Annotated in this window: 37 protein-coding genes, 3 rRNA genes and 2 pseudogenes (2 of these 42 running past the window's edge); 34 read left to right on the top strand and 8 right to left on the bottom strand. The window is 70.2% G+C overall.

The genetic code is table 11. The features are described from left to right. The 4 genes from SNOUR_RS11615 to SNOUR_RS11600 form a co-directional block, all read left to right on the top strand. Positions 1-1,949, top strand: the 3' portion of a protein-coding gene (locus tag SNOUR_RS11615; protein ID WP_067346272.1) for a DUF4118 domain-containing protein. 607 nt of this gene lie to the left of the window's left edge; only the last 1,949 of its 2,556 coding nucleotides appear in the window; its start codon lies beyond the left edge, outside the window; its stop codon occupies positions 1,947-1,949. A 175-nt stretch (positions 1,950-2,124) separates the two neighbouring features. Beyond that, positions 2,125-2,808: a response regulator gene (locus tag SNOUR_RS11610; RefSeq protein WP_016570936.1), complete on the top strand. Its 684-nt coding sequence runs from the start codon at positions 2,125-2,127 to the stop codon at positions 2,806-2,808. 161 nt (positions 2,809-2,969) lie between these two features. Beyond that, positions 2,970-3,368: an OB-fold nucleic acid binding domain-containing protein gene (locus SNOUR_RS11605; RefSeq protein ID WP_052286700.1), complete on the top strand. Its 399-nt coding sequence runs from the start codon at positions 2,970-2,972 to the stop codon at positions 3,366-3,368. A gap of 3 nt (positions 3,369-3,371) precedes the next feature. Further along, positions 3,372-4,214 carry a DUF3159 domain-containing protein gene (locus SNOUR_RS11600; RefSeq protein WP_099055683.1) on the top strand — a complete coding sequence of 281 codons (843 nt, stop codon included), beginning with the start codon at positions 3,372-3,374 and terminating at the stop codon, positions 4,212-4,214. 73 nt (positions 4,215-4,287) lie between these two features. On the opposite strand, the gene SNOUR_RS11595 is transcribed toward SNOUR_RS11600, so the two are convergent. Continuing rightward, on the bottom strand, positions 4,288-4,959 hold the full coding sequence (locus SNOUR_RS11595) for a potassium channel family protein (protein WP_039631978.1): 672 nt from the start codon (positions 4,957-4,959) through the stop codon (positions 4,288-4,290). Next, a complete protein-coding gene (locus SNOUR_RS11590; RefSeq protein ID WP_067346269.1) occupies positions 4,956-5,624 on the bottom strand; it encodes a potassium channel family protein in 669 nt (222 codons plus the stop codon). Before SNOUR_RS11590 ends, SNOUR_RS11595 begins: the two co-directional genes overlap by 4 nt. A 332-nt stretch (positions 5,625-5,956) precedes the next feature. Between SNOUR_RS11590 and SNOUR_RS11585 the strand changes: the two genes are divergently transcribed. The 12 genes and pseudogenes from SNOUR_RS11585 to SNOUR_RS11530 all read left to right on the top strand — a co-directional run bounded on the left by SNOUR_RS11585 (position 5,957) and on the right by SNOUR_RS11530 (position 29,747). Next, positions 5,957-7,933, top strand: a complete 1,977-nt coding sequence (locus SNOUR_RS11585; protein ID WP_067346266.1) for an NAD-binding protein — start codon at positions 5,957-5,959, stop codon at positions 7,931-7,933. A 229-nt stretch (positions 7,934-8,162) separates the two neighbouring features. Beyond that, on the top strand, positions 8,163-10,214 hold the full coding sequence (locus SNOUR_RS11580) for an APC family permease (RefSeq protein WP_067346265.1): 2,052 nt from the start codon (positions 8,163-8,165) through the stop codon (positions 10,212-10,214). A 123-nt stretch (positions 10,215-10,337) separates the two neighbouring features. After that, on the top strand, positions 10,338-11,678 hold the full coding sequence (locus tag SNOUR_RS11575) for a class I SAM-dependent RNA methyltransferase (protein ID WP_067346263.1): 1,341 nt from the start codon (positions 10,338-10,340) through the stop codon (positions 11,676-11,678). A gap of 395 nt (positions 11,679-12,073) precedes the next feature. Continuing rightward, positions 12,074-13,645: pseudogene (locus SNOUR_RS11570) on the top strand (helicase-related protein); the annotation flags it as partial. Positions 13,646-13,755: 110 nt separating this feature from the next. Next, complete coding sequence (locus tag SNOUR_RS11565; protein ID WP_079142534.1) at positions 13,756-15,408, top strand: TIGR02677 family protein; 1,653 nt, start codon at positions 13,756-13,758, stop codon at positions 15,406-15,408. Further along, entirely contained in the window at positions 15,405-16,667 is a 1,263-nt protein-coding gene (locus SNOUR_RS11560) for a TIGR02678 family protein (protein WP_067346261.1), read from the top strand. The genes SNOUR_RS11565 and SNOUR_RS11560 overlap by 4 nt, the downstream gene beginning before the upstream one ends. An 8-nt stretch (positions 16,668-16,675) precedes the next feature. Next, the gene (locus SNOUR_RS11555) at positions 16,676-20,908 is read left to right on the top strand and encodes a TIGR02680 family protein (RefSeq protein WP_079143401.1); all 4,233 of its coding nucleotides are present in this window, start codon (positions 16,676-16,678) and stop codon (positions 20,906-20,908) included. Further along, positions 20,899-22,257 (top strand): TIGR02679 family protein, encoded by a 1,359-nt coding sequence (locus tag SNOUR_RS11550; RefSeq protein ID WP_312632546.1) that lies wholly within the window; start codon positions 20,899-20,901, stop codon positions 22,255-22,257. Before SNOUR_RS11555 ends, SNOUR_RS11550 begins: the two co-directional genes overlap by 10 nt. A 1,482-nt stretch (positions 22,258-23,739) precedes the next feature. Beyond that, a 16S ribosomal RNA gene (locus SNOUR_RS11545) occupies positions 23,740-25,268 on the top strand. A gap of 304 nt (positions 25,269-25,572) precedes the next feature. Next, a 23S ribosomal RNA gene (locus tag SNOUR_RS11540) occupies positions 25,573-28,694 on the top strand. A 71-nt stretch (positions 28,695-28,765) separates the two neighbouring features. Next, positions 28,766-28,882 (top strand): 5S ribosomal RNA (rrf, locus tag SNOUR_RS11535). Together the 16S, 23S and 5S rRNA genes form the textbook arrangement of a ribosomal RNA operon. A 181-nt stretch (positions 28,883-29,063) precedes the next feature. Further along, on the top strand, positions 29,064-29,747 hold the full coding sequence (locus SNOUR_RS11530; protein ID WP_312632545.1) for a TetR/AcrR family transcriptional regulator: 684 nt from the start codon (positions 29,064-29,066) through the stop codon (positions 29,745-29,747). Positions 29,748-29,951: 204 nt separating this feature from the next. Here the strand turns inward: SNOUR_RS11530 and SNOUR_RS11525 are convergent, their stop codons facing one another. Beyond that, positions 29,952-31,007 (bottom strand): type III polyketide synthase, encoded by a 1,056-nt coding sequence (locus tag SNOUR_RS11525; protein ID WP_067346257.1) that lies wholly within the window; start codon positions 31,005-31,007, stop codon positions 29,952-29,954. 261 nt (positions 31,008-31,268) lie between these two features. Beyond that, a complete protein-coding gene (locus SNOUR_RS11520) occupies positions 31,269-32,480 on the bottom strand; it encodes a cytochrome P450 (protein ID WP_067346255.1) in 1,212 nt (403 codons plus the stop codon). 885 nt (positions 32,481-33,365) lie between these two features. On the opposite strand from SNOUR_RS11520, the gene SNOUR_RS46160 reads away from it, so the two are divergent. Further along, a complete protein-coding gene (locus SNOUR_RS46160) occupies positions 33,366-33,509 on the top strand; it encodes a hypothetical protein (RefSeq protein WP_159425853.1) in 144 nt (47 codons plus the stop codon). Positions 33,510-33,561: 52 nt separating this feature from the next. On the opposite strand, the gene SNOUR_RS11515 is transcribed toward SNOUR_RS46160, so the two are convergent. Next, positions 33,562-34,095 (bottom strand): hypothetical protein, encoded by a 534-nt coding sequence (locus SNOUR_RS11515; protein ID WP_067346254.1) that lies wholly within the window; start codon positions 34,093-34,095, stop codon positions 33,562-33,564. 173 nt (positions 34,096-34,268) lie between these two features. Between SNOUR_RS11515 and SNOUR_RS49240 the strand changes: the two are divergent. Next, positions 34,269-34,664, top strand: a pseudogene (locus SNOUR_RS49240) (PTS sugar transporter subunit IIB); the annotation flags it as partial. 90 nt (positions 34,665-34,754) lie between these two features. On the opposite strand, the gene SNOUR_RS11510 reads toward SNOUR_RS49240, so the two are convergent. Further along, positions 34,755-35,399 (bottom strand): TetR/AcrR family transcriptional regulator, encoded by a 645-nt coding sequence (locus SNOUR_RS11510; RefSeq protein ID WP_079142532.1) that lies wholly within the window; start codon positions 35,397-35,399, stop codon positions 34,755-34,757. Between the two features lie 182 nt (positions 35,400-35,581). Here SNOUR_RS11510 and SNOUR_RS11505 point away from each other — a divergent pair, with 182 nt between their 5' ends. The 10 genes from SNOUR_RS11505 (at position 35,582) to SNOUR_RS11460 (ending at position 48,632) form a co-directional block, all read left to right on the top strand. Then, the gene (locus SNOUR_RS11505; protein WP_067346252.1) at positions 35,582-36,037 is read left to right on the top strand and encodes a MarR family winged helix-turn-helix transcriptional regulator; all 456 of its coding nucleotides are present in this window, start codon (positions 35,582-35,584) and stop codon (positions 36,035-36,037) included. Continuing rightward, entirely contained in the window at positions 36,034-37,074 is a 1,041-nt protein-coding gene (locus tag SNOUR_RS11500) for an ABC transporter ATP-binding protein (protein ID WP_067346250.1), read from the top strand. The genes SNOUR_RS11505 and SNOUR_RS11500 overlap by 4 nt, the downstream gene beginning before the upstream one ends. Beyond that, positions 37,034-37,897 carry an ABC transporter permease gene (locus SNOUR_RS11495; RefSeq protein WP_067346248.1) on the top strand — a complete coding sequence of 288 codons (864 nt, stop codon included), beginning with the start codon at positions 37,034-37,036 and terminating at the stop codon, positions 37,895-37,897. The genes SNOUR_RS11500 and SNOUR_RS11495 overlap by 41 nt, the downstream gene beginning before the upstream one ends. Positions 37,898-38,678: 781 nt before the next feature. After that, complete coding sequence (locus SNOUR_RS11490) at positions 38,679-39,068, top strand: cell division protein SepF (RefSeq protein WP_039631950.1); 390 nt, start codon at positions 38,679-38,681, stop codon at positions 39,066-39,068. 55 nt (positions 39,069-39,123) lie between these two features. Continuing rightward, a complete protein-coding gene (locus tag SNOUR_RS11485; RefSeq protein WP_067346246.1) occupies positions 39,124-40,560 on the top strand; it encodes an AAA family ATPase in 1,437 nt (478 codons plus the stop codon). Further along, the gene (locus tag SNOUR_RS11480) at positions 40,557-40,913 is read left to right on the top strand and encodes a nucleotide pyrophosphohydrolase (protein WP_039631946.1); all 357 of its coding nucleotides are present in this window, start codon (positions 40,557-40,559) and stop codon (positions 40,911-40,913) included. Before SNOUR_RS11485 ends, SNOUR_RS11480 begins: the two co-directional genes overlap by 4 nt. Before the next feature lie 487 nt (positions 40,914-41,400). Then, positions 41,401-41,886, top strand: coding sequence for a DUF6099 family protein (locus SNOUR_RS11475; RefSeq protein WP_312632544.1), 486 nt, complete (start codon positions 41,401-41,403; stop codon positions 41,884-41,886). Between the two features lie 701 nt (positions 41,887-42,587). Then, on the top strand, positions 42,588-43,511 hold the full coding sequence (locus tag SNOUR_RS11470) for an LLM class F420-dependent oxidoreductase (protein ID WP_067346244.1): 924 nt from the start codon (positions 42,588-42,590) through the stop codon (positions 43,509-43,511). 280 nt (positions 43,512-43,791) lie between these two features. Further along, complete coding sequence (locus SNOUR_RS11465) at positions 43,792-45,528, top strand: 3' terminal RNA ribose 2'-O-methyltransferase Hen1 (RefSeq protein ID WP_312632543.1); 1,737 nt, start codon at positions 43,792-43,794, stop codon at positions 45,526-45,528. A 152-nt stretch (positions 45,529-45,680) separates the two neighbouring features. Then, positions 45,681-48,632, top strand: coding sequence for a polynucleotide kinase-phosphatase (locus SNOUR_RS11460; protein WP_067346241.1), 2,952 nt, complete (start codon positions 45,681-45,683; stop codon positions 48,630-48,632). Positions 48,633-48,719: 87 nt separating this feature from the next. Here SNOUR_RS11460 and SNOUR_RS11455 read toward each other — a convergent pair whose 3' ends face one another. Next, positions 48,720-49,685, bottom strand: a complete 966-nt coding sequence (locus SNOUR_RS11455) for a GlxA family transcriptional regulator (RefSeq protein ID WP_067346240.1) — start codon at positions 49,683-49,685, stop codon at positions 48,720-48,722. Between the two features lie 95 nt (positions 49,686-49,780). Between SNOUR_RS11455 and SNOUR_RS11450 the strand changes: the two genes are divergently transcribed. From SNOUR_RS11450 to SNOUR_RS11435, 4 genes are all read left to right on the top strand, one after another. Then, positions 49,781-51,262, top strand: a complete 1,482-nt coding sequence (locus SNOUR_RS11450) for an MFS transporter (protein WP_167739043.1) — start codon at positions 49,781-49,783, stop codon at positions 51,260-51,262. 143 nt (positions 51,263-51,405) lie between these two features. Continuing rightward, positions 51,406-52,641, top strand: a complete 1,236-nt coding sequence (locus SNOUR_RS11445; RefSeq protein WP_067346235.1) for an arginine deiminase — start codon at positions 51,406-51,408, stop codon at positions 52,639-52,641. A gap of 245 nt (positions 52,642-52,886) precedes the next feature. Then, the gene (argF, locus tag SNOUR_RS11440) at positions 52,887-53,891 is read left to right on the top strand and encodes an ornithine carbamoyltransferase (RefSeq protein ID WP_067346233.1); all 1,005 of its coding nucleotides are present in this window, start codon (positions 52,887-52,889) and stop codon (positions 53,889-53,891) included. 176 nt (positions 53,892-54,067) lie between these two features. Beyond that, on the top strand, positions 54,068-55,663 hold the full coding sequence (locus tag SNOUR_RS11435) for an amino acid permease (RefSeq protein WP_067346231.1): 1,596 nt from the start codon (positions 54,068-54,070) through the stop codon (positions 55,661-55,663). Here SNOUR_RS11435 and SNOUR_RS11430 read toward each other — a convergent pair. Beyond that, the gene (locus SNOUR_RS11430; RefSeq protein ID WP_107407296.1) at positions 55,626-56,150 is read right to left on the bottom strand and encodes an ATP-binding protein; all 525 of its coding nucleotides are present in this window, start codon (positions 56,148-56,150) and stop codon (positions 55,626-55,628) included. The two genes, SNOUR_RS11435 and SNOUR_RS11430, sit on opposite strands and share 38 nt — an antisense overlap. 322 nt (positions 56,151-56,472) lie before the next feature. On the opposite strand from SNOUR_RS11430, the gene SNOUR_RS11425 reads away from it, so the two are divergent. Then, positions 56,473-57,300 (top strand): enoyl-CoA hydratase family protein, encoded by an 828-nt coding sequence (locus tag SNOUR_RS11425; protein ID WP_067346229.1) that lies wholly within the window; start codon positions 56,473-56,475, stop codon positions 57,298-57,300. Further along, positions 57,297-57,671, top strand: the 5' end (the start) of a protein-coding gene (locus SNOUR_RS11420) for an oxidoreductase (RefSeq protein WP_099055682.1). The gene runs 2,058 nt beyond the window's last position; only the first 375 of its 2,433 coding nucleotides appear in the window; it begins with the start codon at positions 57,297-57,299; its stop codon lies beyond the right edge, outside the window. The genes SNOUR_RS11425 and SNOUR_RS11420 overlap by 4 nt, the downstream gene beginning before the upstream one ends.

Genomic DNA, 57,671 nt, shown 5'->3' with positions numbered 1-57,671 from the left:
CGCTGCTGTGGGTGGCCGACCGGGTCGACGAGTACCTCCAGCAGTACCGGGCGGAGCATTCGATCCGTTCGACCTGGCAGGCGCGGGAGCGGATCGTGGTCGGCCTGACCGGCGGGCCGGAGGGTCGGACGCTGATCCGTCGGGCCGCCCGGATGGCCGCGAAGGGCTCGGGCAGTGAGGTGCTCGCCGTCTACATCGCCCGCAGTGACGGGCTGACGTCGGCGTCGCCGAAGGAGCTCGCCGTTCAGCGGACGCTGGTGGAGGACCTGGGAGGGACGTTTCATCACGTCATCGGGGACGACATACCGGGTGCGCTGCTGGAGTTCGCGCGGGGTGTGAACGCCACCCAGATCGTGCTGGGGTCGAGCCGCCGCAAGGCGTGGCAGTACATGTTCGGGCCGGGCGTGGGGGCGACCGTGGCCCGGGAGTCCGGGCCGGATCTCGATGTGCACATCGTGACGCACGACGAGGTGGCCAAGGGCCGGGGGCTGCCGGTGGCGCGGGGGGCGCGGCTGGGACGGTCCCGGATCATCGCCGGTTGGCTGATCGGCGTCGGCGGTCCGGTGCTGCTGTCGTTGCTGCTCACGCGGCTTTCGAACGGTCCGGGGCTGGCCAATGACGTGCTGCTGTTCCTGTTCCTGACGGTGGTGGCGGCGCTGCTCGGTGGGCAGCTGCCGGCGCTGGCGTCGGCGGCGGTCGGGTCGTTGTTGTTGAACTTCTACTTCACTCCGCCCACCCATACGCTCACGGTCAGCGATCCGAAGAACATCGTGGCGATCGCGATCTTCTTCGCGGTGGCGGTGTCGGTGGCGTCGGTGGTGGATCTGGCCGCCCGGCGGACGCATCAGGCGGCCCGGTTGCGGGCCGAGTCGGAGATCCTGTCGTTCCTGGCGGGGAGCGTGCTGCGGGGTGAGACCACGTTGGACGCGCTGCTGGAGCGGGTGCGGGAGACGTTCGGGATGGACACCGTGGTGCTGCTGGAGCGGCGCAGCGAGGTGGAGCCGTGGACGTGTGCGGGCCGGGCCGGTGGTGACGGCAGTGCGCCGTCGCTCGCGCGCCCGGAGGACGCGGACGTCGATGTGCCGGTGGGGGACCACATGGCGTTGACGCTGACCGGTCGGGTGCTGCCGGCGGAGGACCGTCGGGTGCTGTCGGCGTTCGCCGCGCAGGCCGCGGTGGTGCTGGATCGGCAGCGGTTGGTGGGGGAGGCCGAGCGGGCCCGGGAGCTGGCCGAGGGGAACCGGATCCGGACGGCGTTGCTGGCCGCGGTCAGTCACGATCTGCGGACGCCGCTGGCGGGCATCAAGGCGTCGGTGACGTCGTTGCGGTCGGATGACGTGGCGTGGTCGGAGGAGGACGAGGCGGAGCTGCTGGAGGGGATCGAGGCGGGCGCCGACCGGCTCGATCATCTGGTGGGCAATCTGCTGGACATGTCGCGTCTGCAGACCGGCACGGTGACGCCGCTGATTCGGGAGATCGATCTGGACGAGGTGGTGCCGATGGCGCTGGGCGGGGTCCCGGAGGGCAGCGTCACGTTGGACATCCCGGAGGAGCTGCCGATGGTGGCGGTGGATCCGGGGCTGCTGGAGCGGTCGGTGGCCAATCTGGTGGAGAACGCCGTGAAGTACAGCCCGGACGGTGAGGCGGTGCTGGTTGCGGCCAGTGCGCTCGGTGACCGGGTGGAGTTGCGGATCGCGGACCGGGGCCCGGGCGTGCCGGACAGCGCGAAGGACCGGATCTTCGAGCCGTTCCAGCGGTACGGGGATGCTCCGCGGGGTGCCGGGGTGGGGCTGGGGCTGGCCGTGGCGCGCGGTTTCGCGGAGGCGATCGGTGGGACGTTGGCCGCGGAGGACACTCCGGGGGGTGGGATGACGATGGTGCTGACGTTGCCGACCGCCGCGGGGGTCCCGCCGGTCCGTCCTGATCTTCCGGCGCAGGCGACGACATGAGTCGTGGCCACGGCGGAGGTACCTGCGGCGGTATACGGTCGCGCTCCGGTGACGGGGCGTGTCCGCCGCGCGGCCCGGGAGGGGGCCATGACACCGGCCGGGCGGTACCGGCCGCACACACCACTTGGCCGGCGGGCGTCGCCCGTCGGCGACCGACACCGCGAGGAGAACGCCAGTGAACCGGGTGCTTGTGGTTGATGACGAGCCGCAAATCGTTCGCGCCCTTGTGATCAACCTGAAGGCGCGCAAGTACGAGGTGGACGCGGCCCCCGACGGGGCCACCGCCTTGAAGCTTGCCGCGGCCCGCCATCCCGATGTCGTGGTCCTGGACCTGGGACTGCCCGATATGGACGGTGTGGAGGTCATCAAGGGGCTGCGGGGCTGGTCCCGGGTGCCGATCTTGGTGCTGTCCGCGCGGCAGACGTCGGACGAGAAGGTCGAGGCGCTGGACGCGGGGGCGGACGACTATGTGACCAAGCCGTTCGGGATGGACGAGCTGCTGGCGCGGTTGCGGGCGGCGGTGCGCCGGGCGGAGCCGACGGGGCCGGCGGACGACGAGGTGATCGTGGAGACCGAGGGGTTCACGGTCGATCTGGCGGCGAAGAAGGTCAACCGGGGTGGCCGGGACATTCGTCTGACGCCCACGGAGTGGCACCTGCTGGAGGTGCTGGTGCGCAACCAGGGCCGCCTGGTGAGCCAGAAGCAGTTGTTGCAGGAGGTGTGGGGTCCGTCGTACGGGACGGAGACCAATTACCTGCGGGTGTACATGGCGCAGCTGCGGCGGAAGCTGGAGGGTGATCCGTCGCATCCGCGGCACTTCATCACGGAGCCGGGGATGGGGTATCGCTTCGAGGGGTGAACGCGGGGCGGCCCGGGTGCGGCCGGCGGTCGGGGCTGTTCGTGGGGGACGGCCCGGTGGCCGGTCCGTGGGCCGGGCGTCGCTTCGAGGGGTGAACGTGGGGGGCGGGGGGCTGGTGCGGGGTGCGGGGGAGGCCGCGCGGGCCCCGGTACGCTGGGTTTATGAGTGCTGGGACCCGACCCGAGAAGCCGGCCGGCCGGTTCCGCCGGATGCTCGACAGGCTGTCGTCCTCCGAGGAGGAGCTGCAGTCCGCAGAATTGCAGGAGGATGCGCAGGCCACGGGGTGTACCCGGATATGCGACTGCGACGACCGTCAGATAGTGAAGGTCTCCGGCACCCTGCGGCATGTGACGCTGCGGCCGCGTGCCGGTGTGCCCGCGCTGGAGGCGGAGCTGTTCGACGGCTCCGCGGCGCTCGACGTGGTGTGGCTGGGTCGCCGTTCCATCGTCGGGATCGAGCCGGGCCGTAAGCTCATCGCCTCGGGCCGGATCTCGTTGAGTCACGGGCGCCGGGTGCTCTTCAATCCCAAGTACGAACTGCGACCGCTCGGACAGGAGTAGCCGGTGACGTCGTACGACCGACCGACCACTGAGCCTGAGGCTTCCGCCCCCGTTGACCGTCCCGTGGGCGTTCCGGCCGCCGCCGCACCGCCGGCGTCGGGTGGGGGCTCTGATGCCGAGGGCAGGCAGGTGACGGAGGCGGCGCTCTTCGAGGCGTTCGGTGGCGTGCGCGGCATGGTGGAGACGGTTCTGCCGGGTCTGCTGTTCGTCGCGATCTTCACGGTCAACAAGGATCTGCACGTCTCGGCGATCGCGGCGCTGGCCGTGTCGTTGGTGCTGTGTGCGGTGCGCCTGGTGCGGAGGGACACCGTCAAGCACGCCTTCAGCGGCGTCTTCGGGGTGGCTTTCGGCGTGGTCTTCGCGATGATGACCGGCAACGCCAAGGATTTCTATCTGCCGGGGATGCTGTACACGCTGGGCTTGGCCCTCGCCTACATCGTCACCACCCTCGCGGGGGTGCCGTTGATCGGGTTGATCCTCGGGCCGGTGTTCAAGGAGAACCTCTCTTGGCGGACCCGTAATCCGGGGCGGAAGAAGGCGTACGCCAAGGCCAGCTGGGCGTGGGGCCTGATCCTGCTCGCCAAGTGCATGGTCCTGTTCCCGCTGTACTGGTGGGCGGACACCACGCAGCTGGGGTGGGTGCTGGTGGCGCTGAAGATCCCGCCGTTCCTGCTGGCGGTGTATCTGACGTGGCTGTTCCTGGTGAAGGCGCCGGCGCCGATCGACGTGTTCGCGGAGATGGAGGCGCAGGAGAAGGCCGAGGAGGCCCTGCGGGAGCGGTTGGCGACGCCGGGGCCGCCGGTGGCCGTGGACCGTCCGCAGGAGGGGCCGCGGCATCGCCGCTGAGCCGCCGCGCGAGGTGTGACGAAGGGCCCGGGAGCCGTGTGGCTTCCGGGCCCTTCGTGTGGTGCGGGGCGGCTCAGCTGTCGTCGCGGCGGACCGACAGCAGGTCCTCGAGCTGTTCCTCGCGGGACTGGGCGGCGACGAAGAGGAGTTCGTCGCCGGCTTCGAGGGCGTCGTCCTTGTTGGGGGTCAGGACGCGGGTGCCGCGGATGATCGTCACCAGCGAGGTGTCCTCGGGCCAGTCGACGTCGCCGACCCGGGTGCCGGCGAGGGCGGCCTCCGGGGGGAGGGTCAGCTCGACGAGGTTGGCGTCGCCGTGGCTGAAGCGCAGCAGTCGGACGAGGTCGCCGACGCTGACGGCCTCCTCGACCAGGGCGGACATCAGCCGGGGGGTGGAGACGGCGACGTCGACGCCCCACGCCTCGTTGAACAGCCACTCGTTCTTGGGGTTGTTGACGCGGGCGACGACCCGCGGCACGCCGTACTCGGTCTTGGCGAGCAGGGAGACGACGAGGTTGACCTTGTCGTCGCCGGTGGCGGCGATGACGACGTTGCAGCGCTGGAGCGCGGCTTCGTCGAGCGAGGTGATCTCGCAGGCGTCGGCCAGCAGCCATTCGGCGAGCGGTACCCGCTCGACGGAGATGGCGGTGGGCGCCTTGTCGATGAGCAGGATCTCGTGACCGTTTTCCAGGAGTTCGCCGGCGATGGAGCGACCCACTGCGCCGGCGCCTGCAATGGCGACCCTCATGCGTGCGCCTCCTCGGGGCCCTGGGCGAATGCCGCCTCGACCTTTTCGACTTCGTCGGTGCGCATCATCACGTGCACCAGGTCGCCTTCCTGGAGGACCGTCTGGGAGGTCGGCAGCATGGCCTCGCCCAGGCGGGTGAGGAAGGCGACGCGGACTCCGGTCTCCTCCTGCAGTTTGCTGATCTTGTGGCCGACCCAGGACGGGGCGGTGTGGACCTCGGCCAGCTGGACGCCGCCGCTGGGGTCGCGCCAGAGGGGTTCGGCGCCGGAGGGGAGCAGCCGGCGCAGCATCTGGTCGGCGGTCCAGCGGACGGTGGCGACGGTGGGGATGCCCAGGCGCTGGTAGACCTCGGCGCGGCGGGGGTCGTAGATCCGGGCCGCGACGTTCTCCACGCCGAACATCTCGCGGGCCACTCGGGCGGCGATGATGTTGGAGTTGTCGCCGCTGGAGACGGCGGCGAAGGCGCCCGCCTCCTCGATGCCGGCTTCCCGGAGGGTGTCCTGGTCGAAGCCGACGCCGGTGACGCGGCGGCCGCCGAAGGCGGAGCCGAGGCGGCGGAACGCGGTCGGGTCCTGGTCGATCACCGCGATGGTGTGGCCCTGGCTCTCCAGGGTCTGCGCGAGCGCGGAGCCCACCCGGCCGCACCCCATGATGACGATGTGCATGCTGGTTACCCCGTGCCCTGTACTAGCGCGCTGACCTGCCCAAACACCCTGCTCACTACTTCCTTCTCCGACGTACCGGCGACGCGGGGCCGCGGTCTGTGACCTCGGCCCGGTGCGTCAGACGGGAGCGCCGGCCGCACCGTGGTCCGGTACAACCGTAGCCGTAATGGCGGGTCCGGTAGGGGGCGCGGTAGGAGCCGGTTGGTGGTGGGGGCCGGCGGCGGGTGGTGTGGGATCGTGCGGCTTGCTGCGCCGGGACGGGCGGTTAGGGCACGCTACGACGTGTGCCACAACTGCCACATCAGCCCCAACAGGGCTCTCCTGCGCCGCACATGGTGGTGTGCGGCGATGACGCGTTGGCCCATCGGCTCGCCGTCGAGCTGCGCGACGTCTACCGCGAACGGGTGACGCTGATCGTGCCGTCCGCGCGGGAGCCGCAACGGCCCCGCGTCCCCGCGGCGTCCCGTGGCCTGGGCCGGGCCTCCGCGCTGCTCGGCCGGATGTCGGCGGTGGTGGCGCGGACCGGTCCGGGGGCGGCGCCGGGTCTGCCGCCGCCCACGGTGGCGCGCGAGGACGGCGAGGCGCCGCCGGAGCCGATACGGGTCCAGGTGGCGGCGCAGGTCGACGAGGCGGCGCTGACCGAGGCGGGCATCGCGGAGGCGGGCGCCCTGGCGCTGGTCCACGACGACGACGATCTCAACATCCATGCCGCGCTGCGGGCCCGCCGTCTCAATCCCCGGCTGCGGCTGGTCATCCGGCTCTACAACCGCAAACTCGGCCAGCATCTGGAGGAGTTGCTGGACCAGGCCGCGGCGGTCGCGGCGAGCGGCGGCGGGGGCGGTGCCCGGGCGCCGCGGGTCGATGCGTCGACCATGGTGCTGTCCGACGCGGACACCGTCGCGCCGGCGCTGGTGGCCACCGCGGTCGCCGGCACCAGCAAGGTCATCGAGGCGGACGGGCTGATGCTGCGCGCCGTGGAGCGTGCGCCGGGGCAGTCCGGTCCGGCGGGGGCGCGGCGGCTGTGCACCCTGGCGCTGCTGTCGCCGTCACCCGGCGACCCGCCCGGTGATGCGGCCGTCCCGCCCGGCGCGGCCCCCGGGGACGAGGGGCCGGTGCTGCTGCCGGACGACGCCACCGCCGGGGCGGCCACGGGCTGCGGCCGGGTCGTGCTGGAGACCGTCGCCTATACGGGGCGGACGGTGCGGCCGCGCCGGCTGCGGGGCCGGGGCGCGCCGCTCGCCTCCTTCTTCTCCCGGCGGTTGCGCTGGTCGCTGGCCGGCATCGTGGGGGCGGTGCTGGCGCTGGCCGTCGCCGAGTCCCTGACGACCCGTGTGCCGCCGTGGCACGCCGCGTACCTCACGTTGCTGGACCTGTTCGCGATCAACGAGCCGGCGCTCCGGGAGCCGCTGGCCCGCAAACTGCTCCAGCTGCTGTCCGGGCTGGTCGGGCTGTTGCTGCTGCCGGTGCTGGTGGCGGCGGCGTTCGAGGGGCTGGGGACGTTCCGCAGTGCCTCGGCGCTGCGCCGGCCGCCGCGCGGGCTGTCCGGGCACGTGGTGCTGCTGGGGCTGGGGAAGATCGGTACCCGGGTGTTGGCGCGGCTGCACGAGATGCGGATCCCGGTGGTGTGCATCGAGGCCGATCCGGAGGCGCGCGGGATCGCCCTGGCGCGGCGGCTGCGGGTGCCGACGGTCGTGGGGGACGTGACGCAGGAGGGGGTGCTGGAGGCCGCGCTGGCCGACCGGGCCCGCACCCTGCTGGCGTTGACCAGCGAGGACACCACCAATCTGGAGGCCGCGCTGTATGCCCGGTCGGTCAATCCGCGGTTGCGGGTGACCCTGCGGCTGTTCGACGACGGGTTCGCCGCCGCCGTGTACCGGACGCTGCGCGCGGCCCATCCGGGCGCGCGGACCCGCAGCCGCAGCGTCTCCTTCCTGGCGGCGCCGGCCTTCGCCGGGGCGATGATGGGCCGCGAGATCCTGGGGGCGATCCCGGTGGAGCGGCGGGTGCTGCTGGTCGCCCGCGTCGAGGTGCGCGGCCATGCCGCCCTGGAGGGGCGGACGGTCGGCGAGGTGCTGCGGCCGGGGCGGCTGCGGGTGCTGGCCGTGGACAATTCCGCGCCCGACGAGCCGGCGGTGGAGCCCGAGGCGGGTGCGCCGCGACCCGGCGACGGGCCGGAGCCGGCGCACCTGGCGGACGAGCTGGACGACTACGTGCTGCGGCCGCAGGACGTGGTGCTGCTGGCGGCGACCCGGGAGGGGCTGGGCGATCTGCTGTCCCGTCGGCCGCGTCCGGCGTTGCGCGGGGAGTGAGCGCACGCCCCGCGACACGCCCGGGCGCCGTGACGTCCACCACGGAATCCGGGCCCGCGGGGTTCCCTGTATCGACGGTGCCACTGTGTACGAATCGTGTAGATGCTGTGGAGGTGCCGCGTATCGGATGCGGAGTCGAGGGGGGTTGTGCATGGTGGCGCATTCGAGTGCCTCCACCCATCCGGGTTGCGGGTGGGCGCAGACCTTGACGAAGGCTTAGCATCCTCTGGTGTCCAAACTGACCGACGTGCCCAAACGGATCTTGATCGGGCGCGCACTGCGCAGCGACAGGTTGGCGGAGACCCTTCTCCCCAAGCGCATCGCACTCCCCGTCTTCGCCTCCGACCCGCTCTCCTCCGTGGCGTACGCGCCCGGCGAGGTGCTGCTGGTCCTGTCCGTGGCGGGAGTCTCGGCGTACCACTTCAGCCCGTGGATCGCGGTCGCGGTCGTGGTGCTGATGTTCACCGTCGTCGCGTCGTACCGGCAGAACGTGCACGCCTACCCGAGCGGCGGCGGCGACTACGAGGTCGCCACCACCAACCTCGGGCCGAAGGCGGGCCTGACCGTCGCCAGCGCGCTGCTGGTCGACTACGTCCTGACCGTCGCGGTCTCCATCTCCTCAGGAGTGGAGAACCTCGGCTCCGCGGTCCCGTTCGTCGTCGAGCACAAGACGCTGTGCGCCATCGCCATCATCGTGCTGCTGACCTTGATGAACCTGCGCGGCGTCAAGGAGTCCGGCAAGCTCTTCGCGATCCCCACGTACGTCTTCGTGGCCGGCGTCTTCATCATGATCCTCTGGGGCGCGATCCGCGGCCTGGTCCTCGGCGACACCATGAAGGCGCCCACCGCCGACTACACCATCCACGCCGAGCAGGGCGGCCTCGCCGGCTTCGCCCTGATCTTCCTGCTGCTGCGCGCCTTCTCCTCCGGCTGCGCCGCGCTCACCGGCGTCGAGGCGATCTCCAACGGCGTGCCCGCCTTCCGCAAGCCGAAGTCGAAGAACGCCGCGACCACCCTCGCCCTCATGGGCGGGCTGGCCGTCACCATGTTCTGCGGCATCATCGCGCTGGCCATGACCACCCACGTCCGGATGGCCGAGAACCCGGCCACCGACCTGTTGAACAACGGCAAGCCGCTGGGCTCCGGCTACACCCAGAACCCGGTCATCTCGCAGGTCGCCGAGGCGGTCTTCGGCAAGGGCAGCTTCCTCTTCGTCGTGCTGGCCGCGGCCACCGCGCTGGTCCTCTTCCTCGCCGCCAACACCGCCTACAACGGCTTCCCGCTGCTCGGCTCGATCCTCGCCCAGGACCGCTACCTGCCGCGCCAGCTGCACACCCGCGGCGACCGGCTGGCCTTCTCCAACGGCATCGTCCTGCTGGCCGGCGCCGCCACCGTCCTGGTCTACCTCTACGGCGCGGACTCCACCCGCCTGATCCAGCTCTACATCGTCGGCGTCTTCGTCTCCTTCACCCTCAGCCAGATCGGCATGGTCCGGCACTGGAACCGCCACCTGGTGGGCGAGAAGGACCCCGCCAAGCGCCGCAAGATGTACCGCTCCCGCGCCATCAACGCCTTCGGTGCCTTCTTCACCGGCCTCGTCCTCGTCGTCGTCCTCCTGACGAAGTTCACCCACGGCGCCTGGGTCGCCCTCCTCGGCATGGTCATCTTCTTCGTGACCATGACCGCGATCCGCCGCCACTACGACCGGGTGTCCGACGAGATCGCCGCCCCGGACATGCCCGACGACGACGTGGTCCGCCCCTCCCGCGTGCACGCCATCGTCCTGGTCTCCAAGCTCCACAAGCCCACCCTGCGCGCCCTGAACTACGCCAAGCTGATGCGCTCGGACTCCCTCGAAGCGGTCAGCGTCGACGTCGACCAGGCCGACACCCGGGCCCTGCGCGACGAGTGGGAGCGCCGCGGCATCGAGGTCCCGCTGAAGGTCCTCGCCTCCCCGTACCGCGAGATCACCCGGCCGATCATCGACTACGTCAAGTCGCTGCGCCGGGAGAGCCCCCGGGACGCCGTCTCCGTCTACATCCCCGAGTACGTCGTCGGCCACTGGTACGAGCACCTGCTCCACAACCAGTCCGCACTGCGCCTGAAGGGACGTCTCCTGTTCACCCCCGGCGTCATGGTCACCTCGGTGCCCTGGCAGCTCGACTCCTCCGAAGCCGCCAAGAAGCGCGCCCGCAAGCGCGCCGAGTGGGACGCGCCCGGCGCGGTCCGGCGCGGCCAGGTCACCGGGTCGGAGAAGGAATCCGCGGCCATCAAGAAGTGACCCGGTGCGCCGGCCCTCCGCCCGGGCCGGCGCACCGCACCGCACCCCGTAAAATTGACGGTCGGCCTTCCTCCGAAGGCTGACCGTCACGGTTTCGTCCCCTCTACCCAGGAGCTCCCCGCCATGCAGCCGGACACGCCGCCGGAACCCAGGAAGTCACTGGTCGGCGAGGAGTACGAGGTCGAGATCGGCCCGGTCGCGCACGGCGGGCACTGCATCGCCCGCACGGAGACCGGACAGGTGCTCTTCGTCCGGCACACCCTGCCCGGCGAACGCGTCCGTGCCCGCGTCACCGACGGCGAGGAGGGCGCCCGCTTCCTGCGCGCCGACGCCGTCGAGATCCTCTCCCCCTCCAAGGACCGCGTCGAGGCACCCTGCCCGTTCTCCGGCCCCGGCCGGTGCGGCGGCTGCGACTGGCAGCACGCCGCGCCGGGCGCCCAGCGCCGCCTGAAGGCCGCCGTCGTCAGCGAGCAGCTGGCCCGCCTCGCCGGCCTCACCCCCGAGGAGAGCGGCTGGGACGGCACCGTCGAACCGGCGCCCGGCGACAAGGTCGCCAAGGGCGAGGTCCCGGCCTGGCGCACCCGCGTCCAGTACGCCGTGGACGCCGACGGCCACCCCGGCCTGCGCAAGCACCGCTCGCACGACATCGAGCCGGTCACCCACTGCATGATCGCCGCCCCCGGCGTCTCCGAACTCGGCATCGAGCGGCGCACCTGGCCGCAGATCGCCACCGTCGAGGCGATCGCCGCCACCGGCTCCCACGACCGCCAGGTCGTCCTCACCCCCCGCCCCGGCGGCCGCCTCCCGATCGTCGAACTCGACAAGCCGGTCTCCGTCCTCCGCGTCAACGAGAAGGACGGCGGCGTCCACCGCGTCCACGGCCGCCCCTTCGTCCGCGAACGCGCCGCCGGCCGCACCTGGCGGGTCGGCAACGGCGGCTTCTGGCAGGTCCACCCCAAGGCCGCCGACCTCCTCGTCGAGGCCGTCATGCAGGGCCTGATGCCCAAGCGGGGCGACATGGCCCTCGACCTCTACTGCGGCGTCGGCCTCTTCGCCGGCGCCCTCGCCGAGCGCGTCGGCGACAAGGGCGCCGTCCTCGGCATCGAATCGAGCAAGCGCGCCGTCGAGGACGCCCGCCACAACCTCGCCGACCTCGACCGCGTCCGCATCGAACAGGGCAAGGTCGAGCAGATCCTCCCCCGCACCGGCATCACCGACGTCGACCTCGTCGTCCTCGACCCGCCCCGCGCCGGCGCCGGCAAACAGACCGTCCACCACCTCGCCACCCTCACCCCCCGCCGCATCGCCTACGTCGCCTGCGACCCGGCCGCGCTCGCCCGCGATCTCGCATACTTCCGCGAGGTCGGCTACGCGCCGCGACGGATGCGGGCCTTCGACCTCTTCCCGATGACGCATCATGTGGAGTGCGTGGCGATCCTTGAAAAGGCCGCGAAGGGCTCCTGAACTGGGGCTACGGGGAAGTGGTGATCGCTTCGACATGTTTCCCGAGCAACATCATGTGGACTGGGGCGAAGGTGCTTGAGAACCGCGTGACCAGCTGCTTCCTGCAACGCGGGGTGATGAGGAGCAGGCGCGTGTCGCGTGTTCGTCGGCCTGCGACCGACCGTCCTGACGCTCTTTCGACGCTGGTGCTGACTGTGGATCAGGTGAATCGGGCCCCAATTTGCAGGGCAGTCTGTACGGCTCGGAAGAGGCGGAAAGGCCGGGGTCACGAGTCGCCTGACCTGCATCGTGCCCGGCGTTGGCCGCGTCCGCGGCACGTTGCCCTGTGATACCTGAAGCATGACGTCGGCCTCACATGGGTGACGCCGGGTGTCTCACTTCCAGAGTCGGAAGCGCTGCTTACCTGGTTGCAAGGTTCTGGGGCGAGTAAGCGGCCGGGGCAGGTCATCGCTCCCCACCTCATCGAGCCTCCGTCTTCAGGGGGCGGAGCCGAAGCCGCGCCTGCGGCATCCGGAGGGCCGATCGCCGCACCGCCGGGAGACATCCAACTCGACCACGTCGGTTCCCTGGACAACGCGGCCACCGTCATCGCCGCATTGCACCGTGGCGAGAAGCGCCTCGTCTTCTGCGAGTCACGGCGGTACGTGGAGGAACTGGGGGAAAAGCTCCGCGCCGAGGGCGTCACCACCTTCCTGTCGCATGCTTCGCTCTCCCTCGACGAGCGCCGGCGTGCGGAGGCAGCTTTCGCCGAGGCTCGCGACTGCGTGATCATCTCCACCAGCACTCTGGAACTCGGCATCGACGTGGGTGACCTGGACCGCGTCATCCAGATCGACGCCCCCGCCTCGGTCGCCTCCTTCCTCCAGCGCCTCGGCCGCTCCGGACGCCGTCAAGGGGCCGCACGCAACTGCCTGTTCCCAGCCCTGGACGAGGACGGTCTGCTGGCCGCGGCCGGACTGCTGCTCAAGTGGTCGCAGGGCTGGGTGGAACCGGTCATCGAGCCACCAGAACCCCGGCACATCGTCGCCCAGCAGCTCCTGGCGCTGTGCTTCCAGGAGAACCGCGTCGGCGAGCACTTGTGGCAGGAGTGGTGGAACGGACTCGGCCACTTCGGTACATCTGCGGCCGAGCCCATTGTCTGGCACCTTGTCGACCAGGGGTACCTGGACCGGGACGGCGGCATGCTGTTCATCGGGCCGGAGGCCGAGCGGCGCTTCGGACACCGCCACTTCATGAACCTCACCGCTGTGTTCACCGCACCTCCGCAGTTCACCGTTCTCCAAGGACGCACAGAGATCGGCCGAACCGACCCCAGCCTCCTCACCGAGCGGATCGACGGTCCGCGTCGGCTTCTGCTGGCCGGCCGGAGCTGGCAGGTCACCTACATCGACTGGCGGCGCAGACGTTGCTTCGTCGAACCCGTCGACGGGGGAGGCAAGGCGAAGTGGAGCAGCGCCGGGTTCGGTTCGGCGGGTTCCCATGAGCTCACGCGCGCCGAGCGCCAGGTACTGCTGGGTCAGGCCCCGCCCGTGAAGATGACGCAACGGGCGACCAGCGCCCTGCACCGGACGCGCGAGGAGTACATGGATAGGGTGCGTCCCGGAGGCACCTTGATCATTGAGGACATGCGGGATCACGTGCGCTGGTGGACTTGGGCGGGCCACCGCGCCAACGCCACGCTCGCTTCGACCCTCGACACGCTGGTCGTGCCGGGGCAGCACATCAACGACCGCTGGATCCGACTGCGGGAGGACGTCACCGCGCGCAGTTGGAAGGACGCCACGAAGGACATGACGGACCGGTTGTGTCTGCCAGACGTCGACGAACGCGCACTACGCGGCCCGAAGTTCGGCGAGGCCCTGCCACCACGCCTTGCCGAGGCCACCTTGTCGGCCCGGCTGGCCGACGTCCAGTCCGCTGCTGCCGTGCTCACGGAACCGGTGCGCTTTCTCCGGCGCGAAGCGTGACATCGGCGTAGGGCTGCGGCGGAACAGGAAAGAAAGCGGTGAGCAGGCCGGCAGATGAGAATCGGATGTCCTGCACAACCAGGGGAGTATTCCGGAACAATGGATCAACGATGACCTCCGACACCTCCCTGACGCCCGAACACTCACAGCCCTCCGCCCCTGGCCACTACTCTCCGTTCGCCCACCTCACCACCCCCAACGCCCCCCTCTACCGCCAGGTGATGCGGGCCTTCCTCGCCGCCAAGGAGCGGTTCGCGGTGCACCTGCGGCCGGAGGACGTGTACGCAGCCCTGGACGCGGGGAGCCGGCCCGCCGACCTCGAAGCGGTGACGCAGGCGCTGGACAAGCTCGTGGGGTGGGGCAACCTGCGGGCCGATCCGGACCACGCTCGGGTGACGGCGGTCGAGGACTTCTACCGCAGGCGGTTCATCTACCAGCTAACCCGGGCCGGTGAGGCCGCCGAGGCGGCGTTGGGGACGTACGACGAGGTCCTGGGGCGGCGCGGCGAACTCCAGGCGGTCGCACTGCACGACATCGTCACGCAGCTGCGGGCGCTCCTGGTGATCGCCGCAGAGGACGAGCCCGACCCGGCCATGACGTACGTCGCGCTGTCCGTGCTGACGGCGCGGTTCACCGACCTCGCCGACAACGCCCGTGCCTTCATGGGCTCGCTCCAGCGCACCATCGACCTCCACGGTATCGAGGTCGAGGCGTTCCTCGCCTACAAGGACCGGCTGATCCAGTACCTGGAGCGGTTCATCCAGGACCTCATCACCCTCGGCGGGCGCATCGCTCTGCTGATCGCGGAGCTGGAGGAGCAGGAACGGGTCGGTCCGCTGCTGCGGCTCGCCGCCGCCCGCGAGGCCGCCGACGCCGCCCCTGAGGACGCCGAGCGGGCGGAGACTGTGGCGTACGAGCGGTGGGCCGCGCGGTGGTCCGGGCTCGCCGAGTGGTTCGTGTCGGGGGAGGGACGGGAGTCGCAGGCCAGGCTCCTGCGCGGGCGAGCGCTCAGCTCGATCCCGCAACTCCTGGCCGTCGTACGGCAGCTCAACGAGCGGCGGGCCGGACGCTCGGACCGCTCGGCCGACTTCCGTACGCTGGCACGCTGGTTCGCCCAGGCGCCAGACGACGCGGCCCGGCACCGGCTGTGGCGGGTGGCGTTCGGGCTGCACTCCTCCCGGCACCTCACCGTCGACGCCGATACCCTCGCCGAACGGACGGCCGCCCCGGAACCGGCCTCCACCCCGTGGAGCGAGGCGCGACCGCTCAGGATCAGCCCCCAGTTGCGCCGCACCGGCAGCTACGAACGGCGCGGCAGGCCGCGCCGGGTGGCCGACCGGGGTGAGGCGAAGCGCCGGCTCGCCGAGATCGCCGCCCGGCAGATGGAGGAGACCAGGCGGGCACGGGACCGCCTCGTGACGGGCGGACCGGTGCGGCTGTCCCGGCTCGGCGAACTCGAACCGCTCGCCTTCCAGTTGTTCCTGCGGCTGCTCGGCGACGCGCTCGCCACCTGGCGGCCGGGCACGACCACCACCGCGGCCACCAGCGGGGACGGTTCGATGGAGATCCGGCTGACCGCCCTCGACGACGGATCGACAGCCGAAGTGCGCACTCCCGACGGTGTGTTCTGCGGCCCCGACCACCTGATCGACATCGTCGACCTCACGTCGGGGCAGGGTGACCGCGCCGCACCGGCATCGGCACCGGTTCCCCTCCCTGCACCGCGTCGGGACACCGCTCCCCAGCTTGCGGAGGACCGATGAGCGGCCCCCTCGCCGAGGTCCTCGACGGCCAGCGGCAGGCCGATCTCCAGAAGGCTGCACGCGCCCTGCTGAAGGAGCCGCTGCTCACCGCCGACGGACCGTACGCCGACGAGTTCAAGCTGGTGCGCCGGCACACCGCCGAGCTGCGGGAGTGGTTCGAACGCAACGTCGGCTGGACGCTGCGCACGGACGCCGATGCCGCACGGCTGCGCAAGACGCCGGGCACCCTCACCGACGCCACGCACCCGGCGCGCGAGGCCGCCCGCAGCGCCCTGCCCTTCACCCGCCGCCGCTACGTCCTGCTCTGCCTGGCCCTGGCCGCGCTGGAACGGGGCGAGTGGCAGGTGGCGCTCGGACGCCTCGCCGAGCAGGTCGTCCTGGCCGCCGCCGATCCCGAACTCGTCGCCGCCGGGATCACGTTCACTCTGGAGCGGCGCGACGAGCGCCTCGACCTCGCGGCCGTCGTCCGCCTGCTGCTGCGGCTCGGGGTGCTGCGGCGGGTCGCCGGCGACGAGGACGCCTATGTCAGCGGATCGGGCGACGTGCTGTACGACGTGCGGCGGCGCGTGCTGGCCGGGATGCCCGCGTCCCTGCGGGGTCCCTCCATAGTCGAGGCCGAGGGCTTCGAGGAGCGCCTGGTGGAGATGACCGCGTCGACCGTGCTCGACAGCGACGAGCTCAGGTTCCGGGCGGTCCGCTGGAAACTGACCCGCATCCTGCTGGACGACCCGGTGCTGTACTACGACGACCTGACCGACGACGAACTGGCCTACCTGACCCGGCAGCGCGGCTTCATCACCGCCCGCATAAACGAGCTGACGGGACTCGTCCCGGAGGTCCGGGCCGAGGGCATTGCCATGGTCGACCCGATGGACCACCTCACGGACGCGCGCATGCCGGAACAGGGCACCCACGGTCACATCACCCTGCTGCTGGCGGGGCACCTGGCCCGGGCGGCCGGGGCCGTCGAACCGGCGGAGCTGGCGGCCCGCGTACGGGAAATGGCCGTGGAGCACGGCGGGTTCTGGTCCAAGTCGGCGAGGGAACCGGGAGCGGAGCCCGAACTCGTCGAGCAGGCGCTGGACAGGCTGGTGGCGCTGGGACTCGCCGAGCGCACCGAACAGGGCGTCGTACCGCGGCCGGCCCTCGCGCGGTACGCGGTCGGCGAACCCGTGGTCAGGGAACGCGGACGGCCCCGCCGCTCCGCCACGACCGAACAACCCGTGCAGGACGTGCAGCCCGTGCAGGACGAAAGGTGAACCGCCCCGTGACCGCGCTCCCCGGCCCCGAGTTGCCCGGCCCCGCGCTGCCCGTTCCCGCGCCCGGCCGGTGGCGGCCCCTGCGCATCGGACTCGTCGATCTCTTCCACTACGACGTCGAGGAGTTCTGGTTCCGCGACGGCCGGCTGCTGCTGCGCGGCAACAATGGCACCGGCAAGTCGAAGGTGCTCGCCCTCACCCTCCCGTTCCTCCTGGACGGCGACCTCTCCGCCCGCCGCGTCGAACCAGACGGCGACCCCGGCAAGCGCATGGAATGGAACCTGCTCCTGGGCGGCGCGCACCCGTATCCCGAACGGCTCGGCTACACCTGGATCGAGTTCGGACGACTCGACGGCAGCACGGGCGAGGCGCACTTCCGCACCCTGCTGTGCGGGCTGAAGGCGGTCGCCGGACGAGGCATCGCCCGCCACTGGTTCGCGGTCACCCGCCAGCGGGTCGGCGCCGGTCTCGACCTGCTGGACGCGACCGGGACGGCACTGTCCCGGGACCGGCTCGCCGAGGCCGTCGGCGGCCACGGCATGGTGTACGACACGGCGAAGGCCTACCGCAGGGCGGTCGACGAAGCCCTGTTCGGGCTGGGGGAGCGGCGCTACGGCGCCCTCGTCGACCTCCTGATCCAGTTGCGCCAGCCCCAGCTGTCCAAGCGACCCAGCGAGGCCGCCCTGTCCCGGGCACTGACCGAGGCGCTGCCGCCGATGGACCAGGCGGTCGTCGCCGACGCGGCGGAGGCGTTCCGGTCGCTGGACGAGGAGAAGGAGGAACTGCGGGCGGCCCGCGAGGCGGAACAGGCGTCCTCGGCGTTCCTCGACCACTACCGCCGCTACGCCCGCCTCGCCTCCCGGCGCCGCGCCCGCCTGCCCCGCCGCGAACACGCCCGGTACGAGAACTTGCAACGGGAACTCGCCAGGGCACAGGTGGACCGGGACCGGGCCTTGGTGGACCGCGAGGAGGCCAGGGAGAGGGGTGCCGCCCTCGACGAGCGGGCCGCGCGGCTGGCCGCTCAGGACGCCACGCTGCGGTCCCGGCCCGAGATGCGCGACGCCCGCGCGCTCGACCGGGCGGCGGACGACGCCTCCCGCACGGCCGCAGAGCTGAAGCGGGCCGAGGCGGACCGGCGTACGGCGGCCGAGGCACACACCCGGGCCCTGGGCCGGCTCGCCACCGCGGACAACCGGCTCACGGCCGCCCGTGAGGCGCTGGACGGCATCCGGGACCGGGTGGCCGAGAGCGCCGGGGCCGCCCGGCTCGACCTCCCCAGGACGGCGGGAGCCCCCGACGCGGTGCTGCGCCGGGAGGCGGACGAGGCGACCGCGAGCAGGCGGCGCGCCGTCGAGCATGTGGCGGAGCTCGTCACGCGGGCCGAGCAGGCCGAGGAGCGGCACCGAGCCGCCTGGCTGCGCGCCGACGAGGCCGACGAGGAGGCCGTGCACGCCGAGGAGCGGCTGGCCGAGGCGGAGGAGGACGTCGCCCGGGAGGGGCGGGCGCTGGTCACGGCCGTACGGGAGCACCTCTCCGGATGCGTGGAGCTGCGGGTGCCCGTGCTGCCCGGGGTCCTGGACGCCGTACAGGACTGGGCCGGCGGTCTGGACGGCCCGCCGCCGGCCCGTACGGCGGCGAGCGAGGCGCATCGCGCCGCCGCCTCCCGCCTGGCCGACCGGGCGGCCGGACTGGCCCACCGCGAGGCGGCGACGGCGGAGCGGCAGCGGCTGGCGGTGGAGGAACTGACCGCTCTCGAAACGGGTCGTCAGCGCGGCCCCGCGGCTCCCCCCACGCGCACACCCGGCGTGCGGGACCGGGGCCCCGGCGCTCCGCTGTGGCGGCTGGTCGACTTCCGCCCGCACGTCACCGAGGCGGACCGCGCGGGACTGGAAGCCGCGCTGGAGGCGTCAGGGATCCTCGACGCCTGGGTGCGCCCGGACGGCTCCGCGGTCGTGGCGGACGGCCATGACGTGCTGCTCGACCCGGTCGGGCTGCTCGGCGGGACCGGACTCGACCGCGCGCTGTGCCCGGCGGTCGACCCCGCGGACGCGGGGGCCGCCGCCGTGGGGGAGGAGACGGTCGCGCGCTTGCTCGCCTCGATCGGGTTGGCGGGCGGCGACGGGCACGGCGAGGCCTCCTGGGAGGCCGGTGGCCACGACACCTGGGTCTGCGCGGACGGGCGCTTCCGCGTCGGGGCGCTCACCGGGAGTTGGGCCAAGGACAGCGCCCAGTACGTGGGGGAAGGAGCGCGGGAACAGGCACGCCGCGTCCGCATCGGGGAACTGCGCGCCGAGATCGACGGCCTGAGGGCGGAGCGGGAACGACTGGCCGAGGAGTCCCGCACCGTGGCCGGGCGCCGTGCGGTGCTGGACGCCGAACTCGCCGCACTGCCCGGCGACGACGACCTGCGGCACGCCCACGCACGCGTCACCGCCGCGGCCGAGGCGGTCCGTCGCGCCCGTGCCCGGCGGGACGAACGGGCCGCGGAACTGGCTCCGGCGGCGGAGCGGGCCGACCGTGCGGCGGCCGAACTCGCCGACACCGCGTCGGCCCTGCACCTCCCCGCCGACCACACGGCACTGGGCGCCGTGCGCCAGGCGCTCGCCGACCACACCGCCCTCCTGGCGGCCCTGTGGCCCGCACTGCGCGAACGCGCGGAGGCCGAGCGCGCGGTGACCGGTGAGCGGGAGGAGACCAGCCGGGCCGACCTCCTCGTGTCCGAACTCGCGGAGCGCGCTGCGGAGGCGGCTCGGGTGGCCGCGGCGGCGGACGAACACCTCGCGACGCTCCGCTCCACCGTCGGAGCGGCCGTGGCCGAGCTGCAGAGGCAACTGGAGGAGACGGCCGAGGCGGCCCGGGTCTGCGAGCACGAGCAGCGGCAGGCCCGGGCGGAGCACGGTGACGCCGACCGGCGGGCCAGCCGCGCCGAGGGACGCATCGAGCGGCTCGCCGAGGACGTCACCGAGGCGACCGCCGCGCGGGAGGAAGCCGTCGCGGCGCTACAGCGGTTCGCCGCGACGGGGCTGCTCGCCGTCGCGCTGCCGGACATCGACGTGCCGGACGACGGCACAGGGACGTGGGCGGCGAGCCCCGCCGTCGCCCTCGCGCGAGCCGTGGAGTCCCGGCTCTCCTCGGTCGACGACACCGACGCGGCCTGGGAGCGCGTGCAGAAACGGCTGAGCGAGGAGTTCGGCAGGCTCCAGGACGCGCTGTCGCGGCACGGCCACACCGCCACCGCCCGCCCGAGCGAGGACGGTATGCGGGTCGGCATCGTCTACCAGGGCCGGGAACGGGCCGTGCCCGAACTCGCCGAGGCACTGGCTGTGGAGGTCGCGGAACTGACCCGCATCCTGTCCGCACGCGAGCGCGAGATCCTCCAGACCCATCTGATCACCGAGGTCGCCGGGACCCTCCAGGAAATGATCGGGGCGGCCGAACGGCAGGTGGCCGCCATGAACAGGGAGCTGGAGGAGCGCCCGACCTCCACGGGCATGAAGCTGCGGCTGGTGTGGAGAGCGTCCCGCCGGGCCCCGCAGGGACTGGCCCAAGCCCGCGAACGGCTGCGTCAGTCGGCCGACGCGTGGTCGCCCGAGGACCGGGCCGCAGTCGGCGCGTTCCTCCAGGAGCAGATCGCACACCGGCAGGCCGACGACAGCGCCGGCAGCTGGCTGGAGGACCTCACCGCCGCCCTCGACTACCGGTCCTGGCACGAGTTCGGCGTCGAACGCCACCAGCACGGCAAGTGGGTACCGGCCACCGGACCCGCCTCGGGCGGGGAGCGGGTACTGGCCGCATCCGTACCCCTGTTCGCCGCCGCATCCTCGCACTACGCGAGCGCGGGCGGCGCGCACGCCCCGCGCCTGGTCACCCTGGACGAGGCGTTCGCCGGCGTCGACGACGACTCGCGCGCCAAGTGCCTCGGTCTGCTGCGCGCCTTCGACCTCGACGTCGTCATGACCAGCGAACGGGAATGGGCCTGCTACCCCCAGGTGCCGGGCATCGCCATCGCCCAGCTCTCCCGCGTCGACGACATCGACGCCGTACTGGTGACGCGGTGGGAATGGGACGGCAGCGAACGGCGGCGCGGCACGGAGCCCGGTGCCCGGCCGGACGCGTTCGCGGCGGCTGCCGGTGCCGGCGAAACCGGCGAGGGGGCCGACGGACCGGTGAGTCCTTCCGGTGAGCCAGGGTGGACCGCCGTCGTCGACAGCTCCGGCGGACAGGGGGCCCTGTGGACGTGACCCCTTCGGCGACCCGGCCTGACCGCGACGGCGGCCGGACGGCGGCCGGACGCACGACACCGCCGGCCGCCACCGTGGACGCGGTGCCGGCCGTGCCGCCACCGGCAGAAGCCCGGACCGACGTCGATACCGAGCGCCTCGGACGCCTGCTTGGCGATCCCGGCCTTGCCTGGTTCGTGGAGCGCGTGCGGCAGCGCATGGCACGCGGCCGGCCGCTCACCGGCTCCGTCACCTTGTCCGACCCCGATGAATCCCAACGACGCGCCGCCGAACGCCTGCTGGGACGGGCACCACGATCCAGCGGCTCCCTGAGCATTCGCCTCGCCACCGTGGACGAGATCCTGCGGCGCTCCGGTGTCAGCCCCGACGGACTGGCGGCGGCCGCCGTCGCCCTCACCGGCCCGGTCGTACTCCACGCCGAGACACGGGACAGGGAGGAACGGGCCTGGGAGGAGGCGTACGCCCCGCTCGGCATCCTCGACGGGGAGCTGGCCCGCTGGGCCGAGCGGATCCGCGGTGACGGTCTCGTACGGCGCCTCGCCCGAATACCGGAGGCCGCGGGCCCCCTGGTGGAGGCCGCCGTGCGCGCGTTGCGTGCGCTGCCCGCGTCACCCCCGACGTCGCGGGCGACGTTCGCGGCACGGAACCTTTCGAGCGCTCATGCCCTGGACGAGGGGACGCCGCTCGCCACTCTCGTCCTGTCCGGCATCCGTTGCCTCACCGGCTTCCCCGACGGCTCCGGTGCGCAGTGGCGGCGGGAGGCATGGGCCTCGGCGGGCTTGCTCAAGGACGACCTGTCATCGACCGTCCTCACCCTCAACCTGCGCGGTACGCCAGCCCTCGACTGGATGGCCGACGCGGGGGAGCCGGCGGTGCTGACACTCCGCTCCCTCACCGGTCGCCCCCCGGTTGCCTCCGTTCCGACGACGGGAACCGTGTACATCTGCGAGAACCCGGCCGTGCTGTCCGCCGCCGCCGACACTCTCGGTCCGGAGTGCCCGCCCATGGTGTGCCTCCAGGGGCAACCGTCGGCCGCCGCGCTCACCTTGCTGCGCGACCTGTCCATGCGGGGAGCCCGCCTTGTCTACCACGGCGATTTCGACTGGGGCGGCGTGCGAATCGCCGCAGCGCTGGCGCGGAGCGTCCCCTGGCGGCCGTGGCGCTACACGGCTGCCGATTACCGAGCAGCAGTGACCGCAGTGGCCGAAGCCCCGGAGCTGACGGGCCCGCCCGCCGCAACCGCCTGGGACCCTGCCCTGGCCGTCGCTCTCGCTGAGTGCGGTGTCCGGGTCGAGGAGGAAACGGTGTTGGACACCTTGCTCACGGACCTTGGACCGGGCTCCCGCTGAGGCGCATCTCGAGAGCACGGCAGGCGCAGATCCGACGAGCACCGAGCCATTGGCGAGCAGAGATCTGTCGCGTTGGGAGTCATGACGCTCGTTCGGCGCTCCAGGACCCCAGCAGCCCACTCGAAGGATCGATGGACGCCCTCTGAACTGGTGCTTCTTCCAATCCCTCGTCATGTGACATGTTTCCGACGACGCACCACGTCGAGTGCGTGGTGATCCTGGAAAAGATCGCAAAGCGCTCCTGACCCGCGCTTTCGCACGCACACATCGTGTGCACCGCGGGCGCTACGGACGACGAGCACAACGCACGCCCGCCTCCCGCGGGCAGACTCCACGGGACCTGGCAGAACGCCGCCGGCTCCGTCGCCCCGACGAGCGCACCGCACCCCGCGGTGCGCTCGTCGCCGTTCCACGGCGACGATTGCCTGCCCGTGTGGCACGTACGGCACGCACGACAGCCCTCAACACTTGGTTTCCTGGCCTTCCAGTGCCAGGAAACCAACCCCAGGCGCCGCCCGCTCCAGGATCTCCGGCAACGCAGAAGGGGCAGGGCGCCATGAACAGGGAAGAGTCCTCCGGCCTCCGCCCCATGAGGAGCGGCCCCCTGCAGCACCCCTTACGACGTGCGACGGGGCCGACGAGATCGCCGAAGCGAGACACAGCGAGACACACGGCCCGCTCGCACGAGCCCTGCCCCCCCCGCCGAGCGCGCCGCCCCGGACAGAACATGGGATGCGCCATGCCTCATGGGCACCCGCTGACCAGCCGCTTTGTCGGCCAGGCGGACACGACCCAGCGGTCCCGGCTCTCTCGAACCACCACAGACAGGCCCCAAGTCGCGCCGCACCCATAGGATCGTGTAAGTTCTTCGAGTTGCCGCGGAGCCGACAGGCCCCACGGCAGCCATTCCGCCGCATCAGCGGCACACCACTACCGAACGGCCCCTCACCGGGAACAATTTCGGCATGCCGAAATTCGGAACGGGACTCGATTATGAGTCACCGAGGGAATCCGCTAAAGTAGTGACCACGCCGAAAGGCGAACCCCTCCGACGAAAATCGGAACCAAATTCGAAGCCGGTAGCGCCCCTCGGGAAGCGGCCCGGAAACGAAAAAGGATCTGATAAAGTCGGAACCGCGAGGAAGCCGAAAGGCCGAATCGCACCGGCGAAAATCGGAGCCGAAAGGATCTGATAGAGTCGGAGACGCAAGACCGAAGGGAAGCGCCCGGAGGAAGCCCGCGAGGGTGGCCGAAGGAAGCGTCCGTTCCTTGAGAACTCAACAGCGTGCCAAAAGTCAACGCCAGATATGTTGATACCCCGTCTCCATCATGGAGATGAGGTTCCTTTGAAAAGTCCTTCCAATAGCTTTGGGAGGCGCACAGCGAGGACGCTGTGAACCGCGAGGATTATTCCTCCTTGTGGTTCCGCTCAACGCGAGTGTTGATACCGGCAGTTTTTTATTAAACGCAGTCCGGAAAGCATTCACGGAGAGTTTGATCCTGGCTCAGGACGAACGCTGGCGGCGTGCTTAACACATGCAAGTCGAACGATGAACCGGCTTCGGTCGGGGATTAGTGGCGAACGGGTGAGTAACACGTGGGCAATCTGCCCTTCACTCTGGGACAAGCCCTGGAAACGGGGTCTAATACCGGATATGACACGGGGTCGCATGATCTCCGTGTGGAAAGCTCCGGCGGTGAAGGATGAGCCCGCGGCCTATCAGCTTGTTGGTGAGGTAATGGCTCACCAAGGCGACGACGGGTAGCCGGCCTGAGAGGGCGACCGGCCACACTGGGACTGAGACACGGCCCAGACTCCTACGGGAGGCAGCAGTGGGGAATATTGCACAATGGGCGAAAGCCTGATGCAGCGACGCCGCGTGAGGGATGACGGCCTTCGGGTTGTAAACCTCTTTCAGCAGGGAAGAAGCGAGAGTGACGGTACCTGCAGAAGAAGCGCCGGCTAACTACGTGCCAGCAGCCGCGGTAATACGTAGGGCGCGAGCGTTGTCCGGAATTATTGGGCGTAAAGAGCTCGTAGGCGGCTTGTCGCGTCGGATGTGAAAGCCCGGGGCTTAACCCCGGGTCTGCATTCGATACGGGCAGGCTAGAGTTCGGTAGGGGAGATCGGAATTCCTGGTGTAGCGGTGAAATGCGCAGATATCAGGAGGAACACCGGTGGCGAAGGCGGATCTCTGGGCCGATACTGACGCTGAGGAGCGAAAGCGTGGGGAGCGAACAGGATTAGATACCCTGGTAGTCCACGCCGTAAACGTTGGGAACTAGGTGTGGGCGACATTCCACGTCGTCCGTGCCGCAGCTAACGCATTAAGTTCCCCGCCTGGGGAGTACGGCCGCAAGGCTAAAACTCAAAGGAATTGACGGGGGCCCGCACAAGCAGCGGAGCATGTGGCTTAATTCGACGCAACGCGAAGAACCTTACCAAGGCTTGACATACACCGGAAAGCATTAGAGATAGTGCCCCCCTTGTGGTCGGTGTACAGGTGGTGCATGGCTGTCGTCAGCTCGTGTCGTGAGATGTTGGGTTAAGTCCCGCAACGAGCGCAACCCTTGTTCTGTGTTGCCAGCATGCCTTTCGGGGTGATGGGGACTCACAGGAGACTGCCGGGGTCAACTCGGAGGAAGGTGGGGACGACGTCAAGTCATCATGCCCCTTATGTCTTGGGCTGCACACGTGCTACAATGGCCGGTACAATGAGCTGCGATACCGCGAGGTGGAGCGAATCTCAAAAAGCCGGTCTCAGTTCGGATTGGGGTCTGCAACTCGACCCCATGAAGTCGGAGTTGCTAGTAATCGCAGATCAGCATTGCTGCGGTGAATACGTTCCCGGGCCTTGTACACACCGCCCGTCACGTCACGAAAGTCGGTAACACCCGAAGCCGGTGGCCCAACCCCTTGTGGGAGGGAATCGTCGAAGGTGGGACTGGCGATTGGGACGAAGTCGTAACAAGGTAGCCGTACCGGAAGGTGCGGCTGGATCACCTCCTTTCTAAGGAGCACTTCTTACCGAGCTTTGCTTGGTCAGAGGCCAGTACATCAGCGAGTGTCTGATGCTGGTTGCTCATGGGTGGAACGTTGACTACTCGGCGCGATTGGTGTGAGGACTGTTAGTACTGCTTCGGCGTGGAACGCAGGGTCTCATCTGGTCGGGTCGGGCACGCTGTTGGGTATCTGAGGGTACGGACTACGGTCTGAACCTTCGCGATGCCGGCCCCAGTGAACTCAGCCTTAGGGTTGGGGTGGTGGGTGGCTGGTCGTTGTTTGAGAACTGCACAGTGGACGCGAGCATCTGTGGCCAAGTTTTTAAGGGCGCACGGTGGATGCCTTGGCACCAGGAACCGATGAAGGACGTGGGAGGCCGCGATAGGCCCCGGGGAGCTGTCAACCGAGCTTTGATCCGGGGGTGTCCGAATGGGGAAACCCGGCAGTCGTCATGGGCTGTCACCCGCTGCTGAACACATAGGCAGTGTGGAGGGAACGCGGGGAAGTGAAACATCTCAGTACCCGCAGGAAGAGAAAACAACCGTGATTCCGGGAGTAGTGGCGAGCGAAACTGGATGAGGCTAAACCAGTCACGTGTGATACCCGGCAGGGGTTGCGTGGTTGGGGTTGTGGGAGCTTTCTTGATCGGTCTGCCGGCCGGTCGGTGAGTCAGAAACCGTTGATATAGGCGAAGGACATGCGAAAGGTCCGGCGTAGAGGGTAAGACCCCCGTAGCTGAAATGTCAGCGGCTTGCTTGAGAGCCACCCAAGTAGCACGGGGCCCGAGAAATCCCGTGTGAATCTGGCGGGACCACCCGTTAAGCCTAAATATTCCCTGGTGACCGATAGCGGATAGTACCGTGAGGGAATGGTGAAAAGTACCGCGGGAGCGGAGTGAAATAGTACCTGAAACCGTGTGCCTACAAGCCGTGGGAGCGTCGCCATGCAGCTTGCTGTGTGGTCGTGACTGCGTGCCTTTTGAAGAATGAGCCTGCGAGTTTGCGGTATGTTGCGAGGTTAACCCGTGTGGGGAAGCCGTAGCGAAAGCGAGTCCGAATAGGGCGTTGGAGTAGCATGCTCAAGACCCGAAGCGGAGTGATCTAGCCATGGGCAGGTTGAAGCGGAGGTAAGACTTCGTGGAGGACCGAACCCACCAGGGTTGAAAACCTGGGGGATGACCTGTGGTTAGGGGTGAAAGGCCAATCAAACTCCGTGATAGCTGGTTCTCCCCGAAATGCATTTAGGTGCAGCGTCGTGTGTTTCTTGCCGGAGGTAGAGCACTGGATAGGCGATGGGCCCTACCGGGTTACTGACCTTAGCCAAACTCCGAATGCCGGTAAGTGAGAGCGCGGCAGTGAGACTGTGGGGGATAAGCTCCATGGTCGAGAGGGAAACAGCCCAGAGCATCGACTAAGGCCCCTAAGCGTGTGCTAAGTGGGAAAGGATGTGGAGTCGCAGAGACAACCAGGAGGTTGGCTTAGAAGCAGCCACCCTTGAAAGAGTGCGTAATAGCTCACTGGTCAAGTGATTCCGCGCCGACAATGTAGCGGGGCTCAAGTACACCGCCGAAGTCGTGTCATTGCAGCATGAGGGCTAACGCCTGTTGTGATGGGTAGGGGAGCGTCGTGTGCCGGGTGAAGCAGCCGTGGAAACGAGTTGTGGACGGTTCACGAGTGAGAATGCAGGCATGAGTAGCGATACAAGAGTGGGAAACTCTTGCGCCGATTGACTAAGGGTTCCTGGGTCAAGCTGATCTGCCCAGGGTAAGTCGGGACCTAAGGCGAGGCCGACAGGCGTAGTCGATGGACAACCGGTTGATATTCCGGTACCCGCTTTGAAGCGCCCAATACTGAATCAGGCGATGCTAAGTCCGTGAAGCCGCCCTGATCTCTTCGGAGTTGAGGGGAGTGGTGGAGCCGACGGACCAGACTTGTAGTAGGTAAGCGATGGGGTGACGCAGGAAGGTAGTCCAGCCCGGGCGGTGGTTGTCCCGGGGTAAGGGTGTAGGCCGTGTGGTAGGCAAATCCGTCACACGTTAAGGCTGAGACCTGATGCCGAGCCGATTGTGGTGAAGTGGATGATCCTATGCTGTCGAGAAAAGCCTCTAGTGAGTTTCAAGGCGGCCCGTACCCTAAACCGACTCAGGTGGTCAGGTAGAGAATACCGAGGCGTTCGGGTGAACTATGGTTAAGGAACTCGGCAAAATGCCCCCGTAACTTCGGGAGAAGGGGGGCCATTTCTGGTGATGACATTTACTGTCTGAGCTGGGGGTGGCCGCAGAGACCAGCGAGAAGCGACTGTTTACTAAAAACACAGGTCCGTGCGAAGCCGTAAGGCGATGTATACGGACTGACGCCTGCCCGGTGCTGGAACGTTAAGGGGACCGGTTAGCTCCATTTCGGTGGGGCGAAGCTGAGAACTTAAGCGCCAGTAAACGGCGGTGGTAACTATAACCATCCTAAGGTAGCGAAATTCCTTGTCGGGTAAGTTCCGACCTGCACGAATGGCGTAACGACTTCTCGACTGTCTCAACCATAGGCCCGGTGAAATTGCATTACGAGTAAAGATGCTCGTTTCGCGCAGCAGGACGGAAAGACCCCGGGACCTTTACTATAGCTTGATATTGGTGTTCGGTTCGGCTTGTGTAGGATAGGTGGGAGACTTTGAAGCGCCAACGCCAGTTGGTGTGGAGTCGTTGTTGAAATACCACTCTGGTCGTGCTGGATGTCTAACCTGGGTCCGTGATCCGGATCAGGGACAGTGTCTGGTGGGTAGTTTAACTGGGGCGGTTGCCTCCTAAAGGGTAACGGAGGCGCCCAAAGGTTCCCTCAGCCTGGTTGGTAATCAGGTGTTGAGTGTAAGTGCACAAGGGAGCTTGACTGTGAGACTGACGGGTCGAGCAGGTACGAAAGTAGGGACTAGTGATCCGGCGGTGGCTTGTGGAAGCGCCGTCGCTCAACGGATAAAAGGTACCCCGGGGATAACAGGCTGATCTTCCCCAAGAGTCCATATCGACGGGATGGTTTGGCACCTCGATGTCGGCTCGTCGCATCCTGGGGCTGGAGTCGGTCCCAAGGGTTGGGCTGTTCGCCCATTAAAGCGGTACGCGAGCTGGGTTTAGAACGTCGTGAGACAGTTCGGTCCCTATCCGCTGCGCGCGTAGGAGTCTTGAGAAGGGCTGTCCCTAGTACGAGAGGACCGGGACGGACGGACCTCTGGTGTGCCAGTTGTTCTGCCAAGGGCATGGCTGGTTGGCTACGTTCGGAAAGGATAACCGCTGAAAGCATCTAAGCGGGAAGCCTGCTTCGAGATGAGGGCTCCCACCCACTTGATGGGGTAAGGCTCCCAGTAGATGACTGGGTTGATAGGCCAGATATGGAAGCGCCGTAAGGTGTGGAGTTGACTGGTACTAATAGGCCGAGGGCTTGTCCTCAGTTGCTCGCGTCCACTGTGTTGGTTCTGAAGCCACGAACAGACCAACGGTTGTTCTTTGTTTCATAGTGTTTCGGTGGTTATAGCGTTAGGGAAACGCCCGGTTACATTCCGAACCCGGAAGCTAAGCCTTTCAGCGCCGATGGTACTGCAGGGGGGACCCTGTGGGAGAGTAGGACGCCGCCGAACTATCATCGTGGGAAAGCCCCGCACCTTATGGTGCGGGGCTTTTCTGCGTTTCGGGCGTTGGCGAGTGTCGAGGGTTGGAGCCGACAGTACGTCAAGCTCGCCCCTTTCTGTGGGGAGGTGGGCGTATGGGCTGGTTGAACCGGATAGTTCAATGTATTGGGGGCGTGGGTATGCTGGCGGGGTGAGTGGAGCCAATCTCTCAGCGTCCGCGGTCTCCCGGCGGGCCGGGCGTGGGCGGATCGACAAGCGCCACGCCATCCTCGATGCGGCCTTCGCCGTGTTCGCCCGTGAGGGCTACGGGAAGGCCAGCGTCGATGCGATCGCCGACGAGGCCGGTGTGGCCAAGCCGACGCTCTACAACCACTTCGGCGGCAAGGAGGACCTCTTCCGGGAGGCCATGGCCGCCACCGCCGAGCAGGCCACCGCCAAGAGTCTCGCGGTCGTCGCGGGTCTCGCCAGTGACGTCGAGGACCTGTCCGGTGTGCTCGCCGACGTCGGGTACCGCCTGCTGCTGTGCCACTCCAGCGACGAAGCCTGGGCCCTGCGACGGTTGTTGTACGCGGAGATCACGCGGTTCCCGGAGCTCTTCGAGAGGGTGTGGGGGCACGGCCCGAACCAGCTGTCGGAGGCGCTCGCGGACCGGTTGGCCCGGCTGGCGCTGGCCGGCCGACTGCGCCTGACCGATCCGGTGCGGGCCGCCGAGCAGTTCGTCGCGCTGCTCACCGGCCCGCTGGAGGGGCGCACTGTCCTCGGCACCCGTACTGTCTCCGACGACGAACTGCGTGCCACTGTTGCCGCCGCGGTGGGCACCTTCATCAGCGCGTTCGCGGTGGTGGATGAGGAGGCCGGTGGTGCACGGCGGTGAATGGCGTTGAACGGCGGGGGAGTTGGCGCGGCGGGTGGCGACGAGTGCTGAGCCCGTTCTGAGGGTGTTCCTTGGCTCGTCCCCAGGGAAGCTCGAAGCGCGCCGCCCGGTGTGGCCCGTCGTACGCATGCTTGACGAGCCGCCCCGCGACGGCTCGTCAAGTCAGGCTCACTGCTCAGGGATTCGAGCTGCGTGCTCCGCGGCTCAGTTCGGCGACGTCGTCCAGGTGCCCAGGGACATTTCCGCGGTGATGCCGGGGCCGAAGCCGGCCAGCAGGCCGCGCTGACCGTCCTGTGCCGACGCCTCGTCGAACATGCGGGCCAGGGCGTCGAGCACCACCGCACTGGCGATGTTGCCGTACTCGGTCAGCGTCGCCCGACTGAACCGGAATGCCTCGGGCGGCACTTCCAGGAAGCGGCACAGGTCGTCGAGGATGCGCGGACCGCCCGCGTGGACGATGTAGAAGTCCAGGTTCCCCGCGTCCCACTTGTGCTCCTCCGCGAGGGCGCGGAGCGCCGGCGCGAGCGGTTCCATGGTGCCCGGGACCCGCTTGTCCAGCTGGAAGTGGAACCCGGTGGAGCGCACCGCGTAGGAGATCCAGTCCTCGGTGTGCGGTATGAGGTACGAGGCGTTCCGCTGCAGATGGACGCCCGTACCGCCCTTGCCGCGCATCACGGCCGCCGCCACCGCGTCCCCGAACAGGCCGTTGGACAGCAGCGATCCGACTCCGTCGTCGTCGGGCTGGTAGCACAGCGAGCAGAACTCGCAGGCGACGAGCAGGACGTTGGCGTCCGGATACGCCTGGCAGAAGTCGTGTGCGCGATTTATCGCGGCACCGCCTGCGGCACAACCGAGTTGGGCGATCGGAATCTGACGCGTGTCCGACCGGAACCCCATGTGGTTGATGAGCCACGCCGTCAGCGACGGCATCATGAAGCCGGTGCACGACACGTAGATGATCAGGTCGATCTCCCGTGGCTCCAGCTCCGCGTGGTCGAGTGCCCGGCGCACGACAGCGGGGACGCGTGCCTTGGACTCCTCTTCGTAGATGGCGCTGCGGGCGTCGAATCCCGGATGCTCCAGCACCTTGTCGATCGGCTGGATCAGATGCCGCCGTACGACGCCCGTGTGCTCGATCAGTCTCAGCACGAGATTCAGCTGCGAGTGGTTCGCGTGCAGCTGACGTGCCAGTTCGAGGGTGTCGTCCCTGGTGATGATGTATTCAGGGACCGCGATTGCCGGCTTGCACAAAACGGCCATCGGATGCACTCCTTGCAGACTGTGGTCCGCTCAGTGCTGTTCTCGCGCTGCATTTCGCGTCTTTGTCGCTTCCATGTCGATCGGCGAAATCTTCGGCGATTCCGTCGGTCTCACGACACAGACCCTTGGAAGGACGCGAGCGGGCCATCCGTCGAAGAATGAACTCTCCCCGTGCAGATGGGTCATTCCTAGACCGTACGCCAAGGGAGTGAGTTCCGCATTCTGCAGCCGGGGCCGCGGAATTACCGCGGCCCCGGCAACTCACCACACCACAGGCAAAGCCAGCGGATAGCGCCAGATCGCCGTGGTGTTCCACCGGACTTCCTCGGCCGGCTTGGCCAGCTTCAGGTCGGGGAACCGCTTCAGCAGGGTGCTGAGCGCGACTTGAAGCTCCGTGAGGGCCAGTGGGGCCCCCAAGCAGTGGTGCGCGCCCCAGCCGAACGTCATGTGTCCGGTGGGCTCGCGCGAGAGGTCCAGCTCGTCGGGCCGTTCGAACTTCGCGCCGTCCCGGTTGGCGGTCAGATACGAGACGTGCACGATGTCCCCGGCCTGGATCGTCACCCCGCTCAGCTCCACGTCCTCCAGCGCGACGCGTGGGATGCCAACTCCCTTGCGGAACGGGATGAACCGCAGCATCTCCTCGATCGCCTGTGGCAGCGCCTCGGGGTGCTCCCGCAGCATCGCCAGGTCCTTGGGCCGGGTCAGCAGCGTGTACGAGAGGTTGCCGATCTCGTAGGTGGTGGTGTCCTGGCCGGTGATGAGGAGCACCATCGCCATGACGGTGAGTTCCTTCGCGTCGAGGACCTCGTCCCCGACGCGGGCCGTCGCCAGCGCGCTGATCAGGTCGTCCCCGGGGTCACGCCGGCGCCGTGCGGTCAGCTCCGTGAAGTACTCGCGCATCTCGGCCTTGGCCCGGATGGCGTTGTCCTTGTTGTCGAGGCTGACGTTCATCATCGTCCGGGCGTACCCGCGCAGCTGCGCGCGCTCGTCCTCCGGGATGTCCAGCACCTCGCAGATCGTGGTCAGCGGCAGCGGCTGCGCGAGGTTGTCCATCAGGTCGCCCGGCGCCCCGTCCTCGGCCATCCGGTCCAGCAACTCGTCCACGACGCGCTGCGTGCCCTCCCGCATGCGTTCCACCTGCTTGGGGGCGAACGCCTTTGCCACCAGGCTCCGCAGCCGGCTGCTCGCGGGCGGGTCCATCACGTTGATCGCCTCGTCCTGGACGATCGGTTCCGGCGTCATCCGTGGGAAGTCCCGGCCGATGACTGCGTGCCGGCTGAACCGCCGGTCCGTCGTCACCGTCCGCACATCCTCGTACCGCGTGACCAGCCACGCCTCGCCCTCGCCGTAGGGCAGTCGAATACGTGCGACCGGTTCTTCGGTCATGATTCGTCGGAGCGTCGGATCGAACTCCAGCGCCTCGGCGTAATCGAATGGGCAGTTCCAGACGGTGCTATCGGCTTCCTGTGCCATTCCGGACTCCTGGAGTGAGACGGACGGGGTGGATTCGTCGGAGAGCTGAATTGTTGCGAGCGACGAGCGAATTGCCGCCCGCGGTCACGGGCGGCAAGAAGGCATGCGTGCCCTCGCTAGGGCCTGTCCGATGGGTCAGGGCCGGGTCCGCGGCGTCTGGTACGGCACCTCGCCGCGTTGCCGAAACGCCCCAATAGCTCCGCTATCGAGCCGCTCCGGCGCCTTGCGATGCACCGCACCAGACGCCGCGGCCTTGCCGACCCTGACCCATCGGACAGACCCTATTCGGCCAGAAAGGCCCTTTTCGTCCCGGTTATCGTACGCAGGCGGTACCGGCCCCGCCTTGGCCGTTCCCGTCCGGGACCGGTGGGCGCGGCGCGTGACCACGCCGCTTCACCCGTCACTTCCGGGTCACTCGGAGCCGGGTGCCGGCGACCGCCCTGCTACGCCAAACGGGTGATGGGGTGGGCTGGAAGCCCGGCGGGCGGGCCGGATGCCCCTCTCCACTGTCAGGACGGTCGTCGCCCCGAGCAGCGCTCCGATGAGCGAGAGGGCGATGCTCATGCTCGCCACCGTGGTCGTTCGGCGGACCGGACGGTGGGTGGTGCCTATCGGGCGGGTCATCGCTGTTTTGCGGTCGTCGCTCTTTTGTGGCGCCGTTCCCTCACTGACAAGGCCAGGGCTATCGTCGACAACTTGCTGTGGTCGGTACGGCACCCATTGGCGGATCGATGGGTGGGCGGCGATCCTGCTTCGTGGGTTCTCTTCGCCGCCAAGTGGTGGCGGCGCTCAGGGCTGCCGTCTCGCCCGGATTCCCGATCGTGGTGCCTGTGGCAGGGGGAGAACGGTCACTACCAGGCGTGCCTCGCGTACACGTCCGATGGGTTGGAACGGATCCGTGCTCCGCCCGCCGCCGCTGCCGTGGCGCGCGCGTTGGTCGCCGACCCGGAGTCGGCGGACGGGGCGCCGCACGGCCGGCTCGGCGAGGTCGCCCCTTATGACGCGGCGATCCCGGACCGGTTGGTGTGAGGATCCGGGGCATGGGGCCTTCGGGACGCGTTGTCTCCCTGGCTGGGGGTGCTCAGTCTGTCTGGTGTGCGTCCCGGGCCGAGTCCACGAAGTTCTCCAGCGCCCTCCAGAAGGGGTTGTACGCGGCGTTGAACACCTCCTGGCCGTCCGCGCCGTCCGCCAGGCCCGCCCTGAGCGCCTCGTAGAACGGTCCGGTCGCCTTCTGAAGGGCGAGTGCCGCGGCCGCGGCCGAGGGCGGGCCCTCCAACTCCACGACCCGCGCACAGCGGCGGATCTTCGCGTACTCCGCGATCTCCCGGTCGAGCAGGGCGTCGAGCCTGGCGGTCCGCGTCGACGAGGCGGACTCCCGAAGCTCCGCGGAGATCTCCCAGTACAACTCGCCGATTCGGTGGGTCTGTTCGATCAGGTCCAGATAGGCGGTGCGTCGGCTCTCCCGCAGCCTCTCCGCGCGCTGCGAGCGCGCCGCCGTCTCTGCCTGGATCTTGGCGGCCTGCGTACTGCCGCGACTGGTCACCCAGCTGGCCAGTACCGCCGTTCCGCCTGTCACTGCCGCAATTGCCAAGGTCCACACCGTGCTGTCGCCCACGCGGCGCCACAATACCCATTGGATGCCCCGTGGTTGGCTTCTCGGCTTCCCGTTCCTTGCCTGGTTGGACTTCCCGTCGGTGTCATGGGTGCCATGCCACCGATGTGGTGCCGCCTTCCGCCTCCTGACTCGTCTGTCCCCGCGTTCGCCCACCCTCACTCCCTCGCCGGCCCTCGGCTCTGGCGCGGTTGCTTGCCGACCCCGACATCGCCCCGGCCCTGCGGGAGGCTCCGGACTCCGCATCGTTGCGCGCGCTGTCGGCCGCGCCAGAGGTGCGCGGCCCGGCCGAAGGCGCCGAAGTTCCCGTGGTGCACGAGGTCTTGACGGTCTGCGGCAATGGACTCGGCACCAGTCTCTTCCTCAAGATCTCGTTGGAGCGCGTACGTGCCCGGTGGGGCTGGGCTCGCCACGTCATCGTGGAGGCGACCGACACCGTCTCCGCCAGGGGCAAGGCGGGCGAGGCCGTCGCGATCCTCACGTCCCGGGAGATCGCCGGGACGTTGGGCGAGACCGGCATCCCGGTCGTGGCCGTGGAGGACCGCACCAGCGGCAGAGAGGTCGACCGGGTGCCAGGATCGCACTGCCCGTGGGAGCTCCGGCCCCGCCTCCTCCTCCGGGAGACTGACCGGCAAGGGACGGCCGGGGTGGGTCGGCGACCGTCAGCCGGCGGCGCGTTCGTCGGGCGTCGCCTCGTCCCCTTCGGGATCCGCGGCGGCGGCTGCTCTGGCGCGGAAGACGCTCAGCGCCTGGTCCACGGCCTCGATCAGGTACTCCCGGTCCGCGGCCTTCTCCATCACCCGCAGCCCCTGGGTGAACGTGACGAGGAACCGCGCCGCGCTCTTCACGTCCGTACCCGGCGCGAGTTCACCGTTGGCCCGGGCCCGCAGCAGCAGGGCGGCGTAGGCGTCCTCCATGCCGCGCAGGGCGGCTCGCAGCCGTGTGGTGGCCTCGGGGTCGCAGGGAACGCGTTCCAGCACGCCGTGGGTGACCAGGCACCCGTTGCGTTCGGGGTCCGTCAGGGCGGCGTCCACGTAGGACAGCAGGAAGGCGCGCAGAGCGGGCAGCGCGGGACCGTCGCCGGCCAGATCGTGCTCCGCCTTGGCCTTCTCGTCCGCGCTGTAGCGCTCCAGGGCCTTGAGGTAGAGGTCGTGTTTGGAACCGAAAGCGGCGTACATACTGGAGCGATTGATCCCCAACGCGTCCACGAGATCCTGCACGGACGTGCCCTCGTACCCGCGGCGGCGGAAGGTCTCCATCGCCACTTTGAGCGCGGCGTGCGGATCGAACTCTTTGGGCCTGGCCATGGAGCGCGATGCTACCCGCCCCGCCTTGTCGCACCCGTGGTGCACGATCGGCCAGGAGCGCCGGCCCGCGCCGTCACCTACCGATCCGGGATCGGTACCTACCGATCCGGAAGTGGTCGGCGCCCCACCCCGTCGACCGCTCACCACCTGCCTTGCCTCGCAATGAGAGTTAAAGTCGACATATGGCTAATGGGGACCTCCCTGACGAGCTGGCCGACATACTGGCGGGCATCCAGCGGCTGATCCGCCGGCGGCTCCGGCCCGGCCTGCCCGGCCCTCGCCTGCGCGGCGCGGAGGTCGAACTGCTGCGGCTGGTCGCCAACCGGCCCGGCATCCGCGTCTCCGCCGCCGCACAAGAGCTCTACCTGGCGGGCAACTCGGTGTCCACCCTGGTCAACCAGCTCAGCGGAACCGGCTACCTCCGCCGCGAGACCGACCCCGCCGACCGACGCTCGGCCCTGCTCTTCCCGACCCCGGCGGCCCGGTCACGGCTGCACGACTGGGAGACCCGCCGCAGCGCCCTCGTCCGCGAACAGCTCGAAAGCCTCCCGGAAGCCGACCGGGCCGCGTTGGAGGCCGCCCTTCCGGCGCTGCGCCAGCTCGCCCGCAACCTGCATCAGCAGACGGAGGGACCATGACCAGCGAAGACCCGGGCCGGCCGGTGCCAGGGGCCGCACCCGGCCAGTCCCTGCACACCACACAGCCCCGGCACACCGCGGGCACACCGACCGGCAGCCCGACGGCCCCCGACCCGGACCGGACTCCCGGCCCGGACCGGACCTCCGTCCCGGACCGGGATCCGCTTCCCGACGCCCTCGCCTGTCGCGGCCTCCGCTACGCCTTCGGTGAGACCCGCGCCGTGGACGGGGTGGACCTGTCCGTCCGCCCCGGTGAGGTCTTCGGCCTGCTCGGGCCGAACGGCGCGGGCAAGACCACCGCCATCCGCTGCATCACCACCCTCCTGCCCGTCCCCACTGGCATGGTGCGAGTCTTCGGGCATGACGCGGCACGGGAGCGGATGGCCGTCCGGCGACTCCTGGGCTACGTGCCGCAGCAGCTGTCCGCCGACGCCGGACTGACCGGACGGGAGAATGTCGCACTCTTCGCCAGGGTCTTCGACATCCCACGCCGCGAGCGCGCCGCCCGGGTCGGCCAGGCGCTGGAGGCCGTCGGCCTCACCGACGCCGCGAACCGGCTCGCCAGCACGTACTCCGGCGGCATGATCCGCCGACTGGAACTCGCCCAGGCACTGGTCAGCGCCCCCCGCCTGCTGATGCTCGACGAACCGACGATCGGCCTCGACCCGATAGCCCGCACCACCGTCTGGGAGCACATCAACGTGGTCCGCGCCGCGACCGGCATGACCGTCCTGGTCACCACCCACTACATGGACGAGGCCGAGCAGTACTGCGACCGCGTCGCCCTGATGCACCGCGGCCGGATCCGCGCACTCGGCACACCCGCCGAACTCCGCTCGGACCTGCGTGCCCGTCGGGCACAGGCCGCGCGCACCACCACGACGACACCGTCCGCGCCCCGCACTTCTGCCTCGTCCGATGTCGAGCCGACGCTGGAGGACGTCTTCCGCGACGTCGCCGGCACCGGACTCGACGAGCAGTCAGGAGACTTCCGCGATGTCAGAAGCACCCGCCGCACCGCAACCAGGGTCGGTTGAGCCCCCGGCCGCCGCCCGCCACTTGGACCTGCTGCTGATTCCACCGCGCCCCCGCACGGGCTGGCGGGTGCTGCCCGCCAGAGTCGTCGCGATGTGCGTGGTCGAGTTGCAGAAACTGCGCCATGACCGCACGGAGCTCTACACCCGCGCCGTCCAACCCGCCCTGTGGCTCGTGGTCTTCGGCGAGACCTTCACCCGTATCAAGGCCATTCCCACTGGTGGCACCCCCTATATCGACTATCTGGCGCCCGGGATCATCGCCCAGTCCGCCATGTTCATCGCGATCTTCTACGGCATCATGATCATCTGGGAGCGGGACGCCGGGATCCTCACCAAACTCCTGGTCACCCCCACCCCGCGGTCCGCCCTGATCGCCGGCAAGGCGTTCGCCGCCGGACTGAAGGCACTGCTCCAAGCCGTGGTGGTCATCGTCATCGCCGCTCTGCTCGGTGTGGCCATGACCTGGAATCCGCTACGACTGTTGGGCGTGGCCGTCGCCGTGATCCTCGGCTCCGCGTTCTTCTCCTGCCTGTCGATCTCGATCGCCGGCATCGTGCTGACCCGAGACCGCCTGATGGGCATCGGCCAGGCCATCACCATGCCGCTCTTCTTCGCCTCCAACGCCCTCTATCCCGTGGCGGTCATGCCCGGCTGGCTACAGACCGTCAGTCGGATCAACCCCCTCAGCTATCAGGTCGACGCCCTCCGCGGGCTGCTCCTAGGGACCCCCTCTCATCTGGCCCTCGATTTCGCCGTCCTCGTCGCCGCCTCGGTCGCCGGTATCGCCGTGGCCTCCGCTCTCCTCGGTCGTCTGGCCCGCTGACCCGTAGGCCGCCACGACCCGCCGAGCGATCCGCCTCGTCTCTCGCACGGCGGGCGCGACCTGCCCACGCCAGCTCCTTCCCGAACACTCTCCGTACTCATGCATCCACCGTAAGAGACCCCACTGACAATGCCCTCGACCAGCGGGAACGCCCGGCCGGTGGCCTCCGCCCGGCCCGTCGCCTCCGTCCGGTCCGTGTTCTCCGCTCGGCCTGTGCGTCGACGGGGCATGCCGCCCGCGCGCGGAATCCCCGACGTGGAAGCCTCCGCAGACACAGAAGCAGGCGCAGGCGCCGGCCGGCCGGAGTCGAGGGGCGAGGCGCTCGCGCACGCCTGCGTGTACCGCCGCGTGGTGGCAACGAACGCGAGTCCTCTACCGGTTGCGGACCGCCTCGGGTCCGTCGCCCGTCCGCCGCGTCGCCCTCGTGACGAACGACACGTCTTCCACCGCTGCGGTGCACACCGCGCATCCGCCCGTGGGTGAGGAGCTCACGAACGCTCAGGGGTACATGGCGCCCGGCGACGTGAGTAGTTGTCAGGCACGTCCGCAACGTGGCCCTGGGGGCGGGCGCCTGCTCCGTCACAAGAGAGGATGAACAGGCATACAGAAACTCGACCCGGTGGATTCGCCGAGCTGTCCGCACTGGTCAGAGCTATGAGGCAGGATGGGAACGGCTGCGCCGCCTCGTGTGTCGCAGTCAGCGACGTTTGTAGGTTTATCTCTAGAATCGTGCGATGCACATACCGCAGAAAGCCAGCGCTCCTCTGGGTGAGGTGATTCGGTGAACGGCCCCGATGCCACCGACGAGCAGTGGGAAGGGCTCGCTGAAGTCGTACCGCTACGCGGCGGCAGCGAATGGCCCTCGTGGCCCGACCACCGCGCGCTCCCGGACGACGAACCGACGGAAGAAACGCGGCGGTTCATCGTCATCCGTGTCCAGACCTTCGCGGACGCCCGGGAAGTGGCCGAGTACCTCATGGCGCAGTTGCCGGTCCTGCTGGACCTCAGCAGCGCGGACACCGATGTCGCCAAGCGCATCCTGGACTTCGCCAGCGGCGTCGTCTTCGGCCTCGGCAGCGGAATGCACCGCGTGGACACCAATGTGTTCCTGTTGGCGCCGGTCGGCACCGAGGTCGCGGAACCGGCAACGGGTTCCGTCCCCCATTCGTAGGAAGAGCAGTTGGGCGTAACGGTTCTCCGTGCGTGCGACTGCATAGCGTCCCCGCATGGATACCGACAGTCCGCGTCCGGCCGTCATCGAATTACGGCTGTCCGCCTTCAAGTCCCATCGCGGCACCACCCTCCCGCTCGGCCCGTTGACCCTGCTCAGCGGCGACAGCGGAAGCGGCAAGTCCAGTGTGCTGCAGGCGTACGAGATCCTCGCCCGGCTCGGCAGCGGAGACCCACTGGAGCGGGCCGTGGGGGTGGTGGCGGGTGGGGCCTCCGCCTGCGTACCGGCCGGCGCGCGCCCCGATGACCAGGGGCGGCGCGGCTTCCGTCTCGGCTGTACGGTCGACGGCCCGGTGGGTCCCGTCCACCTCGACCTCGCCGTGCAGGCCGAACCCGAACTCCGTATCGTCGGCGAGCGGTTGACGGGTCGCGGCGAGACCTTGCTCACCACCGCCCTCACCGACCCCGCCCGTCCCGCCGTCCAGGCTGCCTGGCACACCGCGGGTGCGACGCCGGTGACCCGTGCGCCGCTGCCCGACGACCGGCTGGCCACCTCCCTCCTCCCGCTGCGTGTGGCGGGCAAGACGGAGGGGCAGCGCCTCGTCCTGGCCGCCGCGGAACAAGTCGTGGTGGCGCTGCGTTCAGCCTTTGTGTGCGATCCGCGACCGGAGGCCATGCGGGGCCAGCCGGCGGTTGGCGGCGCGCCTGACGGCGGAATGGGAGGCGGTACGTCCGGAACGGGAGGCGCGGGGCGCGGTGCCGGCACACGCGCCGGTGGCCGGGGTGGTGGCTCCGGCCGCCCGGGGAAGGGAGGGGGATCCGGCGGTACGGGCGGTACGACGGGTACGCGCGGACGCAAAGGCGCACGGAACGGCGGTGGGGCCAGCGGTTGGAGTGAGGACGAGGAGCGCGACGAAGGACGGCTGCGATCGTCCTGCGACAACCTGTCCGCCGTACTGGAGCGCACCAGCCGCGAATGCTCCCGGAGGCACGCCGTGCTGGTGGCGGCCGTACGGGAGGCGTGCTCCGGGCCTGTTGACGGGCTGCGCGCGGTTCCCCGGCAGCCGGACGCGGCGACGGTGGCGGATGCCGTGGCCGCCGGAGAAGCCGATGGTGCCGCGGCGCTGGGTCGGCAGGCGACTCCGGATCCGCGGGACCTCCGGACCGTCCTCGACCGTGGTGTTCTGGGAGAGATGCCCGTCGAGCAGCTCGGCGACGGCGAACTGAGGTTCCTCGCGCTGGCGCTGGTGCTCCTGACCGGTCCCGGGGTGCTTGCCATGGATCCGGCGGGGGAGATCCCGTCGGCGCTGCAGCAGATGACGGTGATGGCGGACGGCATGGACCGCTGCATGGATCGCCGGCAGGTGCGGGAACTGGTGTCGTTGGCGGTGCGGATGGCCGAACGCGGACACGTCAGACTGCTGGGCACGGTGCGGGACCCGTCGGTCGCCGAAGGGCTGCCCGAGGTGCAGGTGCTACACCTAGGGGTATGAGTGAGGATCTTCATGCCCTGCAGCGACGCCTGGCCGAGTTCGCGGCCGCCCGGGACTGGCAGCAGTACCACACACCCAAGAACCTGGCCGCGGCGCTCAGCGTCGAGGCCGCGGAACTGGTCGAGATCTTCCAGTGGTTGACGCCGGAGGAGTCGGCGAAGGTGATGTCCGACCCGAAGTCTGCCGGCCGGGTGGCGGACGAGGTCGCGGATGTCCTGGCGTATCTCCTGCAGTTCTGCCAGGCACTGGGGATCGACCCGCTGACCGCGCTCGCCGCGAAGATCGAGCGCAATGAGACGCGGTTCCCGGCGGTCCGGCAGGCACCGCCGGACCGACCGCGGGGCGACGAGTAGCCGTCGGACGGACCAGCGGCGGGCGTCAGCCGAGGGGATACGGCCGGCGGGGCGGGGCAAGGGCCTCCGCCCCGCCGGCTTTTTCGCGCCGGTCGTGGGACGGCTCGCACTGCCTGCCGTGCGCCGGCCCGTGCGCCACTGCCGCCGCTGTCGCCCACACCGCCACCTCCGTGCCGTGCGCCATGAGTCGTGATTTATGCGGAATGGGGACGGCGTCCAACAGCAGGGACTGCAGTGGCTGGTAGGTCGAAAGTGCTTTGAGTGCCGTACGTGGCGCGATTCATGCTGGGATATGGGTGGGAGCGCAGCCACGCGAGGTGCCCTTGGGGGCCGGAACTGCCGCCGCGACCGTTCCGAAATCGCCTCTTGTCACTCTATGGAGTCATGGATCTTTCCACAGCGCCTTGGTTGTCCACAGATTTGCGAATTCCTCTGGCGTTTTTGGCTGTTGACCCTCACTCTGGGTAGTGGAAGGAGAGCGGGGTGAATGCATATGGAGAAGGAAGGGGGAACGCAGATGGACGCGGTGCGGATCATCGCGGCCAGCCGACGCAGTCTGGCACAGACGAACACGGTGCATGACGTGCTCGTCGAGGCGTGGCAGGCGCAAGCCTTGGCAGAGGCGATAGGTAGCCATCTCGCGATATTCGGTCCGTACGAAGTGCGGTCCAGAGCCCGGGGGTTGGGCGATGCGAGCGGGCGGTTCAGCGGGGGACTGCTGTGCTCGACAGCGACCACCGACGGGTTGCGGGCGGCTCAGCTGACCGAGATACGTGACGTCAAGGCAGTCCTTGTCGGCCTGTGCCAACTGCTTCGAGAGGTGTGCGAGGCGCTGGTGGCAGTGGTGATCTCGGCAGAGGAGGAGGGGATGTACTGGACCTGCGTCGAGGCCATGGACACCGCCGACGAATCGAGAGACCACGCCACCGGAATACTGGAGAAACTGGAGGTACGCGACCGGCACCTTGCCTGACGAAGGGCGGGCCGCCTCCCGCCCTGCCCTCGGGAACCACCGTCGGCCCGGCTGGCACCCCATGCTGGCCGACCAGTTCAACCGGCTTGCCCGGGTAGAGGCGCGTCACCCGTGCCCCCGGCAGGCCATGCCCGGAACCGGCATCCTTCCGCGCCCCTTCTGTCGCTGCCCTCGCCTGTTCCCGCTTCCCCTGAACCTCTCCCTCCTCGCCTCCACATCCCTCCGTGGCTTCGTTCTGGTGGCAGCCAGTAGGCGATACGGATCCGACAGTAGGTGACACGGATCCGACGGGGCAGGGCCTCGTCATCGGCGTCGTGCTCGTAGGGTTCCTCGTCACCTTCCTTTCCCACTCCCGCTTCCTCCTCCTTCCCTCTCCCTCTTCCTCTCCCGTTTCTTCTGCGCCCTCGCTGGTTGTCGCTGCGCCTGTGCCCGGGTGGGACATGCGACCGGAGCCGGGGTCCGGAGCCGGGACGTGGGCTGAGGCAAGGGCGGAGCCGCCTCCCGCGCGGGGCGTCGTGCCGGCGGGTTCTCGTTCTTCACCGCAAGCCCAGTCGCCCGCTCACCCCGCCGGTCAGGCAGCCTCGCTCCACCCACTCGGCATGCCGGACCGACTACACACCCCACATATGCCAAAACGAGCCCACCCGATGGGCCGGTAGGCACCGGCGATTGTTTCGCCGACCACCGTGCAGGATGGAGGTATGGATCTACGCATCTTCACCGAGCCCCAGCAGGGGGCTTCCTACGACACCCTTCTGAAGGTCGCCAAGGCCACCGAAGACCTCGGGTTCGACGCCTTCTTCCGCTCTGACCACTACCTGCGGATGGGCAACGTCGACGGGCTGCCCGGTCCGACGGACGCCTGGATCACACTGGCCGGTCTGGCCCGCGAGACCAAGCGCATTCGACTCGGCACGCTGATGACGGCCGGTACCTTCCGCCTGCCGGGCGTGCTGGCCATTCAGGTGGCCCAGGTCGACCAGATGTCCGGCGGTCGGGTCGAACTCGGCCTCGGCGCAGGGTGGTTCGAGGAGGAGCACAAGGCGTACGGCATCCCGTTCCCCAAGGAGAAGTTCGCGCGGCTTGAGGAGCAGCTGGCGATCGTCACCGGACTGTGGGCCACGGAGGTCGGAAAGGAGTTCTCTTACGACGGGACGCATTACCAGCTGGAGAAGTCGCCCGCGCTGCCCAAGCCCGCTCAGGGCAAGGTGCCGGTGCTGATCGGGGGACACGGCGCGACGCGCACCCCGCGACTGGCGGCGCGGTACGCCGACGAGTTCAACATGCCCTTCGCCTCGCTCGAAGACAGTGAGCGCCAGTTCGGACGGGTGCGGTCGGCCGCCGAAGCCGCTGGACGCAGGGGTGAGGACCTGGTGTACTCCAACGCTCTGGTCGCCTGTGTCGGCAAGAACGACGCCGAGGTTGCGCGGCGGGCCGCGGCCATCGGGCGCGAGGTGGACGAACTCAAGGCCAACGGTCTGGCGGGCTCGCCTGCCGAGGTCGTGGACAAGCTCGGCCGCTACTCCGCCATCGGCGCGTCCCGGGCCTATCTGCAGATCCTGGATCTGGACGACCTGGATCACCTGGAGCTGATCTCCGCGCAGGTTCAGTCCCAGCTGAGCTGACGGCGGGGCCGTGGCGGCCGGGGCGGTATGGCAGCCCGGTGGGGCGGTGCCGTGGGGCCGGCCGCCGTCGGTGTGTTGCCGCAGGGCGGGAGGCGGGAGGCGTAGATCGACTGGTCGGCGTCACCGACCACGCACAGCTCGGCCGCGGGAGCCGGACGCGGGTGTGGAGTCGGGGGTTGCGGAGCGGAGGGGAGGGAGGGGGGAGGGGGAGGGGCGAAGCAGGTGGCGGAGCTGGGAAAATCGGTGGGGAATCAGCACCGCACACATCGATACTCAAGGTGTGTTTCTGACCATAACCACCACCGGTACGACCGACCGTCCCGCGACCGACCTCGGGTTTCTGCTGCACAAGCATCCTGACCGGGCGCAACAGTTCTCGACGGCGCACGGCACCGCGCATGTCCTCTACCCGGAGGCCGACGCGGAGCGGTGCACGGCGGCGCTGCTGCTGGAGGTCGATCCCGTCGCCCTGGTGCGGCGTGGGCAGGGCAAGGGGCGCGGCGGGGCCCCGGACGCGGCGCTCGGGCGGTATGTGAACGACCGTCCCTACGCGGCGTCGTCGCTGCTGGCGGTGGCGTTGCGGAGTGTTTTCGCGAGCGCGATGAAGGGGCAGTGCGTGGCTCGTCCGGAGCTGGTGGGGCGGCCGATCCCGCTCCGTATCGAGGTGCCGGTGCTGCCCGCTCGCGGCGGCGCGGCGCTGGTGGAGCGGCTGTTCCGGCCGCTGGGATGGTCGGTGCTGGCCGAGCCGCTGCCGTTGGACGAGAGGTTTCCCGAGTGGGGCGACTCGCGCTACGTACGGCTGGTGCTGGAGGGCGCATGTGAACTCGCCGTCGCATTACGGCACTTGTATGTGCTGCTGCCGGTGCTCGACGACGCCAAGCACTACTGGGTGGCGCCCGATGAGGTCGACAAGTTGCTGCGAGCCGGCGAGGGCTGGCTGGAGCACCACCCGGAGCAGCGGTTGATCGTCGGCCGCTATCTCGCCCGCCGCCGGTCGCTGACGCGTGAGGCGATGGCGCGGCTGGAGCTGGAGCGGCTCGCCGAGGCGGACGACGCGGCCGTCGAGGAGATCGACAACGCGGTGGACGAGGAGGTGGACACCGAGGAGAAGCCGGTGCCGCTCGCCGCGCGGCGACGGGAGGCCGTCCTCGGAGTGCTGCGCTCGACCGGAGCCGCCCGGGTCCTCGATCTGGGGTGTGGGCAGGGGCAGTTGATCGGTGCGCTCCTCAAGGAGGGGCAGTTCACCGAGATCGTGGGGATGGACGTGTCGATGCGGGCCCTCCAGGAGGCCCGGCGCAGGCTCCGCCTCGACCGGATGCCGGAGCGACAGTCGCGGCGCGTGTGGCTCGTCCAGGGTTCGCTGGCGTACACGGACAGCAGGCTCAAGGGGTTCGACGCCGCGGTGCTCAGCGAGGTCGTCGAGCATGTGGATCCGGAGCGGCTGCCGGCGCTGGAGTACGCGGTCTTCGGGGTGGCCAGCCCCCGAACGGTCGTGGTGACCACGCCCAACGTCGAGTACAACGTGCGCTGGGAATCGTTGCCCGCCGGGCGGGTGCGGCACGCGGACCACCGGTTCGAGTGGACGCGAGACGAGTTCCGGCGCTGGGCGGGGGAGGTCGCCGCGCGGCATGGCTATGCGGTGACGTTCGGCCCGGTGGGGCCGGAGGATCCGGAGGTCGGGCCGCCGACCCAGCTCGCGTGCTTCGTCCGCGAGGGCGGCGAGGAAGGCGGCAAGGGCGGCGAAGGTACGAACGGCAGTAATGGTGTGGGTGTGGGTGTGGGTGGGAGCGGGGGATGGGGCTGGGGCGAAGGTGTCGGTGGTGTGGCCGACGGGATGGCCGACGGGGGTCACAATGGTGACATCAGGGATGGTCGGGGCATTGAGGTCGGCGGTGGCGACAGCGGACCGGGCGATTCCGTCAGTTCTGCCAGTTCTGCCAGTTCTGCCAGTGCTGTCAGTGCTGTCAGTGCTGTCAGTGCTGTCAGTTCCGGCAGTGGGAAGGAGGTAGCGGCATGAGTGAGCCGGATGACCGTATGTCGCAGCCCCGGGCCGGGCAGTCGTCCATCGAGCCGGCACCCCTTGAGCAGCCGGCCGTCGAGTCGTCGTCCGTCGAGCGGGCGGTTGGTGGGCGGCCGGTTGGTGAGTCGGAGTCTCGTGGTCCTCGCGAGGTGTCGCGTGTGCTTGCCGTGCCCGATCTGTCGCTGGTGGTGCTGATCGGGGCGACGGGCTCCGGCAAGTCGACCTTCGCCGCCCGGCATTTCAAGTCGACCGAGGTGATCTCGTCGGACTTCTGCCGCGGGCTGGTCAGCGACGACGAGAACGACCAGAGCGCCAGCGACGATGCGTTCGAGCTGCTGCACTTCATCGTGGGCAAGCGGCTCGCGGCCGGGCGGTTGACGGTGGTGGACGCCACCAACGTGCAGACGGAGTCGCGTGCCCGGCTGGTGCGGCTGGCGCGCGAGCATGACGTCCTGCCGGTGGCGATCGTGCTGGAAGTGCCCGAGCACGTCTGTGCCGAGCGCAACGCGGCGCGTGCCGACCGGGCCGGGCTGCCGCGCCGCGTCATCCAGCGGCACCAGCGTGAACTGCGGCGCTCGCTCGGCAAGTTGGAGCGCGAGGGCTTCCGCAGGGTGCATGTGCTGCGTGGCGAACGGGAGACCGAGGCCGCGGAGATCGTCAGGGAACGGCGGTTCAACGACCTGCGGCACCTCACGGGTCCGTTCGACATCGTCGGTGACATCCACGGGTGCCGCTCCGAACTGGAGACGTTGCTGGGCCGGCTCGGGTACGAACTCGCCCGGGACGGCCAGGGGCGGGCCGTGGACGCGATGCACCCCGAGGGGCGTACGGCGGTCTTCGTCGGCGACCTCGTCGACCGGGGGCCGGACAGCCCCGGAGTGCTGCGCCTGGTGACGGGAATGGTGGCGTCCGGTCACGCACTGTGCGTTTCCGGGAATCATGAGAACAAGCTCGGACGTTATCTCAACGGTCGCGCTGTTCAGCACACGCACGGTCTCGCCGAGACCATCGAGCAGTTGGAGAAGGAGGACGAGACGTTCCGCGCCGGGGCCGCGGAGTTCATTCGGGGACTGGTCAGTCACTACGTCCTGGACGGGGGTGGATTGGTGGTGTGCCATGCCGGGCTGCCGGAGAAGTACCACGGCCGCACGTCGGGCCGGGTGCGGTCGTTCGCGCTGTACGGCGACACCACGGGCGAGACCGACGAGTTCGGCCTGCCCGTGCGGTACCCCTGGGCGGAGGAGTACCGCGGCCGCGCCGCCGTCGTCTACGGTCACACGCCGACACCGCGCGCCGGTTGGGTCAACAACACCATCTGCCTGGACACCGGTTGCGTCTTCGGCGGGAAGCTGACCGCGCTGCGCTGGCCGGAGCGTGAGTTGGTGGACGTGCCGGCGGAGCGCGTCTGGTACGAGCCGGCCAAGCCGCTGGCCACGGAGGCGCCGGGCGGGGCGGACGGTCGCCCGCTGGATCTGGGCGACGTGGCCGGCCGACGGGTCGTGGAGACCCGTCACATGGGCCGCCTCGCCGTCAGGGAGGAGAACGCCGCTGCCGCGCTGGAGGTGATGAGCCGCTTCGCGATAGACCCCAGGCTGCTGCCGTATCTCCCGCCGACCATGGCTCCGTGCGCGACCGCCAAGCCGTCCGAGGAGGCGGATGCGCGCGGCGAGGGCTTCCTGGAGCACCCGCGGGAGGCGTTCGCCGAGTACCGCGCGGCGGGCGTCCGCGAAGTGGTCTGCGAGGAGAAGCACATGGGCTCCCGGGCCGTGGTGCTGGTCTGTCGGGACGAGACGGTGGCCCGCGAGCGGTTCGGGGGGTCGGCGGCGGGGGTCTCGGGTGCGCTGTACACCCGCACCGGGCGTCCGTTCTTCGACGACCGGGAGACGACCGAGCGGATACTGCGCCGGGTCCGGGACTGCGTGGAGCGGGCCGGGCTGTGGTCGGAGCTGGACACCGAATGGCTCCTGATGTACGCCGAGTTGATGCCGTGGTCCCTGAAGGCGACGGGTCTGCTGCGCACACAGTACGCGGCGGTCGGTGCGGCTTCCCGGGCGGTGTTCCCGGGGGCGCTCGGCGCGCTGGAGGCGGCGGCCGACCGCGGGGTCGAGGTGGCGGCGCTGCTCGACCGGCAGCGCGGCCGGGCCGCCGACGCCGCGGCGTTCACCGACGCGTACCGGCGCTACTGCTGGCGGGTGGGGGAGTCCGCACCGCCGCCCGTGGCGGCCGTGCCGGGGGACCGTCCAGGCAGTGGCGCCGTGGCGGAGGACGGGGCGGAGTCCCGCATCGGGGCGTCCCAGGGGCGCGGCGAGGGAGTCGACCAGCCGGGGCGACCGGTCGGAGCACTGGTCGAACCAGTCGAACCAGTCGAACCAGTCGAACTGGCCGGACGGGCAGGACAGGCAAGACAGGCTGGGCTGGCCGGGATCCGGCTCGCGCCGTTCCAGATCCTTGCGGTCGAGGGGCGCAGCCTGGCCGGCCTGCCGCACACCGAGCAACTGGCCCTGATCGACCGGCTGATAGCGGCGGATCAGGCGCTGCCGTGGAGGGAAGACGCGACGGGGGCGAATGCGACGGGGGCGGATGCGACGGGGGCAGACGCGGCGGAAGAGTGCGCGACGGTGGCGGATCCGACGGTGATGGACCCGACGGTGGGGAACGCTTCTGCCGGGTCCGCTGCCGACCGCATACGGTTGCTCGCGCCGACCCGGCGGTTGGTCGTCGACACGGAGGACGAGGCGTCGGTCGCGGCCGGTGTGGAGTGGTGGCTGGATCTGACCGCGGAAGGCGGTGAGGGCATGGTCGTCAAGCCGGTCCGGGCGCTGGTCCGGCAGGCGGACGGCCGGCTCGTCCAGCCGGGCATCAAGTGCCGCGGCCGGGAGTACCTGCGGATCATCTACGGTCCGGAGTACACCCGGCCGGAGAACCTGCGGCGCCTGCGCGTCCGCCACCTCGGTCACAAGCGTTCGCTGGCCCTGCGCGAGTACGCGCTGGGGCTGGAGGCGCTCGACCGGTTGGCGGACGGGGAGCCGCTCTGGCGGGTGCACGAAGCGGTCTTCGCGGTGCTCGCGTTGGAGTCGGAGCCGGTGGACCCGCGGCTGTAGCGGGGCGTGGCGGGGCGCGGCGAGGAGTCGTCGGAGCGTACGACGCGCCGCGCCCAGGGCCAGGCACGGGTGGCGACCCCGTTGGTCTCACGCCACCCGTGCCGCCCGGTATGTGCGTCGGTAGTCGACCGGGGGTACGCCCATCGCCCGGGTGAAGTGGCGGCGGAGGTTGGCGGCCGTCCCCAGGCCGGCGATCTCCGCCACCCGGTCCACGGGCAGGTCCGTGCTCTCCAGCAACTCCCGTGCCCGTGCGATGCGTTGGGACTGGAGCCACTGCATCGGCGTGGTCCCGGTGGTGGCGTGGAAACGCCGGACGAGGGTGCGCGGGCTGGTGTGCGCATGCCGGGCGAGGTCGGCGACGGTCAGCGGTTCGCGGAGCCGTTCGGCGGCCCAGTGCAGGACCGGCGCGAGGGAGTCGTCGCGGCGTTCCGGCAGCGGCGTCTCGATGTACTGTGCCTGGCCGCCGGGGCGGTGCGCGGGCGCGACCAGTTGTCGGGCGAGCGAGTTGGCGACGCCGGTGCCGAAGTCCTCGCGGATCAGGTGCAGGCAGACGTCGATGGAGGCGGTGGCGCCCGCGCCGGTGAGCACGTCGCCGTGGTCGACGTACAGGACCGTCGGGTCCACGGTCACCGTCGGATGGCGCTCGGCGAGCAGTGCCGCGTACATCCAGTGCGTGGCGGCGGTCCGGCCGTCGAGCAGCCCGGCCGCGGCGAGGGTGAAGGCGCCCGAGCAGAACGAGACCACGCGCGCGCCGCGACGGTGGGCCTCGCGCAGCGCCGCGACGAGTTCGTCCGGCGGGTCGCCGTGGACGTCGGCGGACGCCGGCACGATGACCGTGTCGGCGGAGATCAACTCCTCGGCGCCGTACGGGGTCCGGGTGTTGAACCACGCGCCGGCGAGGCTCGTCTCCCCCGCCCCGTCGCCGATCACGCACACCCGGACGTCGTACCAGTCCGGGGGCGGTTGGAGCCGGTCGAAGCCGAAGATGTGGCAGGGGACGGCGAGTTCGAAGAACGGCATTCCGGCGGTGACGGCGATCGCGAGGGAAGGCATGGCTCGAGTGTCGCAGAGCGCGTGGCAGAAATGTAGCGGGTGGTGGCAGTGCTGCCACTCGTGACGGGGGAGCGCACGGCCGATGCTTGATCGACATGACCCATCCTCTTCCGAGCGACCGGGGGACGGGTGCGCCCACGGGCGCGGCCCCCGCTCCCCGCCCCACCGATACCGACGGGCACCCCGCCACCCGGGCCCCCCGCGAAGCACCCGACCCCCGCCGCTGGCTGATCCTGGCGATCGCCTCCGCGGCGCAGTTCCTCGCCGTGCTCGACCTGATCGCGGTCACCATCGCGTTCCCGGCCATCGGCCAGGACTTCGCACCGGCGCCGGCCGCCGCGCTCTCCTGGGTGCTCAACGGCTACACCGTCGTGCTCGCCGCACTCCTCGTGCCCGCCGGCCGACTCGCCGACGAGGCCGGGCGGCGGCGCTGCTTCCTGGTCGGCATGGTGCTGTTCGGTCTGGCGTCGGCGGCCTGCGGGGCGGCGCCCACACTCACCTTGTTGATCGTGGCGCGGGTGGTGCAGGGCGTGGCCGCCGCGGTGCTGATCCCCACCTCGCTCTCCCTCGCGCTGCCCGCCTTCCCGGCCCGCGAGCGGGCGACCGCGGTCGGGGCGTGGACGGCGGTCAGCGCGGTGGCGGCGAGTTCCGGCCCGGTGATCGGCGGGCTGCTCACCGCCGTCGACTGGCGGCTGATCTTCCTGATCAACGTCCCGGTGGTGCTGCTCGCGGTCGTCGCGGGCGTCCGACTGCTGCCCCGATCGGTGCGCGGGCCGCGGCAGGCGCTCGACCTGCCCGGCACGGCGCTGGTGCTGGTGTGTGTCGGCGCGCTGGTGACCGCGTTCGTCGAGGCCCCCGAGTGGGGCTACACCGCGCCGGCCACGCTCGCGGTCCTCGCCGCCGGCGTACTGGCGGGCGTACTGGGCGTCCGTCACGTCCGGCGGGTCGAACACCCCGTCGTGCATCCGGCGCTCTTCCGCACCCCCGGTTTCACTCCGGCCACCCTGGGGCTGCTCGGCTACTTCGTCGCCTACGGGGCGATGATGCTCGCCGCGAGCCTGCTGTTCACCGACGTCTGGCACTACCCGGTGCGGACGGCGGGTCTGGCGATGGCGCCCTGGCCGCTGACCGTGCTGGTGGTCTCGGCGGTCTCCGGCCGGATCGTCGCGGCGGTCGGGAACCGGGGGACGGCGGTGATCGGCGCACTGTGCTTCGTGGTGGCGGCGCTGTGGTGGTCCGCCCTGGCCGGCGACGGGAGCGGGGGAACGCACTACGCGACGCGGTTCCTGCCCGGACTGATCCTCGCCGGGTTCGGCACCGGGCTCTACCAGCCGGTGATGTTCGCCGCCGCGGGATCGCTGCCCAGCAGTCAACTCTCCCTCGGTTCGGGCGTCCTGATGGTGTCCCGGCAGGCCGGTACCGCGCTCGGCGTCGCCGTCCTCGTCGCCGCCGTGGGCGGCCAGCAGCATCCGGGGCTCGGGGCGCTGCGCGGCGGCTGGATCATCGCGGCGGTGACCTCGGCGGGCGCGGTGGCGGCGGCGCTGGCCCTGGGGCGGGACGGGCAGCCGCGGCGGTAGACGGGAGCGAGGGGCGGACGGGGGCGAGGGGAAAGGCCGGGCGGGGCTGGCCAACACCCCCGATCCCCTCGATCCCCCCCCCGACAACCCTCGACATCCCCCGACTCCCGCCACTTGGCCCCCTGAGCCGACAAGATGGGGAGATGGGATTCCATGTCGACTCAGAGGCCGGGCGGCTGCGCCGGGTGATCCTGCACCGCCCCGATCTGGAACTGAAGCGGCTCACTCCTTCCAACAAGGACACCCTGCTCTTCGACGACGTGCTGTGGGTGCGGCGGGCACGGGCCGAGCACGACGGGTTCGCGGACGTGCTCCGCGACCGGGGTGTCGAGGTGCACCTCTTCGGGGATCTGCTGGCCGAGAGCCTCCAGATCCCCGAAGCGCGGACGCTCGTCCTGGACCGGGTCTTCGACGAGAAGGAGTACGGGCCGCTGGCGACCGACCACTTGCGGGCGGCGTTCGACGAGCTGCCGGTGCCCGAACTCGTCGAGGCGCTGGTCGGCGGGATGACCAAGCGCGAGTTCCTCGAACGCCACCCCGAACCCACCTCGGTCCGCTTCCACGTGATGGACCTGGACGACTTCCTGCTGGGCCCGCTGCCCAACCACCTCTTCACCCGCGACACCTCCGCCTGGATCTACGACGGTGTGTCGATCAACTCCATGCGCTGGCCCGCCCGGCAGCGCGAGACCGTGCACTACGAGGCCATCTACCACTACCACCCGCTCTTCCGCGACGAAGCGTTCCACGTCTGGTCGGATGGCCAGGCGGACTTCCCCTCGACGATCGAGGGCGGTGACGTCCTGGTGCTGGGCAACGGGGCGGTGCTGATCGGCATGAGCGAGCGCACCACTCCGCAGGCGGTGGAACTCCTGGCCCGCGGGCTGTTCGCGGCGGGATCCGCGCAGACGATCGTGGCGCTGGACATGCCCAAGCGGCGGGCGTTCATGCACCTCGACACCGTGATGACCATGATCGACGGGGATACCTTCACCCAGTACGCGGGTTTGGGCATGCTCCGCTCGTACACCATCGAACCGGGCGCGGGCGCGCAGGACCTCAAGGTCACCGACCATCCGCCGGAGCACATGCACCGCGCCATAGCGGCCTCCCTGGGCCTGTCCGACATCCGGGTGCTCACCGCGACCCAGGACGTGCACTCGGCCGAGCGGGAGCAGTGGGACGACGGCTGCAACGTGCTGGCGGTGGAGCCCGGCGTGGTGGTGGCCTACGAGCGGAACGTCACCACCAACACCTTCCTGCGCAAGCGCGGCATCGAGGTGATCACGATTCCCGGGAGCGAGCTCGGCCGGGGCCGCGGCGGCCCGCGCTGTATGAGCTGCCCGGTGGCCAGGGACGCGGTGCCGGGGGTGGGCTGAGCCGGGTTTCCGGGGAGGTCGGGCCGGCCGCCGGAGGGTATCCGTATACAGATACGATGGCTCGTATAGACTTCCAGTGCGGGGGGTCGAGCGAGCTGTCGATACGTCGAGTCACCGACGCGTCGAGCCGGGGAGCCGGCGGCCCGTCGATGCGGCGGTCCGCCACCCACCCACCCACCCACCCACCCGCCCGCCCACTCACACACCCGCCCCACCCCGACCCGCCGCGAACGAGGAGCCCACCCATGGCGATAGACCTCACGGGCCGCCACTTCCTCAAGGAGCTGGACTTCAGCGCCGAGGAGTTCCGCCGACTGATCGACCTGGCCGCCGAGCTGAAAGCGGCCAAGCGTGCCGGCACCGAGGTCCGCCGCCTGAACGGCCGCAACATCGCGCTGATCTTCGAGAAGACCTCGACCCGGACCCGCTGCTCCTTCGAGGTCGCCGCCGCCGACCAGGGCGCGTCGACCACCTACCTGGACCCGTCCGGCTCGCAGATCGGGCACAAGGAGTCGGTCAAGGACACCGCCCGCGTCCTCGGCCGGATGTTCGACGCCATCGAGTTCCGCGGCAGCCGCCAGGCCGACGTCGAGGAGCTCGCGGCGCACGCCGGGGTGCCCGTCTACAACGGGCTCACCGACGACTGGCACCCGACCCAGATGCTCGCCGACGTCCTGACCATGGTCGAGCACGGCGGCGACCGCCCCCTGGAGGAGACCGCCTTCGCCTACCTCGGCGACGCCCGCAACAACATGGGCAACTCCTACCTCGTCACCGGCGCGCTGCTCGGCATGGACGTGCGGATCGTGGCGCCCCGGCAGCTGTGGCCGGAGGACGCCGTCGTCGCCCGGGCGCGGGCACTCGCGGAGACCAGCGGGGCCCGGATCACCCTCACCGAGGAGGTCGCCGAGGGCGTCCGGGGCGCGGACTTCGTCGCCACCGACGTCTGGGTCTCCATGGGTGAGCCCAAGGAGGTCTGGGACGAGCGGATCGCGCTGCTCGCCCCGTACGCGGTCACCATGGACGTGCTGCGCGCCACCGGCAGGCCCGGGGTGAAGTTCCTGCACTGCCTGCCCGCCTACCACGACCTCGGCACCGCCGTCGGCCGGGAGATCCACGCCCGCCACGGCCTGACCTCGCTGGAGGTCACCGACGAGGTCTTCGAGTCCGCGCACTCGGTCGTCTTCGACGAGGCGGAGAACCGGATGCACACCATCAAGGCCGTGATGGTGGCGACGCTGGGCCGCTAGGCCCCGCCCGGCCGGGCATCCGGCGGCGCATAGCCATTCGGGGGCCCGGGCGCTCATGCGACCCGGGCGGTTACCATCGAGCCGCTGACAGGGCCCGGACCCACCGGTCCGGGCCCCGCTGCGTGCCCGGCCCACCCGCGCCGCGCGCCTCGCACCACCAGAGAGAGAACCACCCCATGCCCCGCTCAGGCGCGTCCGGACTGCGCATCAAGTCCCCCGACCTCCTCATCGCCGAATCGGGGGCGGACCTCCAGGGCCATGGCCTGCGGCGCAGCATGGGCCTGTTCCAGCTCATCTGCTTCGGCGTCGGTGCCATCGTCGGCACCGGCATCTTCGTCGGGCTCTCCGACACCGTCGCCCAGGCCGGGCCCGCGGTCGTCGTCTCCTTCGTCCTGGCGGCCGTCACCTGCATCTTCACCGCCTTCGCCTTCGCTGAGCTGGGCGGCGCGATCCCGGTCTCCGGCAGCTCGTACTCCTACGCCTACGCCACCCTCGGCGAGCGCGCCGCCTTCCTCGTCGGCTGGTGTCTGCTGCTCGAATACGGCGTCTCGGTCTCGGCGGTCGCGGTCGGCTGGGGCCAGTACCTCAACCAGCTGCTCGGCAGCCTGACGGGCTGGCAGTTGCCCGCCGCGCTCGCCAACCCGCCGGGCGCCGGCGGCGTCGTCAACCTCCCGGCCGTGCTCGTGGTGCTGCTGGCCGCGGTGCTGCTGGTTCGCGGCGTCCGGGAGAGCGCCCGTGCCACCGCCGCGATGGCGGTGCTCAAGCTGCTGGTCCTGGTGCTGTTCTGCGTGATCGGCTTCGGCGCCTTCCGCAGCGGGAACCTCTCCCCGTTCGCCCCGGAGGGCCTGGCCGGGATCACCTCCGGTGCCTCCGTCGCGTTCTTCTCGTACATCGGCTTCGACTCGATCACCACCGCCGGCGAGGAGGCACGGAACCCGCGCCGCGACGTGCCCGTCGCGATCATGGTCTGCATCGGGGTGGTCACCGTCCTGTACTGCCTGGTCGCGCTCGCCGCCATCGGCGCGCTCTCCGCCGGGCAGGTCGCGGGCCGCCCCGCCGCGCTGTCGCTGATCGTCGACCGGGTCACGCACTCCGGCATCGGCGGCACGGTGATCGCCTTCGGCGCGGTCGTCGCCATCGCCTCCGTGGTCCTGGCCGTGATGTACGGGCAGACCCGCATCCTGATGTCGATGGCGCGGGACGGGCTGGTCCCCGGGGTCTTCGCGCGGGTCTCGCCCCGGACCGCCACACCCGTCGCCAACACCTGGATCGTCGCCGGGGTCTTCGCCCTCCCGGCCGCGGTCGTCCCGCTGGACATGGTGATGAACCTGAGCAGCGCCGGCACGCTGGTGGCCATGGCGGCGGTCAACGTCAGCGTGCTGATCCTGCGCCGCAACCGGCCCGACCTGCCGCGCCGCTTCCGGGTGCCGCTCTACCCGCTCAGCCCGCTGCTCGGCATCGCCTTCTGCGGCTACCTCGTCTACGGCACCGGCCCGGCCACCTGGCTCCAGCTGGCCGTGTTCCTCGTCGTCGGCGTGGTCGGGTACGAGCTGTACGGGCGCCGGCACTCGCGCCTCTCGGCCGGAGCCGGCGGGGACGGAACCCCCGGGTCCGGGACGGGCGCCGCCCAGGAGGGGCAGCAGGGTCAGGAGGGTGCGGAGTCGCTCCGGGGAGGCGCCGCCGGTGCTGCGCCGGCCACCGCCCCGGAAGGGCGGTCCGCCGGTGCGCCCGCGGTCACGGCAGCCGCGGCTCCCGCAGCGCCGGGAGCGTGAACCACACCGCCTTGCCGTGCGGCGTCCGCCGGCAGCCGGCGGCCGTGCTCAGCCCCCGCACCAGCCGCAGCCCCCGCCCGACGACCGGCGCGCGCTGACCGACCGCGGCCCCCGGACTCCCGGCGGCCGGACCCGCCGCGCGCCCCGTCCGCTCCGCTTCGCAGGCCGCGGCGAGCAGCCCCACCACCGGCGAGGGATCCGCGTCGTGCACCTCCACCTCGCAGCCCGCCGCCCGCGCCCGCACCACCAGGGTGACGGGCCCGGGGCCGCGGGTGTGCGCGACGGCGTTGGCGACGAGTTCGGCGGCGAGCAGCGCGGCGGTGGCGCGGTCCGCGGTGGCCCGCAGATCGCGGAGCGCGGCGCCGGTCAGCGCACGGGCGAGGGACACCGCGGACGGGGCGTGCGGCAGCTCGATCCGCCAGCACTCGGGGCCGGACGGCCCGGACCCGTGTCGCGCGGTCGGTTTCTTCGTGTGCGCCACCGGCATGCGCCGCTCCCTTCGCGGCGGGCCGAGGCAGGCGCCCGCGGCCCTGCGGACGCCTCCACGCTAGGCCGCGCGTCCCGGCCGCAGCAGGGCCGGGAGACCGTGCCGACCGGGACGTGCGACCCGCGGCGGGCGGGACTTCCGGCCCGGTCGCCGCCCCGGCGTGCGGCACGCCGTACCTCGACCGGATATCGCGCCCTCGTGGCGACAGTCACAGACCGGTGATAGCTTCGAAGGGCATCTCGCACGTCCCGCACCGCCACCGCATCCGCATCCGCGGCCACCGCACGCACCAGCCGTCCGGCTGAAGGGGGCAGGCAGTCCGATGAGCCCGTTCGCAGGATCCGCCCGCAGCACCGGCGCATGGCAGCACATCCGGGTCAGCACGGAGGACGGCGTCGCCACCGTCACCCTCGCCCGCCCCGAGAAGCTCAATGCGCTCACCTTCGAGGCGTACGCCGACCTCCGCGACCTGCTCGCCGAACTCTCCCGGGAGCGCTCGGTGCGCGCCCTGGTCCTGGCCGGCGAGGGCCGCGGCTTCTGCTCCGGCGGCGACGTCGAGGAGATCATCGGCGTCACCCTCGGCATGGACACCGCCCAACTCCTGGACTTCAACCGGATGACCGGGCAGGTCGTCCGGGCGATCCGGGAGTGCCCCTTCCCGGTCGTCGCGGCGGTGCACGGGGTGGCCGCCGGCGCCGGCGCGGTGCTCGCCCTGGCCGCCGACTTCCGGATCGCCGACCCCTCCGCCCGCTTCGCGTTCCTCTTCACCCGGGTCGGCCTCTCCGGCGGCGACATGGGCGCCGCCTACCTCCTCCCGCGCGTCATCGGCCTCGGCCACGCCACCCGGGTGCTGATGCTCGGCGACCCGGTCCGCGCCCCCGAGGCCGAACGCCTCGGCCTGATCAGCGAGTTGGCCGAGGAGGGCCGCGCCGACGAGCGGGCCGCCGCGCTCGCCCGCCGGCTCGCCGAGGGCCCGGCGCTCGCCCACGCCCAGACCAAGGCGCTGCTCACCGCCGAACTCGACATGCCCCTGGCCGCCGCCGTCGAACTGGACGCATCCACCCAGGCGTTGCTGATGAACAGCGCCGACTACGCCGAGTTCCACGCCGCCTTCACCGAGAAGCGGCCGCCCAAGTGGCAGGGGAAGTGACCGCGCCCGCCGGCCCGGGCCACCGGCCGCTGAAGGTCGCCGTCCTCGGCGGCGGCCCCGGCGGGCTCTACGCCGCCGCCCTGCTCAAACGCCTCGACCCGGCCCGCGAGATCACCGTCTGGGAGCGCAACGCCCCCGACGACACCTTCGGCTTCGGCGTCGTCCTCTCCGACGAGACCCTCGGCGGCATCGAACACGCCGACCCGGTCGTCTACCGCGCCCTGCAGGCGGAGTTCGTGCGCTGGGACGACATCGACATCGTGCACCGCGGCCGCACCCTCACCTCCGGCGGACACGGCTTCGCCGCCCTGGGCCGCCGCCGGCTGCTGGCGGTCCTCCACGAGCGCTGCCGCGAGCTGGGCGTCCGGCTG

Origin of the sequence: Streptomyces noursei ATCC 11455 (assembly GCF_001704275.1) — a bacterium.
In the GTDB taxonomy this organism is placed as follows: domain Bacteria; phylum Actinomycetota; class Actinomycetes; order Streptomycetales; family Streptomycetaceae; genus Streptomyces; species Streptomyces noursei.
The sequence above is the reverse complement of the archived record's forward strand: the minus strand, read 5'-3'. Positions and strand labels throughout refer to the sequence as shown.

Bases quoted from the DNA above. Each gene is read 5' to 3' on its own strand.
- SNOUR_RS11485 (WP_067346246.1), top strand. From the start codon at position 39,124: ATGGATACCGACAGTCCGCGTCCGGCCGTCATCGAATTACGGCTGTCC.
- SNOUR_RS11455 (WP_067346240.1), bottom strand. From the start codon at position 49,685: ATGCCTTCCCTCGCGATCGCCGTCACCGCCGGAATGCCGTTCTTCGAA.
- SNOUR_RS11520 (WP_067346255.1), bottom strand. From the start codon at position 32,480: ATGGCACAGGAAGCCGATAGCACCGTCTGGAACTGCCCATTCGATTAC.
- SNOUR_RS11435 (WP_067346231.1), top strand. From the start codon at position 54,068: ATGCCCCGCTCAGGCGCGTCCGGACTGCGCATCAAGTCCCCCGACCTC.
- SNOUR_RS11595 (WP_039631978.1), bottom strand. From the start codon at position 4,959: ATGAGGGTCGCCATTGCAGGCGCCGGCGCAGTGGGTCGCTCCATCGCC.
- SNOUR_RS11480 (WP_039631946.1), top strand. From the start codon at position 40,557: ATGAGTGAGGATCTTCATGCCCTGCAGCGACGCCTGGCCGAGTTCGCG.
- SNOUR_RS11470 (WP_067346244.1), top strand. From the start codon at position 42,588: ATGGATCTACGCATCTTCACCGAGCCCCAGCAGGGGGCTTCCTACGAC.
- SNOUR_RS11575 (WP_067346263.1), top strand. From the start codon at position 10,338: ATGCAGCCGGACACGCCGCCGGAACCCAGGAAGTCACTGGTCGGCGAG.
- SNOUR_RS11560 (WP_067346261.1), top strand. From the start codon at position 15,405: ATGAGCGGCCCCCTCGCCGAGGTCCTCGACGGCCAGCGGCAGGCCGAT.
- SNOUR_RS11590 (WP_067346269.1), bottom strand. From the start codon at position 5,624: ATGCACATCGTCATCATGGGGTGCGGCCGGGTGGGCTCCGCGCTCGCG.
- SNOUR_RS11510 (WP_079142532.1), bottom strand. From the start codon at position 35,399: ATGGCCAGGCCCAAAGAGTTCGATCCGCACGCCGCGCTCAAAGTGGCG.
- SNOUR_RS11525 (WP_067346257.1), bottom strand. From the start codon at position 31,007: ATGGCCGTTTTGTGCAAGCCGGCAATCGCGGTCCCTGAATACATCATC.
- SNOUR_RS11605 (WP_052286700.1), top strand. From the start codon at position 2,970: ATGAGTGCTGGGACCCGACCCGAGAAGCCGGCCGGCCGGTTCCGCCGG.
- SNOUR_RS11495 (WP_067346248.1), top strand. From the start codon at position 37,034: ATGTCAGAAGCACCCGCCGCACCGCAACCAGGGTCGGTTGAGCCCCCG.
- SNOUR_RS11445 (WP_067346235.1), top strand. From the start codon at position 51,406: ATGGGATTCCATGTCGACTCAGAGGCCGGGCGGCTGCGCCGGGTGATC.
- SNOUR_RS11425 (WP_067346229.1), top strand. From the start codon at position 56,473: ATGAGCCCGTTCGCAGGATCCGCCCGCAGCACCGGCGCATGGCAGCAC.
- SNOUR_RS11565 (WP_079142534.1), top strand. From the start codon at position 13,756: ATGACCTCCGACACCTCCCTGACGCCCGAACACTCACAGCCCTCCGCC.
- SNOUR_RS11430 (WP_107407296.1), bottom strand. From the start codon at position 56,150: ATGCCGGTGGCGCACACGAAGAAACCGACCGCGCGACACGGGTCCGGG.
- argF (WP_067346233.1), top strand. From the start codon at position 52,887: ATGGCGATAGACCTCACGGGCCGCCACTTCCTCAAGGAGCTGGACTTC.
- SNOUR_RS11505 (WP_067346252.1), top strand. From the start codon at position 35,582: ATGGCTAATGGGGACCTCCCTGACGAGCTGGCCGACATACTGGCGGGC.
- SNOUR_RS11500 (WP_067346250.1), top strand. From the start codon at position 36,034: ATGACCAGCGAAGACCCGGGCCGGCCGGTGCCAGGGGCCGCACCCGGC.
- SNOUR_RS11475 (WP_312632544.1), top strand. From the start codon at position 41,401: ATGCATATGGAGAAGGAAGGGGGAACGCAGATGGACGCGGTGCGGATC.
- SNOUR_RS11585 (WP_067346266.1), top strand. From the start codon at position 5,957: ATGGTGGTGTGCGGCGATGACGCGTTGGCCCATCGGCTCGCCGTCGAG.
- SNOUR_RS11450 (WP_167739043.1), top strand. From the start codon at position 49,781: ATGACCCATCCTCTTCCGAGCGACCGGGGGACGGGTGCGCCCACGGGC.